Source organism: Mycobacterium sp. E787, assembly GCF_001668725.1.
Taxonomy (GTDB): domain Bacteria; phylum Actinomycetota; class Actinomycetes; order Mycobacteriales; family Mycobacteriaceae; genus Mycobacterium.
Genome location: NZ_LZKL01000108.1, coordinates 1 through 57671, shown reverse-complemented (window position 1 = coordinate 57671; position 57671 = coordinate 1). Strand labels below are relative to the sequence as shown.

General features: G+C 67.6%; 50 protein-coding genes, 1 tRNA gene and 1 pseudogene (1 of these 52 running past the window's edge). 23 read left to right on the top strand and 29 right to left on the bottom strand.

What is annotated here, in order from left to right; translation table 11 throughout:
• The 4 genes from A5705_RS21460 to A5705_RS21445 all read right to left on the bottom strand — a co-directional run.
• Positions 1–1070: the 5' portion of an ammonium transporter gene (locus A5705_RS21460; protein WP_067877009.1), read on the bottom strand. Its footprint begins 346 nt before the window's first position; only the first 1070 of its 1416 coding nucleotides appear in the window; its start codon is at positions 1068–1070; its stop codon lies off the left edge, out of view.
• Positions 1071–1225: 155 nt separating this feature from the next.
• On the bottom strand, positions 1226–1969 hold the full coding sequence (locus A5705_RS21455; RefSeq protein WP_068279911.1) for a DUF427 domain-containing protein: 744 nt from the start codon (positions 1967–1969) through the stop codon (positions 1226–1228).
• A gap of 23 nt (positions 1970–1992) precedes the next feature.
• The gene (locus tag A5705_RS21450) at positions 1993–2268 is read right to left on the bottom strand and encodes a DUF6295 family protein (protein WP_067877070.1); all 276 of its coding nucleotides are present in this window, start codon (positions 2266–2268) and stop codon (positions 1993–1995) included.
• Positions 2269–2280: 12 nt separating this feature from the next.
• The gene (locus A5705_RS21445; RefSeq protein WP_068279859.1) at positions 2281–3036 is read right to left on the bottom strand and encodes a dienelactone hydrolase family protein; all 756 of its coding nucleotides are present in this window, start codon (positions 3034–3036) and stop codon (positions 2281–2283) included.
• Between the two features lie 240 nt (positions 3037–3276).
• Here A5705_RS21445 and A5705_RS21440 point away from each other — a divergent pair, with 240 nt between their 5' ends.
• Positions 3277–3921, top strand: coding sequence for a response regulator transcription factor (locus A5705_RS21440; RefSeq protein WP_082956616.1), 645 nt, complete (start codon positions 3277–3279; stop codon positions 3919–3921).
• A gap of 12 nt (positions 3922–3933) precedes the next feature.
• On the opposite strand, the gene A5705_RS21435 is transcribed toward A5705_RS21440, so the two are convergent.
• Positions 3934–4542 (bottom strand): sigma-70 family RNA polymerase sigma factor, encoded by a 609-nt coding sequence (locus tag A5705_RS21435; protein ID WP_068279853.1) that lies wholly within the window; start codon positions 4540–4542, stop codon positions 3934–3936.
• A gap of 249 nt (positions 4543–4791) precedes the next feature.
• Here A5705_RS21435 and A5705_RS21430 point away from each other — a divergent pair, with 249 nt between their 5' ends.
• Together A5705_RS21430 and A5705_RS21425 are read left to right on the top strand one after the other, a co-directional pair.
• The gene (locus A5705_RS21430) at positions 4792–5172 is read left to right on the top strand and encodes a response regulator (protein WP_067877018.1); all 381 of its coding nucleotides are present in this window, start codon (positions 4792–4794) and stop codon (positions 5170–5172) included.
• 159 nt (positions 5173–5331) lie between these two features.
• The gene (locus A5705_RS21425; RefSeq protein ID WP_068279848.1) at positions 5332–6528 is read left to right on the top strand and encodes a S1C family serine protease; all 1197 of its coding nucleotides are present in this window, start codon (positions 5332–5334) and stop codon (positions 6526–6528) included.
• Positions 6529–6550: 22 nt separating this feature from the next.
• Here the strand turns inward: A5705_RS21425 and A5705_RS21420 are convergent, their stop codons facing one another.
• Both A5705_RS21420 and A5705_RS21415 read right to left on the bottom strand, forming a co-directional pair.
• Positions 6551–7141: a sensor histidine kinase gene (locus A5705_RS21420; protein WP_068279847.1), complete on the bottom strand. Its 591-nt coding sequence runs from the start codon at positions 7139–7141 to the stop codon at positions 6551–6553.
• Positions 7142–7199: 58 nt separating this feature from the next.
• Positions 7200–7793: a carboxymuconolactone decarboxylase family protein gene (locus tag A5705_RS21415; RefSeq protein ID WP_067877028.1), complete on the bottom strand. Its 594-nt coding sequence runs from the start codon at positions 7791–7793 to the stop codon at positions 7200–7202.
• 329 nt (positions 7794–8122) lie between these two features.
• On the opposite strand from A5705_RS21415, the gene A5705_RS21410 reads away from it, so the two are divergent.
• Both A5705_RS21410 and A5705_RS21405 read left to right on the top strand, forming a co-directional pair.
• Complete coding sequence (locus A5705_RS21410) at positions 8123–8422, top strand: PE family protein (protein WP_067877032.1); 300 nt, start codon at positions 8123–8125, stop codon at positions 8420–8422.
• A gap of 83 nt (positions 8423–8505) precedes the next feature.
• Positions 8506–9570, top strand: coding sequence for a PPE family protein (locus A5705_RS21405; protein WP_231982536.1), 1065 nt, complete (start codon positions 8506–8508; stop codon positions 9568–9570).
• A gap of 185 nt (positions 9571–9755) precedes the next feature.
• Here A5705_RS21405 and A5705_RS28250 read toward each other — a convergent pair whose 3' ends face one another.
• Positions 9756–9899, bottom strand: a complete 144-nt coding sequence (locus tag A5705_RS28250) for a hypothetical protein (RefSeq protein ID WP_197521315.1) — start codon at positions 9897–9899, stop codon at positions 9756–9758.
• A 441-nt stretch (positions 9900–10340) separates the two neighbouring features.
• On the opposite strand from A5705_RS28250, the gene A5705_RS21395 reads away from it, so the two are divergent.
• A complete protein-coding gene (locus A5705_RS21395) occupies positions 10341–11531 on the top strand; it encodes a cytochrome P450 (RefSeq protein ID WP_067877036.1) in 1191 nt (396 codons plus the stop codon).
• Between the two features lie 19 nt (positions 11532–11550).
• On the opposite strand, the gene A5705_RS21390 is transcribed toward A5705_RS21395, so the two are convergent.
• Genes A5705_RS21390 through A5705_RS21370 form a run of 5 tightly spaced genes read right to left on the bottom strand, consistent with a single transcriptional unit; the run spans position 11551 to position 16757 of the window.
• A complete protein-coding gene (locus A5705_RS21390) occupies positions 11551–12129 on the bottom strand; it encodes a hypothetical protein (RefSeq protein WP_156763182.1) in 579 nt (192 codons plus the stop codon).
• Positions 12130–12176: 47 nt separating this feature from the next.
• Positions 12177–13073 (bottom strand): hypothetical protein, encoded by an 897-nt coding sequence (locus A5705_RS21385; RefSeq protein ID WP_068279840.1) that lies wholly within the window; start codon positions 13071–13073, stop codon positions 12177–12179.
• On the bottom strand, positions 13070–14653 hold the full coding sequence (locus A5705_RS21380; protein ID WP_067877045.1) for a bifunctional 3-(3-hydroxy-phenyl)propionate/3-hydroxycinnamic acid hydroxylase: 1584 nt from the start codon (positions 14651–14653) through the stop codon (positions 13070–13072). The genes A5705_RS21385 and A5705_RS21380 overlap by 4 nt, the downstream gene beginning before the upstream one ends.
• Positions 14650–15567 carry a fumarylacetoacetate hydrolase family protein gene (locus tag A5705_RS21375; RefSeq protein WP_067877046.1) on the bottom strand — a complete coding sequence of 306 codons (918 nt, stop codon included), beginning with the start codon at positions 15565–15567 and terminating at the stop codon, positions 14650–14652. The genes A5705_RS21380 and A5705_RS21375 overlap by 4 nt, the downstream gene beginning before the upstream one ends.
• A gap of 35 nt (positions 15568–15602) precedes the next feature.
• Entirely contained in the window at positions 15603–16757 is a 1155-nt protein-coding gene (locus A5705_RS21370) for a VOC family protein (protein ID WP_067877049.1), read from the bottom strand.
• A gap of 542 nt (positions 16758–17299) precedes the next feature.
• Here A5705_RS21370 and A5705_RS21365 point away from each other — a divergent pair.
• From A5705_RS21365 to A5705_RS21355, 3 genes are all read left to right on the top strand, one after another.
• Positions 17300–17746, top strand: coding sequence for an MmpS family transport accessory protein (locus A5705_RS21365; RefSeq protein ID WP_082956611.1), 447 nt, complete (start codon positions 17300–17302; stop codon positions 17744–17746).
• A complete protein-coding gene (locus A5705_RS21360) occupies positions 17725–20679 on the top strand; it encodes an RND family transporter (RefSeq protein ID WP_068279835.1) in 2955 nt (984 codons plus the stop codon). Before A5705_RS21365 ends, A5705_RS21360 begins: the two co-directional genes overlap by 22 nt.
• Before the next feature lie 586 nt (positions 20680–21265).
• The gene (locus A5705_RS21355; protein WP_068279907.1) at positions 21266–22633 is read left to right on the top strand and encodes an NAD(P)/FAD-dependent oxidoreductase; all 1368 of its coding nucleotides are present in this window, start codon (positions 21266–21268) and stop codon (positions 22631–22633) included.
• A 50-nt stretch (positions 22634–22683) separates the two neighbouring features.
• On the opposite strand, the gene A5705_RS27475 is transcribed toward A5705_RS21355, so the two are convergent.
• A complete protein-coding gene (locus A5705_RS27475; protein WP_197521314.1) occupies positions 22684–27348 on the bottom strand; it encodes a GAF domain-containing protein in 4665 nt (1554 codons plus the stop codon).
• A gap of 254 nt (positions 27349–27602) precedes the next feature.
• Here A5705_RS27475 and A5705_RS21345 point away from each other — a divergent pair, with 254 nt between their 5' ends.
• Together A5705_RS21345 and A5705_RS21340 are read left to right on the top strand one after the other, a co-directional pair.
• Complete coding sequence (locus A5705_RS21345) at positions 27603–29147, top strand: adenylate/guanylate cyclase domain-containing protein (RefSeq protein ID WP_068279901.1); 1545 nt, start codon at positions 27603–27605, stop codon at positions 29145–29147.
• Positions 29148–29156: 9 nt separating this feature from the next.
• A complete protein-coding gene (locus A5705_RS21340; RefSeq protein ID WP_068279900.1) occupies positions 29157–30125 on the top strand; it encodes an amidohydrolase family protein in 969 nt (322 codons plus the stop codon).
• 88 nt (positions 30126–30213) lie between these two features.
• Here the strand turns inward: A5705_RS21340 and A5705_RS21335 are convergent, their stop codons facing one another.
• The gene (locus tag A5705_RS21335; RefSeq protein WP_067877058.1) at positions 30214–30444 is read right to left on the bottom strand and encodes a hypothetical protein; all 231 of its coding nucleotides are present in this window, start codon (positions 30442–30444) and stop codon (positions 30214–30216) included.
• Positions 30445–30862: 418 nt separating this feature from the next.
• Between A5705_RS21335 and A5705_RS21330 the strand changes: the two genes are divergently transcribed.
• Entirely contained in the window at positions 30863–32251 is a 1389-nt protein-coding gene (locus A5705_RS21330; RefSeq protein ID WP_068279832.1) for an NAD-dependent succinate-semialdehyde dehydrogenase, read from the top strand.
• A gap of 37 nt (positions 32252–32288) precedes the next feature.
• Positions 32289–33989, top strand: a complete 1701-nt coding sequence (locus A5705_RS21325; protein WP_068279829.1) for an alpha-keto acid decarboxylase family protein — start codon at positions 32289–32291, stop codon at positions 33987–33989.
• Between the two features lie 112 nt (positions 33990–34101).
• On the opposite strand, the gene A5705_RS21320 is transcribed toward A5705_RS21325, so the two are convergent.
• From A5705_RS21320 to A5705_RS21310, 3 genes are all read right to left on the bottom strand, one after another.
• On the bottom strand, positions 34102–34497 hold the full coding sequence (locus tag A5705_RS21320) for a type II toxin-antitoxin system VapC family toxin (protein WP_068279826.1): 396 nt from the start codon (positions 34495–34497) through the stop codon (positions 34102–34104).
• On the bottom strand, positions 34494–34763 hold the full coding sequence (locus tag A5705_RS21315; RefSeq protein ID WP_067876938.1) for a type II toxin-antitoxin system Phd/YefM family antitoxin: 270 nt from the start codon (positions 34761–34763) through the stop codon (positions 34494–34496). Before A5705_RS21315 ends, A5705_RS21320 begins: the two co-directional genes overlap by 4 nt.
• A 77-nt stretch (positions 34764–34840) precedes the next feature.
• The gene (locus tag A5705_RS21310) at positions 34841–36088 is read right to left on the bottom strand and encodes a glycosyltransferase (RefSeq protein ID WP_067876935.1); all 1248 of its coding nucleotides are present in this window, start codon (positions 36086–36088) and stop codon (positions 34841–34843) included.
• A gap of 298 nt (positions 36089–36386) precedes the next feature.
• Between A5705_RS21310 and A5705_RS21305 the strand changes: the two genes are divergently transcribed.
• Positions 36387–37115 carry a GAP family protein gene (locus A5705_RS21305; protein ID WP_068279823.1) on the top strand — a complete coding sequence of 243 codons (729 nt, stop codon included), beginning with the start codon at positions 36387–36389 and terminating at the stop codon, positions 37113–37115.
• Positions 37116–37158: 43 nt separating this feature from the next.
• Here A5705_RS21305 and A5705_RS21300 read toward each other — a convergent pair whose 3' ends face one another.
• The 6 genes from A5705_RS21300 to A5705_RS21275 form a co-directional block, all read right to left on the bottom strand.
• Positions 37159–37416 carry a hypothetical protein gene (locus A5705_RS21300; RefSeq protein ID WP_156738316.1) on the bottom strand — a complete coding sequence of 86 codons (258 nt, stop codon included), beginning with the start codon at positions 37414–37416 and terminating at the stop codon, positions 37159–37161.
• A 384-nt stretch (positions 37417–37800) separates the two neighbouring features.
• The gene (locus tag A5705_RS21295) at positions 37801–40041 is read right to left on the bottom strand and encodes an MMPL family transporter (protein ID WP_068279822.1); all 2241 of its coding nucleotides are present in this window, start codon (positions 40039–40041) and stop codon (positions 37801–37803) included.
• Positions 40038–41150 (bottom strand): type III polyketide synthase, encoded by a 1113-nt coding sequence (locus A5705_RS21290; RefSeq protein WP_068279821.1) that lies wholly within the window; start codon positions 41148–41150, stop codon positions 40038–40040. The genes A5705_RS21295 and A5705_RS21290 overlap by 4 nt, the downstream gene beginning before the upstream one ends.
• Positions 41151–41171: 21 nt before the next feature.
• Positions 41172–42941: an AMP-binding protein gene (locus tag A5705_RS21285; RefSeq protein WP_068279818.1), complete on the bottom strand. Its 1770-nt coding sequence runs from the start codon at positions 42939–42941 to the stop codon at positions 41172–41174.
• The gene (locus A5705_RS21280; protein WP_067876921.1) at positions 42938–43204 is read right to left on the bottom strand and encodes an acyl carrier protein; all 267 of its coding nucleotides are present in this window, start codon (positions 43202–43204) and stop codon (positions 42938–42940) included. Before A5705_RS21280 ends, A5705_RS21285 begins: the two co-directional genes overlap by 4 nt.
• A 197-nt stretch (positions 43205–43401) precedes the next feature.
• Entirely contained in the window at positions 43402–44070 is a 669-nt protein-coding gene (locus A5705_RS21275; protein WP_197516935.1) for a TetR/AcrR family transcriptional regulator, read from the bottom strand.
• 160 nt (positions 44071–44230) lie between these two features.
• On the opposite strand from A5705_RS21275, the gene A5705_RS21270 reads away from it, so the two are divergent.
• Positions 44231–45376: an LLM class flavin-dependent oxidoreductase gene (locus A5705_RS21270; RefSeq protein ID WP_068279815.1), complete on the top strand. Its 1146-nt coding sequence runs from the start codon at positions 44231–44233 to the stop codon at positions 45374–45376.
• Between the two features lie 268 nt (positions 45377–45644).
• Here the strand turns inward: A5705_RS21270 and A5705_RS21265 are convergent, their stop codons facing one another.
• Positions 45645–46058, bottom strand: coding sequence for a hypothetical protein (locus A5705_RS21265; RefSeq protein WP_068279811.1), 414 nt, complete (start codon positions 46056–46058; stop codon positions 45645–45647).
• 488 nt (positions 46059–46546) lie between these two features.
• Between A5705_RS21265 and A5705_RS21260 the strand changes: the two genes are divergently transcribed.
• From A5705_RS21260 to A5705_RS21250, 3 genes are all read left to right on the top strand, one after another.
• A complete protein-coding gene (locus A5705_RS21260; RefSeq protein WP_068279808.1) occupies positions 46547–47194 on the top strand; it encodes an alpha/beta fold hydrolase in 648 nt (215 codons plus the stop codon).
• Between the two features lie 34 nt (positions 47195–47228).
• The gene (locus A5705_RS28245; RefSeq protein WP_197521313.1) at positions 47229–48494 is read left to right on the top strand and encodes a YncE family protein; all 1266 of its coding nucleotides are present in this window, start codon (positions 47229–47231) and stop codon (positions 48492–48494) included.
• Positions 48495–48632: 138 nt separating this feature from the next.
• Positions 48633–49313 (top strand): cutinase family protein, encoded by a 681-nt coding sequence (locus A5705_RS21250; RefSeq protein ID WP_067876902.1) that lies wholly within the window; start codon positions 48633–48635, stop codon positions 49311–49313.
• A gap of 7 nt (positions 49314–49320) precedes the next feature.
• Here A5705_RS21250 and A5705_RS21245 read toward each other — a convergent pair whose 3' ends face one another.
• Together A5705_RS21245 and A5705_RS21240 are read right to left on the bottom strand one after the other, a co-directional pair.
• Positions 49321–50931 carry an esterase-like activity of phytase family protein gene (locus A5705_RS21245; protein ID WP_231982533.1) on the bottom strand — a complete coding sequence of 537 codons (1611 nt, stop codon included), beginning with the start codon at positions 50929–50931 and terminating at the stop codon, positions 49321–49323.
• 14 nt (positions 50932–50945) lie between these two features.
• Positions 50946–51725, bottom strand: coding sequence for a hypothetical protein (locus A5705_RS21240; RefSeq protein WP_068279801.1), 780 nt, complete (start codon positions 51723–51725; stop codon positions 50946–50948).
• Positions 51726–51928: 203 nt separating this feature from the next.
• On the opposite strand from A5705_RS21240, the gene A5705_RS21235 reads away from it, so the two are divergent.
• Positions 51929–52399: a hypothetical protein gene (locus tag A5705_RS21235; protein ID WP_156763180.1), complete on the top strand. Its 471-nt coding sequence runs from the start codon at positions 51929–51931 to the stop codon at positions 52397–52399.
• A gap of 446 nt (positions 52400–52845) precedes the next feature.
• A complete protein-coding gene (locus tag A5705_RS21230; protein ID WP_197516933.1) occupies positions 52846–53940 on the top strand; it encodes a cytochrome P450 in 1095 nt (364 codons plus the stop codon).
• Positions 53941–54013: 73 nt separating this feature from the next.
• Here A5705_RS21230 and A5705_RS21225 read toward each other — a convergent pair whose 3' ends face one another.
• Together A5705_RS21225 and A5705_RS21220 are read right to left on the bottom strand one after the other, a co-directional pair.
• Positions 54014–54826 (bottom strand): class I SAM-dependent methyltransferase, encoded by an 813-nt coding sequence (locus tag A5705_RS21225; RefSeq protein ID WP_068279796.1) that lies wholly within the window; start codon positions 54824–54826, stop codon positions 54014–54016.
• Between the two features lie 44 nt (positions 54827–54870).
• Positions 54871–54944 (bottom strand) — tRNA-Leu (locus tag A5705_RS21220).
• A gap of 357 nt (positions 54945–55301) precedes the next feature.
• On the opposite strand from A5705_RS21220, the gene A5705_RS21215 reads away from it, so the two are divergent.
• From A5705_RS21215 to A5705_RS27465, 3 genes and pseudogenes are all read left to right on the top strand, one after another.
• Complete coding sequence (locus A5705_RS21215) at positions 55302–56159, top strand: PE domain-containing protein (protein ID WP_067876887.1); 858 nt, start codon at positions 55302–55304, stop codon at positions 56157–56159.
• Positions 56160–56232: 73 nt separating this feature from the next.
• Positions 56233–57441, top strand: a complete 1209-nt coding sequence (locus tag A5705_RS21210; protein WP_068279794.1) for a PPE family protein — start codon at positions 56233–56235, stop codon at positions 57439–57441.
• 155 nt (positions 57442–57596) lie between these two features.
• A pseudogene (locus A5705_RS27465) lies at positions 57597–57671 on the top strand (WXG100 family type VII secretion target); the annotation flags it as partial.

The following is a 57671-nucleotide window of genomic DNA, read 5'->3' as shown; positions in this document are numbered from 1 at the left end:
AGCACACCGACGAGCAACCCGCCCGACAGGCCGGCCACCCCGTGGGTGTGGAACACGCCCAGGGTGTCGTCGACCTTCGCGAACAGCCTGGTCCTGCCGAGCCAGTTCCAGGACATCCAGACGATGGACGAGGCGACGACGCCGATGATCATCGCGCCGAAGCTGTTGACGAAGCCGGCCGCCGGGGTGATGGCCACCAGGCCGGTGATCATGCCGTTGACGGCACCGAGGAACGTGGGCTTACGCTGCCTGCTCGCGAAGATGTCCCACAAGACCCAGGTGAGCAGCGCGACGGCGGTCGTGAGGTTGGTGTTGAGCACCGCCAGCGATGCGTCGGCGCCGGAAAAGTATGGGTCACCGCCGTTGAACCCGTTCCAGCCCAACCACAGCACGCCGGCGCCGACCGCGGCCAGGGGAAGGTTGTTCGGCACGGCTCTGTCGCGGTCGCGCGCCAGCCTCGGACCGATGACCGCGGCGGCGACGAATCCCGTTGTGCCGGCGGCCAGGTGGATCACGTACCCACCGCTGTAATCCAGGGCACCCGCCTGGGCCCACCAGCCGCCGCCCCACAACAGGAAGGCGTTGACCGAGTAGGCGATCGTCGACCAGAGCGGGACGAAGACGAGCCACGCCTTGAAGCTCATCCGCCCGATCACGCTGCCGAGGAACAGCAGCGGCGTGATGGCGGCGAACACGAACTGGAAGTACGCCAGCGTGGTCTGCGAGAACCGGAATTTCGGCATCGTGCCGTCCAACAGCGGGATGACGGCCTGTTGCTGGTTGTTGCTGGACAGGATGGTGTGGGGGATGCCGACGGCGGCCCTCAGGATCCCGGGTCCGAGCTTGAGCGGGTCGCCGAAACCCATCTTGAAGCCCCAGAGCACCCACACGACCAGCACCAGCGAGAATCCGGTGAAGGCCATCAGCATGGTGTTGACGGCCCACTTCTTCTGCACGATGCCGCCGTACAGCACGGCGATGCCCGGGATACTCATCAGGCCGACGAGGGTCGCGGCCACCAGTTGCCACGCGTTGTCGCCGGGATTCAGCCAATCGGGATAGGGCAACATGGTTCAGACACACCCCAATTCGAACCAAAGGCTATACGTCAGCTGCGGTGCGAAGTGACGCCGTAGACGGGTGAAGCCTCGGCCCGGAATGTTTCGAGCGTGTGTGCTGCGGTTTAAATATTGATTTCGTTCGGTCCGCCGCCGGTGGCCGTCTGCTAGCTGAACTGGGTGCGCGGCCGGGGCGGGGCGACGCCGTCGACGCTGATGTCGAGCTTTTCGTTGTAGAAGGCCACCAGGCCCGCGATGGGCGCGACCGCCGGCAACGGATAGTGATAGGTCCACGCCAGGTCCGGATGCGTGATGTCGCCCGCGCGCACCGACCAGTAGCCCGACGTCACCCCCTTGTACGGGCACAGCGTCTGGGTCGTGCTGGGTTCCAGGTGCTCGAATGCGACGTCGGTCGGATCTATGTAATACCTTGTGGGCAGCCCGGTTTCGAATAACAGCACCGGCGATGTGGTGTCGGCCAACACGATTCCGTCGAGCTCGACCCGGACATGGCGGTGGGAGCGCAGGGCGTCGACCCGCGAGTACGGGTTGCGCGGGTGGCCGTAGATCGGCTCGTCCTCCTCGAACCACCGCAACGGATCCCACTCGAACCGCACGGTGCCCGCCACGGGGCTGTCGGTGCCGGCGTCGAAGACCCGCGCCGCCGAGGGGAAGGTCCGGCCGTCGCCGACCAGGGAGTGCAGCCGCGACGCACCGAACTGCACCTCCTGCGGGTGGTTCTCATCGCGGAGGAATTCCGTGCGCACATCGGCCAGCGGAACGTAATACGCCGGGTAGTAAGGCAATTCCCAAACGTAGCGGGCCGCGATGGTGTCGAAGACCAGCTGGTGTCCGAGGTAGCCGCGGACCCGGCGCGGCGCGGGCTCGACGCGTCCGCGGGCGGCGGCCATGGGCGGGTAGTCGGGTTGGGCGGTCACGCCTGGTCCTTCGACGCCAGCCCGGCCGGCGCGTTGGCGATCGCGCGGTGGATGGCGTCGGCCAGCGCAAGCGCGCTCTCCTCGGTGAGTTCCAGGGCGACCCGCGCCGACGGGCCCAGCTCGGGGTTGATCACGTCGATGTTGACCGTGTGGCCGTACGGCGCGTGCACGGGGTGGTCGACGTATACGGTCGCGCGGCTGGCGCCGAACCAGCCCGTCGCGCCCTTACCGCTGCCGTCGATCAGCGCGTGTTCGGTGAGGTAAGTGCACATGCGTTGGCACACCTAGCCTTTCAGGTGGGTCGCGAAGAAATCGTCGATGCGCCGCCAGCCGTCCACCGCCGCCTCGGGCCGATACGCCGGCCGGTCCACGGAGAAGAACGAGTGGCCCGCGCCGTCATACGAGACGAACTCGTGTGGCTTGTCGAATCTGGTCAGCTCGGCGTCCAGGGCGGCCACGGCGGGTGGCGCGGGGAACCGGTCGTCGGCCCCGAACAGCCCCAGCATCGGGCAGCTCAGTTTCGCCGCCAGATGCAGGATCGGTTGCATCGCCTTCGGCATGCCCTCGGGCAGGTCCTCCACGATGAAGGCGCCGTAGCAGTCCACCGCGGCGTCGAACGGCAGCGAGCAGGCCGCCAGGAATGCGTGCCTTCCGCCCGAGCAGTGCCCGATGACCCCGAACTTCCCGTTCGCGCCGGGCAGGGATCGCAGGTGCTCGACCGCGCCCGCGACGTCGCCGACCAGCCGCTCGTCGGGCACGCCGCCGGCGGCCCGCACGGTGGCCGCCGCGTCATCGGGCGCAGCGCCCGGGGCCTCGCGCGAATACAGGTTGGGGGCCACCGCGTGATAGCCGCTCACGGCGAGCCGCCGGACGAACTCCTTGGTTTCCCGGTCGTAGCCGGGCATGTGGTGGATCCACACGATTCCGCCGCGGGATCCCGCGGCGAGCGGCATGGCCCGGTATGCCTCGATCTCGTCGCCGCCGTGGCCGGTGATCGTGATCGTTTCTGCGCGGATGGCGTCTGGACTGGGCGCGTTCATCGCTGCTCCTTTTGCGGGCTCGCTCCGACGAAACCAACGACGAAACCAACGTAGCCCAACCGCGCCCGGACGGTCCGATCGTGCATTTCACGAGGCTGTTTGTCGCGCCGACCCGCACGGGAAAAGCTGGAAAACGGGTACCGCGCGGTGCAAGATTGTTGCTCAAAGCGGGTGAGCCGGGAGGACGAGGCGTTGACGACGGAAACAAGCTCCGCCGAGGCGGGCGCGGCTCCTGTCGCGCTGCGCGCGGTGGTGGCCGACGACGAGACCCTGTTGCGGGAGGGTTTGGCCAGCCTGCTGGACCGCTCGGGGTTCGATGTCGTCGGCCAGGTCGGCACCGCCGTCGAGTTGCTGCCGCTCGTGCGTGACACTCACCCCGACGTCGTGGTGGTGGACATCCGGATGCCGCCCACCCACACCACCGAGGGCCTCGAGGCCGCCCGGGTGATCCACGAGGAACTCCCGGACACCGGGATCCTGGTGCTGTCGGCACACGTGGACGTCGAGCACGCGATGGAACTGCTGGCCAGCGGCCGCGGCATCGGCTACCTGCTGAAGAGTCGCGTGACCGACGTCGCGGATTTCGTCGACACGTTGCAGCGCATCGCGAAGGGTGCGTCGGTGGTCGACCCGGCCGTGGTCCAGGAATTGGTGTCCGGGCGGCGGCGCGACGATCCCCTGTCGGCGTTGTCGCCGCGCGAACTCGAGGTGCTGGAGTTGATGGCCGAGGGCCGTTCCAACGCCGGCATCGCGCGGCGGCTGTGGGTGACGGAGGGCACGGTCGAAAAGCACGTCCGCAGCATCCTCACCAAGCTCGGCCTGCCGGAGACCGACGACGATCATCGCCGCGTCCGCGCCGTCATCACGTTCCTGGATTCGCGCTGACGCGGCCGGGTATCACGCTGTGCGCGCCAGATCCTCTGAGCGGTCATAGTTTTCGCCCTGGCGGTGCTGGGCCAGCAGCAGGCGTAGCCGGCGGCGTCCCCGATGGAGGCGCGACACCACCGTCCCGATCGGTGTGTCCATCACCGCGGCGATTTCCTTGCACGGCATGCCCTCGACATCCGCGTAGTACACGGTGGTGCGGAACTGCTCGGGCAGGGATCGCATGGCAGCGACGAGATCGTGGTCGCCGAAGCGTTTGAGGGCCTGATCTTCCGCCGAGGGCAGGCCCACGCCGGAGTGGGCGGCGCTCACCCGGAAGTGCAGGTCCGTGATCCCCTCCGAGAGATGCTGCGCCGGGCGCCGCTGTGTCTTGCGGCAATTGCTGATGTGGGTGTTGACCAGAATGCGGTATAGCCATGCGGAGATGTTGCTCTCCGGCCGGAAGGAGTCGAAGGCGGCGAAGGCCTTCGCCATCGTGTCCTGAACGAGATCCTCCGCGTCGGCGTGGTGGCGGGTCATCCGCATCGCCTGCCGATAAAGGTCACCGAGCAGGGGTGTGACTTGGCGTTCGAACCCGGCCGTGGGGTCCGCTTCGGCAGGCAATTCCGCTGGCAGGGTCATGATGCGCCTCTCGTGTCGCGGCGGGTACGGGGCCGGTCGGCTCCACGGCTTACGATTCCGCCCGGGCTGAGCCGCGTCTGCACCGCTGGCAACCGTCGGGGCTTCCGGTCAGCCGCACTCCGCGTTACCCGGGTAGCCGGTATGGGCGTGCTCGCGCGCCACAGCCGGAGCGCCGAATCCTTCCCGATTCGCCGTTAATTTCCTGCTAGCCTCCATGCGGTCGGATGACCACTACTCCACACTGAAGCCGTGACACTTGATGAGCGGACGCGGTGCGTCATCGTCGATGACAACCGCGACTTCCTCGATGCGGCGACCCGGTTGCTGGAGCATCAGGGGATCAACGTGGTGGCGGTGGCGACGTCCTCCGCCGAGGGGCTGCAGTGTGTCAGGCACCTGCAGCCCGACGTCACGCTCGTCGATATCGACCTGGGTGAGGAGAGCGGATTCGACCTCGTCGAAAAGCTGCACAGCAACGGGTTGGGCGCCGAGGTGCCGACCATCTTGATCTCCACCCACGCCGAAGAGGACTTCGCCGAGTTGGTCTCCGCCAGCCCGGCTTTGGCGTTCATTCCCAAGTCGGCCCTGTCCGGTGCCGCGATCCGCGACGCCCTGGGGCTGGCCGGCTAGATACCCGCTAGCGCGGTAGCCGAATGGCCGGTGGCGGTAACGACAGCCACGCCCGCAGCTGCGATCCTGGACATGAGCGGTTCCACAGCGCGCCAAGCGCGGAACCGATGTCGTTGCACCCCAAGGGCTTCGACGCATTCGAGGTGAGGAAAAGTACTCATGTCCTTTGGCGACGGCTGCTACTGCCTCATGCCGACATCCGGCCGGCACCCGTCGCACCGGGCGGTCCGGGTGTCTGCGCGCCGGAAGCGGCTGGCGCGCGGCGGGTTGTTGATCCTGCGTGGGGTGGAGGTCGCGCTGTTTGTCGCGACCATTGTCGCCGCCGTTGCGTTGCTCGCCCACCCGCTCGCGGTCGGAAGGTCGTCGCAGGACTACAGCTCCGCGATGACCTTGCCCGGGCCTTATTCTTCCGGCGCGTTCTCGGTCGAGGAGGTGGCCGCGAAGGTGTTGCCCAGCGTGGTGACGCTCGAAGTCAACGACGGCAACCGCTCTCAGCTCGGTTCCGGGGTGATCCTCACCGCCGACGGGCTGATCATGACCAACAACCACGTCCTGGCGCCGATCGGCGACGGCCGTCGGCCGCCGGCGGGCACCGCGGTGACCCTCAACGACGGCCGCACCGCGGCGTTCGACCTGATCGCCACCGACCCGAAGAGCGACATTGCGATCGGGCGGGCTCGGGACGTGTCAGGGCTCACGCCGATCTCTGTCGGCTCGTCGGCGAAGCTGCGCGTCGGTCAGCCCGTGGCGGCGGTGGGGTCTCCACTCGGGCTGCGCGGCACCGTCACCGCGGGCATCGTCAGCGCGCTGAATCGGTTGATACGTCCGGCAATTGACCCGGACCGCCCGCTGAGCGCGTATTACGCCATCCAAACCGACGCCGCCATCAATCCCGGTAATTCCGGTGGTGCGCTCGTCGACATGAACGGCGCGCTGGTCGGCATCAACGCGGCCGAGGCGGTGCTGCCCGGCGCGGAGGGCGCGGGCATCACGGCCCACGGATCGATCGGCCTCAACTATGCGATTCCCGTCGACCATGCCACCCGCATCGCCGCCGAACTGGCCGCAACCGGGCGGGCATCGCATGGCTGGCTGGGCGTACAGGCCACCGGCGACGCCGGCGTCCGCGGCGCCCGGATCACCGGAGTGGACGCCGGAAGCCCCGGTGCGGCGGCCGGATTGACGGTTGACGCGGTCGTCACCAAGGTCGATGACCAGATCATCGACAGCGGGGCCACCCTGGTGGCCGCCGTGCAATCCAGGGAACCCGGGGCTGAGGTCACGCTCGCGTTCGTGCACAGTTCGGGTCTGCCGATGACGGCGCGGGTCACCCTCGGCACCGACCAGGGTCGGTAATAGCGAGCTGCGCGCTGCCCGCTCAGGCCGGCGCACAGGGAATTTCGGCCGCGAGCGTAGTGCCCTCGCCGTGGCAGCTGGTGACATCCAACCGGCCGCCCAGTGCCTCCACCCGGTCCCTGAGCCCGATCAGCCCGGATCCTTGCGGATCGGCACCACCGATGCCGTCGTCAGATACCCACAGCCGCACCCGCGCGTCGTCGGCCTCCACGGTGATGGTGACCATTGACGGGTGTGCGTGTTTGGCGGCGTTGGTGAGCGCCTCGGCGACAACGTAATATACCGCGACCTCGACGGACTTGGGCAGTCGCCGCGCGACGTCGACGCGTAGCTCGACGGGCATGGCGAAACGGCGACTCAAGACACGCAGTGCGGGGCCGAGGCCCGCATTGGACAGCACGGCCGGATGGATGCCGCGGGAGAGCTGACGCAGTTCCTCGCTCGCCGCCGCGACTTCGTCGGCGAGCTCGGCGATCTCGAGTTGCACCAGGCCGTCGGCGGGCAGGGAGGCCTGCAGGGACTGAAGGCGCAGCCGCAAGGTCACGAGGCGCTGCTGCGCCCCGTCGTGCAGGTTGCGTTCGATGCGACGCCTGGCCTCGTCACCGGCGGTCACGAGGCGGGCTTCAACCGCTGCTACCCGCTGGCAGGTAGGCGTGCGCGCCCTCGAACGATCAGGCCGGTGCGGGTATCTCGAAGGCGTTGAGGACCGCGCACACGGTGTGGTAGATGCCGGTCAGGACGGCGGCCTCCATGACGCCTGCCGGGCCGAGCGTTGCCTCCGCCTCACGGTATAGCGCGTCGTCGAGCCGGTGCTCGACCGACAGTGCGCGGGCGACACGGTGGGCGACGGCCTCGTCCTTGGTCAGATCTTCCGGAAGTCCGCCGTCGGCCAGTGTGCGCACCGCCTTATCGGGGAGCCCGGCCTGCAAGGCGACCGCGCAATGCGCGTACAGCTCATAGGGTGCCCGCCACACCGCGCCGACCGACAGGATGATGACCTCCCTGCAGCGCTTGCTCAGCGAGGTGTTCGTCTGCTCCGTGACCGCCAACTCGAGGAACGCGGACGAGATGGCCGGGGTCAGCAGGGCCGGGTTGAACGGACCGATCAGCCGGCCCGTATCGGTGCCCGCCCGGAACTTCGCGGACTCCGCCCATGGCACCGCCACTTTCGTCAGCCAGTCGAAGACCTCCCGCTGGCCCGGATCGAGCGCCGCGCGCTCGTACAGCCGAAGACGCCCGCCCAGGCCGCCGTCATCAATCGACATGATTCCTCCCAACGCCCGTAACGGACTGTTGCCCCTCAGCATGACGCGAGGTGCCGCTGATGTCGTTACCGGCAACCGGAATCGCGATACCCGGCCCGCAGGAAGGTATGCGAGCTGAACCACTCGGCGCCGCAGCGGAGCTCGCGGGGATCGACTGCTCGCCAAGTCAAAGTGATTGCAGCTAGCCAGAAGTCAAAGGGGGCGCTAGCGCCGACGACATCTCGCCCGGCCTCGGCAATGCTACGTGTGGGGCTCGGCTGCCGGGTTCGGTTACGCACTGATGCGTCGGCCGACGGGGCAGCGTCACCAATCGGCACCGGGAGAAGCAAATGTCGTTCGTCACCACACGACCCGAAGCGCTGACGGATGCCGCAGGACAGCTGGCGGCAATCGGGTCGGCGATGACCGCTTCGAATTCGGCTGTGGCGGAGCCCACCACGGGAATCGTTCCGGCCGCCGCCGACGAAGTGTCGGCACTGACCGCGGCAGCGTTCACCGCGCACGGCGCGATGTACCAGGAGGTCGGTGCGCAGGCCGCCGCCATGCATCAACTGTTCGTGGCCACCTTGCATGCCTCCGCCGGTTCTTATGCGGCAACCGAGGCCGCCAACGCGGCCGGCGCCCACTGAAAGCCGCTCGGAAAATGGACTTCGGAGCGCTCCCACCGGAAATCAACAGCGGCAGGATGTATTCCGGCCCTGGCCCAGGGTCGATGTTGGCCGCCGCGACCGCTTGGGAAAAGCTGGCCGCGGACCTGTACTCGGCGGCCTCCTCGTACGCCGCGGTGGTGTCCGGACTGACCTCCGACGGCTGGCAGGGTCCGGCATCGGCCTCGATGGCCGCCGCCGCCGCGACGTACGTGACGTGGCTGAGCACGGCCGCATCGCAGGCGGAGCAATCGGCCAACCAGGCTCACGCCGCCGCGGCGGCGTTCGAGGCGGCGTTCGCTGCCGTGGTCCCACCGCCGCTCATCGCGGCCAACCGCGCGCAGTTGGCGACGCTGGTTGCGACCAACTTTCTGGGCGCCAACAGCGCGGCCATCATGGCGACGGAGGCCGAGTATGCCGAGATGTGGGCTCAGGACGCCGCAGCCATGTACGCATATGCCGGGTCGTCGGCCGCCGCGGCGACGCTCACGCCGTTCACCGCGCCGCAACAGAACACCAACCCGGCCGGTGTGGGCACGCAAAGCGCCGCGGCCACCAATTCCACCGGAAGCTTGACGCTGCCGTCGATCGACACGATCGTCCAGCTGATCGCCGACGACATCAACAATGCGCTCTCGCCGGATCACATCAACTCCGGCATCAGCGCGTTCGCGACGATCCCTTCGATCATCTTGTCGGCGGCCTCCTTGGCTTCCAGTTCCGGCACGAGCGCCGCCGACTCAACGGTGGCGGCATTGACCGACGTGAGCGCCGGGCTGGGCAGGGTGGCGAGCACCCTCGGATCGGTGGGCTCCGCGTTCGGCCCCGCCGAGCTGGCCGGCTCGGTGTCCGCCGGGATGGGTCGGGCGGCCGGCCTCGGTGCGCTCTCCGTGCCGCAGAGTTGGGGCACACTTACGTCCACGGCTTCCGGTTCGCCGAAAGCGTTGCCGGTCAACCTCGTCAGCGAAACCGACCTCGGGGATATGGCCCCGCCGGTCAGCCTGGCGGGCGCCCCGGCGACCTTGGCGGCAGGGGGCGCCGCCCGGGGCAGGTCGATGGCGGCCGACGGCACGACCCTGCGGTCGTTGATGCGGCCCAGCATGCTTCCGCGTCAGAGGTACATCGGATAGCGCGACAGCAGGTCCGCGCCAAACGGCTCAGACCGGCTCGGGCCCAGGCTATTTCGGTGATTCCACGCCGCTAGCGGTGCCCATGGATGAGGCCGTCACACGTGCGGGCGCCTGGGCAACGCCGACGGCGTAGGCGGAGTTGTACCGGCGGATGAAGCGGGCCACGAGCGGGCTGGGCGCGCCGGTCATCGCCGCGGCACTCCCTTGTGCCGCTCGACGACAGTGCGACTGTCATGCAGGGCCCACGCAAGGGTGATCAACAGCAGCAGCGCCAGCAGTACGGTCAACATCGGCGAATACCTGCCCTTCTCGGTCGTTTCCGTCCACACCGGCCGCTGCGTCCGAAGAGACTGTCCCACAAACGCTTTGGCCGCCATTTCGGCGGGTTGCCGGGCGAAGGTCCAACCTGGCCGCCCCGGCAGTTGCCACTTCAGCATCGCCCGCGACGGCCGACATGTCGTCCCTGCTGGCCGCCGCAGTCGCCCCCGGGTAGCTGTACATCACCACGTCCGGACCCCGGCGCAATCGCCGGCAATCCGCGGGAACAGCTCGAGCCAAGCGGTTGACTGACGATATGCTCGTATGTGACGATATCGTCACTAATCAGAAAGGACGCTGGTGGGCGGCATGACGAACCTGGCCTCCTCGACCGTGTGCTGTTGCACCGCCCGCGGTCGGTGGCCGCGCGACCTGCCGCCGGCCCGCCTCGACGCGCCGGCCCCCTCACGCGGACCGCACGCACGCGGCGGGCGTGCCACGAGGGCCACGTGATGCGGAGGGTCCCGCAAGACGTCGCGGTCTACCGGGCGAACCTGTACACGCGGACCGCGGTGCTCGACCCGTACCCGCACTACGGCCGGCTGCGCCGGCTCGGATCGGTGGTTTGGCTGCGCCGGCACGGCGCCTACGCGCTGCCCCGCTACGCCGAGTGCAAGGCCGCGCTGCGGGATGACGCGACGTTCATCTCGGGCAACGGCGTGGCGCTCAATCCGATCAGCAATCGGTTGTCGCGAGGCACCACGCTCAACAGCGACGGCGCGGAGCACGACAGACGGCGCAAACTGGTTGCGCACCGGCTACTTCCGCGCGCGTTGCGCGACCTCGCCGGCACAATCGATGATCAGGCGGCCGCCATCGTCGACACCGCTCTCGGCCGCCGGACGGTGGACGCGGTCGCGGACCTCGCGTCCGCATTGCCGCTGGCCGTGGTGCCCGATCTGGTCGGTTGGCCCCGCGACGAACGGGGGCCACTGATCGACTGGGGCGGCGCCACATTCGACATGCTCGGCCCGCTCAATCGGCAAGCCGTCATGTCCTTCCCGCGCAGCCTGCAGATGTTGCGATTCGCTCGCCGCGTCGTCCGCAGCCGCACCGTCCTCGAGGGCAGCATCGTCGACGAGCTGCTCGCCTCGGTCGACGCGGGAACCGTGAGCCGCGAGCAGTGCACGGCGCTGATGATCGACTACATCGCGCCTTCGCTCGACACCACCATCAGCGCCATCTCAAACGCGGTGTACCTCTTCGCCAGTCACCCCGAGCAGTGGCAACTCCTCAGGGACAACCCTGGGCTGATTCCCAACGCGGTCAACGAGATCGTGCGTTACGAATCGCCGCTGCGCGCCTTTGCCCGGCTGGTCCGGCGCGACACCGAGATCGCCGGTGTGCTCATTCCGGCGGGATCGCGCGTCCTCGTCATGTACGCCTCGGCCAACCGCGACGAACGCGAGTGGAAGGACCCGGACACCTTCGACATTCGCCGCGATGCCGGGCGACACCTCGGCTTCGGCAACGGCGCACACGCGTGTGCCGGCCAAGCGCTGGCCCGCCTGGAGACGGCCGCCATGCTGCGTGCGTTGATCGACCGCGTCCAGCGCATCCACGTCACTGGCCGACCCACCTGGGCCCTCAACAACATCATCCGCCGGCACCAATCGCTTCCGGTCACTCTGGAGGCGGCGTGACGGGTTGCGGCACCCGGAGTCAATTCAGCGGAAACTGCTGCGCCGTGATGGAATCGCGCAGCGCCCGCCGATAGCGTGACAGCACCGGCACGTACAAACCCAGTTCCTTGCGCGCAGCCTGGACGACGTCCCGTCGGTTGATCTTGATGTTCTCGTACGCCTTCAAGGCCTCGCGTTGATCCTCGGGCATGTTGTCCAACCACATGTCGAGCCGGCCCGTCAGTCCCTCGTCAGCCTCGATCTGCCTCACCCACTCGCCCAACTGAACCGACTGCTGGTAGGCGTATGCGATCGCAAGGTCGGCGGTCTTGTAGTTGCCGGTCAGCGCGAGCTCGCTGATCACCCTGTCGATCGCTTCGGCTTTCTCGGCCAACACCTCTCGGCGCGCTTCGGGCGGGAGCGCCTTGAGGATCTCCAGGTCCCGGCCGATCCGTAGAGCCTCGGCGTACAGCGTTTTCATCTCCTCGTAGTGGAAGCGCTTGTGCTGAGACCTCCGGTCCAGTGAACCCGTGCCGAACGCGATGATGCCCGCCAGGACGACGAACGCGCCGCCCAACAGCGTGCCCTGCCCCGGAGTGACGTTGTGCCACAGGTCCACCCAGGCGCTCATCTTTACCACCTCCGACACACGACACCGCTACCGGTTCAGAGGTCGGCGATCGCCAGGCCCGTGAGGCCGAAACCCAGGTGCACGAGTTCCTTGTCGACGCCGCTGTCGAGATTGATGTACCGGATGCTGCCCCCGAGATCACCGACGTAGAACTCCGAGTCGGACAGGGCCGCAACACCGATCGCCTCGTGGTACCCGCGCGAAAGGATTTCGGGCGCACCGATCGTCGGCTGCACCGCCGCGCGATTGAGGGTGTTGCCGCCTGGTTCGGCGCCGCGGTCGGTCCACACCAGCGTGGCAGCGCCGAACAGGTGCAGGTCGATCGGCTCGGGCAGATCCTTCCACAGCAGCTCGACGTCGTCGCGGTGCCGAGGGTCGGCGCTGGCGGGCAGGTCGAGGCCGGCACGAAAGATCCTGCCCTCACCCGCCTTTGGCGCACCCTTTTGCGTCCAGTACAGCAGGCGCCGGTCGAGGTCGACGGCGATGCCGACGCAGTGGTTGGCGATCGTTTGCGCGTCCTCGTCGCCTACCCCGGTCACCACCAGCGGCCGCAGGCCGCTCCCGTCGAGGTTGCAGGTCAGGACCTGCATGCCCTCACGGTCGCACCAATACAGCATGCCCGCTTGCCAATCGGCGGCGAGCTGCTTGCCCGTGGTGAAGGCGCCGCGCGGCACGATCGTGACGCGGTTGGTGCCGTCGAGATCCGCGCGCTCCAGCGATCCGTTGCGGGCGTAGGCAACCTCCGAACGTGGGTCGCCCCCCGGATCGGGGGCGCCCATGTTCGTCCAGTAGATGTGACCGCGGGCCCGATCGACGACGATTCCGTCGGGCCTCTCGTCGAGTCCGGTGATCAGGGTCCGAACCCGGGTGCCGTCCAGCGACACCGCCTGCATCTCCTGCTTGCCATCGTTGAGCACCACCAGCTCGGTCATCGGCGCTCGCTTTCGGCTTCCGCGGCAGCGCCAACGGAGAACGACGGCACAGCGTCGCACAGCGCCCGAATGTCCTTGCCGGCCTGCATGACCGCGCCGTCGGGCCGCACGATGGCGGCCGACGCCCGGCCTGCCCGCAGCCAGCGGCCGAGTTGGCTCTCACGCGAGACGGGGACCACGACGGCCCCTCGTACGTCGAGCTCCTTCAGTTGCGCGGGGCTCAACCACGCCGACGTGACGAGCGCGAAGCGGTTGCCGACGATCTGGTCGAGGCGCTGGCCGTCGCGCAGCACCGGGTTGGGGCACAGCGTTCCGGCCAATCCCCCGGGCACGCGGGACTTGACGACCATCTCCGACCGGTGCAGGCCGGGCGCGACGCCGTCGGCGGCGCTGGTGCGGGTGCCCGGCAGGCGCAGGTTCTGCAGTCGCGGGAACACCACCTTGCGGACGAGGTCGCCGAGCGTGCCGCCGCCCGTCATCGCCGCGCCGACCGACACGGCCATCATGATCATGGCGGCCGCGTGGGCCTTGCGCTCCTGCTCGTAGGTGTCCAGCACGCTTTCGGGCAGCGAATTGCTCAGCACCCCAGCCACTTTCCAGGTCAGGTTCAGCGCGTCGCGCAGACCGGCCGCCATGCCCTGGCCGACGAACGGCGGCGTGAGGTGGGCGGCGTCGCCGAGCACGAACACGTTGCGGTCGCGCCAGCTGCTGGCGACCTGTGCGCGGAAGGTGTAGGCGGTGACGCGGACGAGGCGCAACTGCTCCGCGGGCGTGTCGCCCAGCCACGGCTTGATCAACGGCTCGATCTGCTCGATGGTTTGGTAGTCCGCCGCGCTCTCCCCGTCGAGAAGCCGGAACTCCCAGCGGTACCGGGTTTCGCCGACCCGCATGTAGGTGCCGGCCCGCTCCAGGCTGCACAGCTGGTGGCAGCCCTCCCACTGGTCGAGATCGGCATCGGTGTCGACGTCGATCACGATCCACTCCTGCTGGAACGGCAGCCCGTACATGTGCGAGCCGATCGACGCCCGGACGATGCTGTTGGCGCCGTCGCAGCCCAGCACGTAGCTGGCGTCGACGGAGTGCTGGCCGCCACGCACCCGGTCCAGGAAGCTGACCCGCACCTTGCCGTGCTTGTTCTGGGTGACGCTGGTGACCTCGACGTCACCGTGCAGCATGACGTGCGGGTAGCGCTTGAGGTTGGTGCGCATCATCGCTTCCAGCTCCGGCTGGTCGAACATGTTCATCTGCGGGTAGCCGTTGGCGCTGGGCTCGGTGCTGCGCTTGAGCTCCGCCAGCACCCCAAACTCCTTGTCCAGCAGGCGAAGACCGTGTGCGGGCCGACGGTGGGCGGCGAACTCGTCGCCCACGCCGAGGCGCGCCAGGATCCGGTAGATCTCGTCGTCGGCGTGCACCGCCCGCGGCAGCGGGTAGACGGTTTCGTGCCGGTCGAGCACGAGAGTCGGGATGCCGTACTGACCCAGCAGCGTGGCCGCGGTGATGCCGGTCGGGCCGGCGCCGACGATGATCACCGGCACGAAGTCCGGCAGGGACGCCGCAGCGCCGTTCGAGTGTGCGTTCATGCGTAAACCACCTTGTTGCGTTGCGTGCCGAGGTCGAGGGCGCCGTCGTCGGTGGCCACCGTGGCCTCCACGACGTCCCCGTGGTGCAGGTAGTTGGGGTTCTTCGCCTGGTCGGCGAGGAACGTCATCAGATCCATCTGGTGCGGGTTCTCGACGCCCCGCGCGGTGAGCGCGGTGCCGACCGGGGTGCCGGTGAGGATCAGGTCGCCGGCTTCCACCTTCTGGAACCTGGCCAGCGTCTGCAGCGCCTGGACGGGCGAGTAGAGCATGTCGCCCTCCACCACCATGTTCTGGCGCAGCTCACCGTTGACCCGCAACTGCAGCCGCAGGTCGCCGAAGCGCTTGAGCTCGTCGGCGTCGACCAGCACCAGCGCCGGCCCGACCGGGGTGAACGTCGGGTACGACTTCGACTCGAAGAACTGCTGTTTGGTCAGCTGCACGTCGCGCGCCGACACGTCGTTGGTCACGACCAGCCCGTGGACGAACTCGGCCAGGTTGGCCTCGGTCACCTCGGTGCCCACCGGGATCTCGCGGCCGATCAGCAGACCGATCTCCAGCTCGTAGTCGAGCAGCTTCACGTGGGCGGGCTTGACGATGTCGCCGAACGGCCCTGTGACCGAACCGGAGGCCTTGCGGAAGAAGGTCAGCGGCGTCTTGGCCGGGTCGCGACCGACGTCGCGGACGTGCGAGGCGTAGTTGGTGGCCTGGGCCACCAGCCGGCAGGGCGTGGTGACCGGCGAGACCAGCGCGAGGTTGGCCACCGGCACGGTGTCGGTGGAACCGGCGGCCTCGTCGATGGCGCGGCGGTCGCCCAGCAGCTGGGCCGTGGTTGCCGCGTCGGTGCGGATGCGCGCCGCGCCGTTGGGGGTCTGCACCCACCACGCGTCGGCGGTGCGCAGGATCGAGACGGTCATTTGAGGATCCTCACTTTTCGATTGGGTGGTGGGTTTCAGGAATTGGCGACGTTGAACAGGCCGCGCAGCGCGGACAGGTCGAACTCGTTGTCGTGGCGCAGCGCGTCGAGCATCAGAGCGACCTCGCGTGCGGTTTCGCCCGCGCTGCCGACGCCCAGGAAGTCCTTGCTCGGCGGCGGCCCCCACTGGTACAGGCCCGAGGCCGTCAACGGCGCCCAGCCCGGCTCCAGGGTGTTGTCGAACATGTCGCCGTCGGCGTAATGCTCGACCAGGAAACCACCCTCCGGGTCGCGCCAGTAGTCGAAGAGCTGGCTGCCCTGGATGTGGCGGCCGATGCCCCAGGAGCGGAAATACCCTTGCTCCCGCAGGTATTCGCCGCCGGCGGCCAGCGCGTCGAGGTCGGCGACCTGGTACGCCGAGTGCACGTAGCGCCGGGTCGGGCCCAGCGCCATCGCCAGCGTGTGGTGGTCGGCCGGCACGGAGCCGCGGTCGCAGCGGATGAAGCTCATGACCGGTCCGCGCTCGCGCTGGCCGGGGTAGTAGCAGAAGTCGCTGACGATCAGCCCGAGGTGGTCCAGGTACCAGTTCAGCGCCTCGATGTACTTCGGCGTCTGCAGCACGATGTGCCCGAGCCGCTGCACACGGGCGGGTACCCGCGGCGGGCGCTGCGTCACGTTCGCCCGCACGGTCTGGTGGCTGGGACCGAAGTTGAACACGTGCGGTCTCTGCGACGGCAGCTCGGGTAGCTCGTGCACGCCCGACACCACCCGCAGCGGGATCCCGCTGGGGTCGACCAGGTCGACGGTCACCCCGCCCAGGTTCTCCGGAAGCGCGCGCACCGTGGTGCCGGTGGCATCGGCCAACCGCAGCAAATCGGAGTGGTCGGCGGCGACGAAGGCCGGGCCGATGAACCGCGAACGCGAACCTTGGCGGATCAACACGCACGGCGCGCCCGCGTCGCTGCCCCGCAGGTGCAGCTCGTCCTCGGTGCGCAGCACGACGCTGTACCCGAATGCCAGCGCGAACGCCTCGGCCGTCTTCAGGTCCGGCTTCTCGAATTCCAGCCAGATGACGTCGTGGACCTTGATCACCGGGTTGGCCGAGCGGCCCGAGTGCTCACCCGGCAGGGCGCCCTGCTCGCTGTGCAGGCCACTATGAGCGTTGTGCGAGCCGATCAGTTGGTCAGTCATTGGTCACTCCTAGAACAAACTCGATGGACACCCGTGATGCTCCTTCCCTGAAAGGGTTTGACGACAAGGCTTTTGGCAGCGCACGCTCGGGCGCACCGCATTCGCCACCAAGCATGCCGCCGGCGCGAGAGCCTGTCGTTGCCGCTGACGGCAATCGCTATACCCTGCTAGCAGGTATCCGGGACGCGGCTGAGGAATCGTCAGTCTGGGTTGCCCGACAGTCAGTTTCGTCGCTTGCGGAGCCGTTCGCGTTGACGATTCGTCGCCATCGGGTGGTGGTTGCAGCACGGCAGATCGCTACGCCACCCACAAGGGCCTGACGCAGGCGCCGGCGCCCATCATTGCCGGATGAGGCCGCGTGGCCCCGGATTCGCGATGACTCGGCGTCTCGCCTAAACACATCCGGTCAACGGCGTGAAATTCAGCCACCAATCTCTATGGCGTTCACTGCTTTTTAGCGGTTTACTTATGCACACAATTTCACATTCGCTTGCCTCGATTACTGCGCCGATCGTCCGGAGGGTATCGACGTGAACGCGAGAATGAAGACACGTGGTGCCGGAAGCATCCTCGACAAGCTCTGGCGGCCCACCGTGATTGGTGTCGTGCTCTTGGTCGTCGCGTATGGCGTCCATTCCATTCGGGGCAACAACGAGAACATCAGCCATCCGCCCGCCACCAGCGCGATCCCGGCCACGGTCGTGCAGATCAACCCCAAAAACGTCACCTACGAGGCGTTCGGCACGCTCGGTGAGGGTGGCAAGGTGGTCTACGCGAACCTCGACAGCCAGCCGGTCGAGGTCAGGCTCGCCGCACTGCCCTGGTCGGTTTCCGAGACGACGATGTCGCCCTCGGCGACGCTGAGCCTCGTCATGCAGGTGGACGGGGACTCGGCCGGATGCCGCATCCTCGTCGACGGCAAGGTCCGTGACGAGCACGTGGTGTCCCACCAAAACGCCGCCGTCGCATGCACGGTGACCGCGGCATGAACGACGAGGCACCCACCGGGCCCATCGAGACCGAAGAACCGGTCCCGGCCGACAAACCGGTCAAGCGACCCCTCCTCGCCAGACTGTGCCGGCAGTTCGCGGTGCCGATCGTGGTGTTCTGGGTGCTGCTGGGCGTCGTGGTGAACGTGTTCGTGCCCTCCATCGAGGAGAACACCAAGGCCAACGCCAAGGCTCTGGTCCCCCGCGATTCGCCGTCGTCGCAGGCCGCGCTCGTGCAGGGCAGCGCGTTCAAGGAATCCGACTACACCAGCGCGGTCGTCATTCTTTTCGAGACCCAGGGCCGCAAGCTCGGCGACCAGGACCGCCAGTTCTATGACGAGGTGGTGCGCCGCCTGCGCAACGACAAACAGCACGTGCAGTCACTGCTGGACCTCTGGGGCAAGCCGGTCACGAAGTCGGGACAGCAGAGCGCCGACGCCGAGGCCGCCACCCTCACGGTCCGCCCGACGGGTGACACCGGTGACGCCACCTCGAGCCGGTCGATCGACGCCATCCGGGACATCGTGGCCAAGGTTCCGAAACCGCAGGGCCTCAACACCTATGTGACGGGACCGGCCGCGCTCAACACCGACACGCTCGACGCCGCCGACGCCAGCATGTTCACGCTCACGATCGTGTCGGTGATCGTCATCATCATCATGCTGCTGCTCGCCTACCGCTCGGTGGCACGAGCCCTCATACCGCTGGTGGGTGTGCTCCTGATCCTGGCGACGGCCCGGGGCGTCGTCTCGTTCCTCGTCGGGCTGCACGTCCTGGGGATCTCGTCGTTCGCGATGAACATGCTCGTCGCCTTGGTTTTGGGCGTGGCCACCGACTACGGCATCTTTTTCATCGGCCGCTACAACGAGGCGCGCCGGGCGGGCCACGACAAGGAGTCCGCCTACTACGAATCGGTCGCCAACACCTCGCACGTCATCCTCGGATCGGGCATGGCGATCTCCGGATCGACTCTGTGCCTCAGCCTGACGAAACTCAACTATTTCCGCACCCTTGGGCCGCCCTGCTTCGTGGGGATGGTCGTGGCGGTCGTCGCCGCACTCACCCTGGGTCCCGCGATGCTCGCGCTGGGGGGCCGCATCAAGTGGTTGCAGCGGATCAGCTCGACGAGCCCGATGTGGCGCCGGCTCGGGACCGCGATCACCCGGTGGCCGGCCGCGTTCATCTTCGTCGCCCTGCTCGTCGTTCCGCTGTGCCTCATGAATCTGGCCACGTACAAGGTCAGCTACAACGACCGGGACTTCGCGCCCGACACGGTCGAGTCGGTCCGGGGGTACGCGGCCTCTGACCGGCATTTCCCGCCGAGCCAGCTGTCCGTCGACACCCTCTACGTGCACTCGGACCACGACATGCGCAACACGACCGACCTGATCTCCCTGGACCGGATCGCCAAGACCATCCTGCGGGTTCCCGGCATCTCCATGGTGCAGGGCATCACCCGGCCGAACGGCCGGCCCCTGGAACACGCTTCACTTCCCTACTCCATGGGGTCGGTGGGAACGAAGATCGGCGAGAACCTCGCCTTCTTCAAGGATCGGGTCGCCGACATCGACACGACGGCAGACCACATGGGCAAGCTCATCGAGGAAACGAACACTCTGGAGCAGCTCACCCGCAGGCTGGCGGACCTCACCGAGCAGTTGACCGCCGGCACCCACATGTCGCGCGAGGCCACCGAGCGAATGCGCGCCATTACCGACGAGGTGCGCGACAACCTCGCCAACGTCGACGACTTCTTCCGTCCCATGCGCAGCTACCTCTATTGGGAGAGGCACTGCTATGACATTCCGATCTGTTGGACCCTTCGGTCGCTCAGCGAAACGGTTGACAACGTCGACCAGGTGAGCGAACAGCTCGGCGATTTGGTGAAGGGGCTCGCCATCATCGACTCGGTCACTCCGCAGATGGTGCCCGAGATGCAGGCCATGGCCGAACACATGGGAACGATGGTCAAGGAAATGCGGGCGATGCAGTCGCTGACGCTGAGCACGCAAAGCACGCTGCACGCGATGATCCCGCAGATGGAAGTCATGATTCATCCGATGATCGACATGGCACAGGCATTCGACAACGCCAAGAACGACGACTTTTTCTTCCTGCCGCCCGAGTCGCTTCAGACGGAGAACTTCAAGGTCGGTCTCGATTTCTTCATGACGCCGGACGGCAAGGGCGCCCGCTTCCTGGTTTTCCATGAGGGCGAGGCAATGAGCCCGGCCGGAATCCAGCAGTCGAGGAACGCATCAGCCGCCGCCCATGAAGCCATCAAGCAGACGGCGCTCTCGAATGCGAAGTTGGACATGGCGGGCGCCTCGCCGACCTACCGCGACGTGGAGGACTTCTCGCACAACGACCTCATCCTCATGATGCTGGCGACCTTCGGGCTGGTGTTCGTCATCGTCTTGGTCATCACCCGGGCACTCGTCGGCTCCATCCTGGTCCTGGTCGTCGTCGTGCTTTCCTTCGCCGGGTCATTGGGATTGGCGTCGCTGATCTGGGAGACGCTGCTCGGCACACAGCTGCATTGGCTGAACGTCCCCATCGCGTTCATCGTGCTGGTGGGGGTGGGTTGCGACTACAACCTGCTGCTGCTCTCGCGGTATCGGGAAGAGCTGGACGCCGGCATTCAGACGGGCATGATCCGCGCGATAGCGGGCTCGCTGAGTGTGGCGGTCACTGCGGCCCTGGTCCTCGCCGGGACGATGCTGGCGCTGCTTTCCAGCGACGTGAAGAACATCGGGCAGGCGGGGTCGACGATCGCGATCGGACTGGTTTTCGACATGTTCGTCATGCGGCTGTGCCTGGTGATGCCGCTCGCCCGGCTGCTGGGCCCGTGGTTCTGGTGGCCGCAGCGGGTGCTCAGCCGGCCCCGCAGGGCCGCGGCCGGCGTTCGGCCGGCGGCCGTGCCGCCGCTGTGAGTCAGCCGCCGGATCAACGGCTCACAGGGGCCGGAAACGCATGCACTGTTTGACGGTCTTGAAATTCTGCCCGCAATAGATGCACCGCATTCGGCCCGAGCGGGCGATCCTGAGCAGAGAAGCCCGCACCCACTTGCGGTAGTGGACGGTGCACACCGGCTGATGACCACCGCAGGGCCGGTGCCGCAACGCTAGCCAGCTCGCCGGCCGCTCACACCCGTACGCGCTTGCACAACGCAGCGGCTCGTCCCACACGGATACCACGGCGTCGAAGGACTCGGCGGTCTCGGGCCGGATGGCATCCGGTGTCTCCGGACGCGGGGTCATGCAGGTGCCTATACCCAGCGGCGCTCACGTCAACCGCCACGGCAGGATCCATTCGCGCGGCGGATACCCGCGTCAGCCGCACACCGATGGGTTCGCGCCAGCCGTAGTCCCCGCTGGGGGTTTTCCGGAAGCGGGTATGGGTGCCAGCGGCGATGCGTCTTTTACCAGGAGTCTCGATTATTGACACACGCACGAACCCCGTCCGAGCGACCGGCTTGTTGCGTGGCGCGCAAGCCGTGCCGAGCGAGTGCAACGCGAGATGGCGACCGAAGAAAGTAGCGAAGGAAGTGATGTGGCGGTGGAACGACGGCATCGCGTTGTCGTGATCGGCTCCGGGTTCGGCGGGCTCACCGCCGTCAAGGCGCTCAAGCGCGCTGCCGTCGACGTCACGATGATCGCCCGCACCCAGCACCACCTGTTCCAGCCACTGCTGTACCAAGTGGCGACCGGCATCATCTCGGAGGGCGAAATCGCCCCCGCCACCCGGGTGATCCTGCGCAGGCAGAAGAACGCCAAGGTGTTGCTGGGCGACGTGGTGCACATCGATCTCGAAGGCCGCCAAGTCATTTCCGAGGTCCTCGGCCGTCGCTACACGTGCGACTACGACACATTGATCGTCGCGGCGGGGGCGGGCCAATCCTATTTCGGCAACGACCATTTCGCCGAGTTCGCGCCCGGCATGAAGACCATCGACGACGCGCTGGAGTTGCGCGGCCGCATCCTCGGGGCGTTCGAGCAGGCGGAGCTCTCCAGCGATCCGGCGCACCGGCAGAAGCTGTTGACCTTCACCGTCGTGGGTGGCGGTCCGACGGGTGTGGAGATGGCGGGCCAGATCGCCGAACTGGCCCGCGAGACGCTGAAAGGCTCCTTCCGCAACATCGACTCCGCCACGGCGCGGGTGATCCTGCTGGACGCCGGGGATGCGGTGCTCCGACCGATGGGACCCAAACTCGGCAGGAAGGCACAGGACCGGCTGCAGAAAATGGGCGTCGACATTCAGCTGGGCACGGTCGTCGTCGACGTCGATCGCGATGGCTTGACGGTGAAGGATGCTGACGGGACCGTCCGGCGCATCGAATCGCAATGCAAGGTGTGGTCGGCGGGCGTATCGGCCAGCCCGTTGGGCCAAGACATCGCCGACCAGTCCGCGGCTGAGATCGACCGTGCCGGCCGCGTCAAGGTGCTGCCGGATTTGTCGATTCCGGGCCATTCGAACGTGTTCGTGATCGGCGATATGGCCTGCGTGGAAGGCGTGCCCGGCATGGCCCAGGGCGCGATCCAGGGCGCCAGGTACGTGGCGAGAGTGATCAAGACGGAACTCAAGGACGCCGACAGTGCCGAACGGAAGCCGTTCACCTACTTCGACAAAGGATCGATGGCCACGGTGTCGCGGTGCTCAGCGGTGGCCAAGGTCGGCCCGATCGAGTTCGGCGGGTTCGTCGCCTGGTTGGCCTGGCTGTTCCTGCACTTGGTGTACCTGGTGGACTTCAAAAGCAGGACCACGACACTGGTCTCGTGGATCCTGACGTTCTTGAGCACGCGTCGCGGCCAACTGACGATCACGGAACGGCAGGCCACCGCCAGCGTCACGCCTCAACAGCTGGAGGACATGGCTGCGGCGACTTGAGACGAACAGGTTTCCGCCCGGCCCGTTCAGAAGCCTTGCCTCACAGCGCTTTACACTGCTCGGTTGGTGCGGTGCGGGATGGTGATGTCGAGGGCGGTGCCCCCGCCCAGGGGGCTGGCCACACGCATCCAGCCGCCGAGCACCTCGATGCGGTCCTTGAGGCCGATCAGCCCGGAGCCCTTACCCGAGTCCGCCCCGCCGACGCCGTCGTCCGAGATGAGCAGGGTGAGGTTCATGTCGTCGGCGTGCGCACGCACCCTCACCTCGGACGCCTGAGCGTGCTTGGCCGCGTTGGTCAAAGCCTCCGCGACCACGTAGTACGCGGCGACCTCGACGGACTCCGGCAACCGGTGGTGGATCGCGACATCGAGGTCGACGGGCACCGACGAGCGACGGGCCAGCGTCTTGAGCGCCGCGGGCAGGCCACCGGTCGACAGCACCGCCGGATGGATGCCCCGGGAAATCTCCTGCAGCTCGGTGAATACGTCGGTCAAACCCGAAACCGCCTCGGAAAGCTCGTGTTTCAGGGCCTCGGACTCGGGTGGCACCGACTCCTGCGCGAGACGGAGTTTCAGGCCCAGGGAGACGATCCGTTGCTGGGCTCCGTCGTGGATGTCTCGTTCCAGGCGGCGACGGGCGTCGTCGGCGGCCGCCACGATCCGGGCCCGCGACGCGAACAGCTCCTCGCGGGTGGTCGCGGCCGCGATCGCCGTCGCCACCAGTTCGGCGAATTCGACGATGCGAGCTTCGGTGTCAGGCGGCAAGGGATCGTGTTCGGTGGTGGCCACCACGGCCAACCCCCACAGCCGCTCGTCCACCACGATTGGCGCCCCGATCCGCGACCTGACACCCAACTCCCGAACGCGCTCGGCGATGGGGCCGTCAGTGCCCTCCCAGCTGTCCATCCGCGCCGCGCGCCGCGTACGCAACACCCTCGCGGCGACGTTGTCGCCCTCGGTGCCCAGGCGCTCCCCCACCTCCAAATGCGCCACTCCGGGCGCCGCGTGGGAGGCCACGACGACGATCGCCGCGCCGTCGTCCTCGAAACGGAGCACCTCGGCGCTCCCCACGTCCAGGCAGTCGGCCATCTCCTCGGCCACCGCCGAGAACACCTCCGCCTGACTGACCCCCTGCGCGACCAGCGTCGCCACCCGCCGCAGCGCCGTCTGCTGCCTGGCCAGCACGCTCAGGTTGTCGGCGAGCTCGCGCAGGCTGTCGCGGCTGGCCTGCAACGCAGACCTGGTGGCGGCGTTGGCAATCGAGGTGCCCACCAGATCCGCGAAATCCGCCATGCGCGACTCGGTGTCGGGCGGCAAGGGTCCCGTGCGCGACGCCACGCCGACCGCACCCCAGACATGGCCACCGACGACGACGGGGACCGCGACCATGGATTGGATGCCGAGCTCGCGGATGTAGGCGGCCGTCGAGCCGTCCGCACCGTCGTGGGTGTCCATGCGGGCAGGCCTCCCGGTGCGCAGCACCATCGGCGCGACGTGGTCACCGCCCAGCGAGAAACGCTGGCCGGCCGTCGGCGCGCTGGCGTCCAACTCCTCCACGCGCCCGACTGCCTCCACGACGACGTCGTCACCGTCGAAACAAATGACCGTCGTGTTGTAGACGTCCAGGCATTCCCCCAGCTGCTCGGCGACCGCATTGAAGACCTCGGCGGGCGCCGCCTCGCGGGCAACGAGTTCGGCCACCAGGCGCAGCGCCGTCTGCTGGCGGGCGAGGTCGCGCAGGCTGTCACGGCTGGCTTGAAGTTCAACCCTGGTGGCGGCGTTCGCGATGGACGTGGCCACCAGATCCGCGAAATCGGCCATGCGCTCCTCGGTGTCGGGCGGCAATGGCTCGTTGCGCGACGCCGCGGCAAGCACGCCCCACACGTGTGCCCCGACGGTGATGGGCACGCCGACCATGCACCCCACCCCGGCATCGCGAATGCGTGCGGCCGTCGCGCCCGCCGCATGGTCGTGGCTGTCCATTCGGGCGGGGCGACCGGTGCGCCGGATGATCGGCCCGATGTGGTCGCCGGTCAGGGGGAACCGCTCGCCGATCGCCGGCGGTTTCGGCAGTTCCGGCTCGGCGCGGCCAAGGGCCTCGATGACGATGGCATCGTCATCGAACCGGCCGACGGTTGTGTTGTAGACGTCCAGACAGCCGGCGGTTTCCTCGGCCACCGCCCGAAAAACCTGGCCGGGCTCCGCCTCGCGCGCCACCAGTTCGGCCACCCGCCGCAGCGCCGTCTGGTGTCGTGCGAGGTCGCGCAAACTGTCGCGGCTCGCCCGAAGCTGGTCCCTGGTGGCCGCGTTGGCGATCGCGGTGGCGACGAGGTCGGCGAAATCGGCTATCCGGGCTTCGGTCTCAGGAGGCAGCCTCGTCCGCGCCGCGACCGCAAGCACTCCCCACAAATCTGAGCCGACGACGATGGGGACACCAACGACCGATTGAAGCCCACCCTCACGGATGCGTGCGGCCCATGCGCCCGAAGCGTTCTCGTAGTCATCGATTCGCGCCGGCCGACCGTCTCGCCGAACCATTAGGGCGATGTTGTCCCCCTCCATCACGAACCGTTCCCCCACCACCGGAAGGTTCGGCATCTCGGAATCGGCGCGCGCGACGGCCTCCACGATCGTCGCGTCGCCTTCGTACCGGACCACCGTCGCATTGTGGACGTCGAGGATGCCGGCAATTTCCTCCGCTACCGCGTGGAACACCGCCGCCGGCTGCGCCTCACGCGCGACCAGTTCCGCCACCCGGCGCAACGCCGATTGGCGCCGAGCGAGCTCGCGCAAGCTGCTGCGGCTGGAATCCAGCTGTTCGCGCGCCGCCGCATTGACGATCGCGGTCGCGACCAGATCGGCGAAGTCGGCGATGCCCACCTCGGTGTCGGCCGGCAGCGGATCGTCCCGTGAGCCCACGGCGGCCACGCCCCACAGTTGGTCACCGACCATGATCGGGACGCCGACCATCGATTGGATGCCCATCTCCCGCAGGCGTGCCGCCGAAGCGCCGACCACGTGCTCGTGGCTGTCCACCCGGGCGGGCCGTCCCGTGCGCCGCACGATCGCGGCGACGTCGTCGCCGTCGAGGGGAAACCGCTCGCCCACCGCCGGCGGATTGGGCAGGTCGATCTCCGGACGCCCAAGCGCCGCAACGACGATGTCATCGCCTTCGTAGCGACCGACCGTCGCGTTGTAGACGTCCAGAATGTTGGCCATCTCCTCGGCCACCGCGTTGAACACCTCGGCGGGCTCCGCATCGGAGGCGACGAGTTCGGCCACGCGCCGCAACGCCGTCTGATGGCGGGCCAGCTGACGCAGGCGATCGCGGCTGGCACGCAGGCGTTCCTGGCTGGCATCCAGTTGCTCGCGCGTCGCGTGGTTGGCGATGGCGGTGGCCACCAGATCCGCGAAGTCCGCGATGCGCGCCTCCGAATCGAACGACAGGGGCTCCCGCTCCGCGGACGTGGCCGAAAGCATTCCCCAGACCCGGCCATCGACGATGACCGGAACGCCGAACGCGGTACGGACGGCGCCCCCTTGGCTCGTCGGCTCTCCCGTGCTCAACACCTTCGACAGGAGTTCGTCGTCCGCCACCGCCAGGCGGGCACCGTCCGAGACCTTCTGTGTCCCCGCCTCGTGCCGGTCGACGAGGATCGTGGCCGTCTGGTCGTCGTCGTAGCGGGACAGCCGCGCGTCCGCCACGTGCATGCACTGCACCATTTCGCGGTAGGCGGCGTCGAAAACCTCCACCGGATTCGCCCCCCGCGCAATGAGGGTGGCCACCCGCCGCAACGCCGCCTGGTGCTCGGCAAGCTCACGCAGGGTGTCGCGGCTGGCTTCGAGCATGATTCGGGTTTCGCGGAGCTGCTCTTCTTCTTCGCGTTGCGCGGTGACATCCCGGCCGACGGCGTAAAACAATCCCCGATGTGGCGTGACGCTCCATTCGATCCATCGGACGGAACCGTCGCGGGTGGTGGCCCGATTCTCGAAACGAACCGGTCCAAGGCCATTGGAGAGGTCTTTTATCTGGTCGCTCAATCGATCCATGTCTTCCGGCGGCACCAATTCGAACGGCGCTGGCGCCAACTCGTCCACGGTGTAACCCAGGGCCTGTTCGAAGGCCGGATTGACGTCGAGGAGTTTGCCCCGGTCGGAAATGACCATCAGGTCGGAGGTCAATTCGAAGAACTGTTCCAGGCTGTGACGGCCCCCGACAGCACTGTCGTTGGCCCGGTCGCCGGCGGCGGTGAGTAAGGCCTCCAGGGTGGGGAGCACCCGGAGCAGGCGCCTGCGCGTCGCGCGGGGCAGATCATGCGGCACCTCGAATGCGCCGAACGGCACGCCGTCCAGGTGCAAGGTGATCGTCCCCGGGCGGTCGTCGCCGACCGCCTCCGCCGAACTCACGGACCTGAACCGCAAGCCGAAGGTGGCTGCAAGGTGCCGGCCCGCTTCCCGGGCGGCGGACGATAGATCGCCTGCGCGGGAGACGATGTGAGCCAACTGGGACAACAATTCGGCCTCGCGGCGGCGATTCGCGCCCGCCGAAACAGCGGCCGCCGCGGCGGCCCCGAAGTTGCCGATCACAATTACGCCCAACAGAACCGCGTAGACCACGCCGATCGGGTCCTCCGGTCCCACTTGACTGAGGAGAACGACCAGCGCGATTTCGATGATCAAGAATCCAGCCGCGGCGGTGACCACAATCCCGGGCACCGAAAGTGCCCGCGGCCAAACCGACGGGTTGGCGCGCGCAGCCATTGACGTGCGGACAAGGCGCCGACGGCCGGGCGACATCTTTTCAGTATGTATCGTTCCGACGTTCGGCAAAGCCCCCGTCGCGGCTTTTGGAATTCCTCGCCGCCCCGCCCGGTATTGCGTGGCGGCCGAGCAGATCAGCCCTCGGCAAAGATTTTCCGGTAATGGAATTGGCGGTGACGGCTACGGCACGGCCGCAGTACGCTCATCCGGTGGCGGATACGTCATACGCATCCTGCGGCGATTTGAGCCTTGCGTATCAAGTGTTCGGCGACGGGCCGATCGAGCTGGTTCTCATCCCGCCGTACGTCAGCCACGTCGAGCTGTTCTGGACGCTGCCCGAATACAAGGCGTTCTTCGAGCGTCTCGGCACCTTCTGTCGCGTCGTGGTGTTCGACAAGGCCGGGGTCGGGTTGTCGGACCCGGTCCCGAAGGTCCGATCGGTGGACGATCGAGCCGCCGAAATCGAGGCCGTCATGGACACGGTTGGCTTCGAGAAGGCCGTCCTCCTCGCGTTGAGCGAGGGTGGCCCGGCGGCCATTGTCTGGGCGGCACGCCGACCGGAGCGAACGCGGGCGTTGATCCTGCACGGCACGTACGCCACCTTGGGCGGCCTCGAGTGGGACGACCTGGATCGCAGCCCGGAGGAGGTGCGGGCGCGTATCGTTCGCGAACTCGGTGACGAATACACCCCGACGATTCAGCAGCTCGAACGCTGGCAGGACTTCGGCGACGCCGTCCGCTCGGATTGGGGCGACGGTCGGGCGGTCAAGTGTCTGGTGCCGTCGGTTCGGTCGATCCGCCAGCTCGGAATGATGGAGCGGATGTGCGCGAGCCCCGGAATGGCACGGGCGACCGTCGAGGCGTCGTTCGGCATCGACGTGCGACCGATCCTGCCGACCCTCAACGTCCCAACGCTCATCGTCCACGCCCGAGGGGACCTCGGGGTGCCGGTGCAGTACGGGCGATACCTCGCCGACCACATCTCGGGGGCACAATTGCTCGAGGTCGAGGGCGTGGACCATGCGCCCTGGTTCACCGAGCCCGAAAGGACCACAACGGCGATCGAGGAGTTCCTCACGGGCACCCATGCAGCGCCGCCGCGGTCACGTCGTGCCCTGCGCGCCGTGCTGTTCACCGATATCGTCGCCTCGACGCAGCACGCGGCGGCGGCGGGCGACGACCAGTGGCGTGCGGTCCTGCAGCGCTTCGACGAAGTGATGCGCGAACTCACCCAAGGGTTCGAAGGCACGGTGGTCAAGAGCACCGGCGACGGCCACCTCGCCACCTTCGACGGCCCGACGCAGGCGATCCGGTGCGCCGAGGCGTTGCGCGCCGAGGCCGAGGCACTCGGCATAAGAATCCGTTCCGGCATCCATACGGGCGAGTGCGAACTGCTCGACGGGGACATAGCCGGGATTGCGGTGCATGTCGCCGCGCGGATCCTGGGGCAGGCCGGCGCCGGCGAAATCCTCGTCTCCCGCACCGTCCGTGACCTTGTCATCGGCTCGGGCATAGGCTTCGACGACCGCGGCAGCGTCGAGTTGCGAGGAGTGCCCGGCACCTGGCAACTGCTGGCGGTCGATCCGCGCGGTGCCAGGGCGGGAACGGTTGAGGCCGCGCTGGCGTCAATGCCTACCCCCGGCCCACGCACCGCGATGCGCCCGTCGGACCGCGCCGTCGAGGTCGTGGCCAGGCGGGCACCGTGGCTCCTGCGCGGCATGGCAGTCCTGACCAAGAGCACCGACCGCAAATGAGCACAGATGATGAGTGATTCCCGCCGTCCCGGTTTCGTTGACGTCCACGCTCATTTCGTCACGAACTGGTACGCCGACCTGGCCAGCGCCGCCGGACATCGACTGCCCGACGGCATGCCGACCTGGCCCAGCTGGTCGGTGGAAACGCACCTGGAACTGATGGACCGTTCCGGCATTGACACCGCGGTGCTGTCCGTCTCTTCTCCAGGTGTTCACTTCGGTGACGACGCCGCCGCGCGGGTGTTGGCGCGCCGGCTCAACGAGTTCGCCGCTGACATTGTGCGCGAACATCCGCGGCGCTTCGGTTTGTTCGCCACCCTTCCGTTGCCCGACGTCGACGGCGCGCTGGCCGAAATCGAATATGCTCTGGGTTCTTTGGGCGCAGACGGGGTCATTGTCGAGAGCAACTTCGACGGCACCTACCTCGGTGACGCACGACTGGAGCCGGTCTTCGTCGAACTCGACCGTCGCGCCGCGGTTGTCCTGATCCATCCCACTTCGCCGGTGTGCTGGCAACAGAGCGCCCTCGGCCGTCCGCGCCCAATGATCGAGTTCATCTTCGACACCGCGCGAACCGTCACCGACCTGCTCTTTGCCGGTACCTTCGAGCGCCACAACCGCATTCAGGTCATCGTCCCGCACTGCGGCGGCGCTCTACCGGTGATCGCCGACCGGGTCAACGGGTTCATGAAGCTGGCCGGACACGTCGACGACGGCTCGACCGACGCGATCGCGATCCTGCGCCGCCTGCACTACGACACCGCCGGCACTGCGTTCCCCCGCCAGATCCCCGCGCTGCTGAGCCTGGTCGACAGCGACCGCCTCCTGTACGGCAGCGATTACCCGTGGACACCGGCGCCGGTCGCGGAGCTCCACACCGCCGTCTTCACGAACACGCCCGGACCCACCGGCACAGCCGGCTGGCGGGCGGTGACGACCGAGAACGCGCACCGGCTAATGCCGCGGCTGGCCCGATGACGCGAGCGTAGCGAGTCCGGATCGCACCGCAGCGATGCCATGAAAGTCGCAAGCCCGCAGGAACACCGCCCAGAGTGCCGTCGAAGGATCAGTTGACACAGATGGTGCCGTTGAAATGCGTGCCGTCGCCGGTCAGGCATCCGTTCGGCGGATCCTTGGGCAAGCCCGGCGGCAGGCAGTTCTGCCGGTAGTTGTCCCAGTACCAACCCTGGGGACAGTCGGCCGAATTCTCCGAGGCGTCCGTTGCCAACAGCGGCGCCAGGCCCAGCCCCACCATGGCGACCCAGGCCGCCGCCAAAGCGATTTTGAAGTTCCTCATCACGCTGATCTCCCTTGTGCTCGAATTGCGATTCCCAGCCAGAGGCGTTACCGGGCGCGAACCGCCCCTCCCGAGTGTCGCCGCCGGCGCCGGTTGAGAGCTTCCTGCCAGCCCCAGACCAGCCCACCGGCCAGCACCAAATTCGGCGCCGTCAGGTTCGCTGCGCGAATCTCGTTGGCACGCATCACGATCCTGACGAATCGTCAGAATTCAAACCACCGGCCGAAATACCTGCTGGCAGGTATGCCCGTTTGGCGGTGGCCGTAACGACACGCTCCTGCGCGGTCAGCATGCTGATTACAGCACCGCGCAGGCAAGGAGCTGCGCGGAAGCGCTTGCCTCAAGCGAGGTTTCAGAGCTAGGCGACTACGTCCACAGCGCCGGCCATCAGCCGGCGCCTGAAAATGGAGGAACAACCATGGCATACCGGACCGTCAACCCGTACAACAACGAGGTTGTCGCCACCTTCGACGAGCTCACCGACGCGGAGGCGATGAACCTGCTCGCCCAGGCGCAGAAGACATTTGAGTCCTGGAGCCAGACGTCCTACACCGAGCGCGCCGCGTTGTGCCGGCGCGCCGCCGCCGTCCTCACCGAGCGGCCCGACGAGTTCGCCCGCCTGCTGACGCTGGAGATGGGCAAGCTGTACAAGGAGGCGCTGGGCGAGGTGGCGCTGAGCGCGCACATCTTCGCCTACTACGCCGACAACGCCGAGAAGTTCCTGGCGCCGGAGCGCATCGACACGATCAGCGTCAACGACAACGCGATGCTCGTCAGCCAACCGCTCGGGGTGATCCTGGGCGTGCAGCCGTGGAACTTCCCCTTCTACCAGCTGGCGCGCGTGGCGGCCCCGAACCTGATGGCCGGCAACGTCGTCATGGTCAAGCACGCCTCCAACGTCCCCCAGGCCGCGGCGGCCTTCGAGCGGTTGCTGCTGGAGGCGGGTTTCCCTGAGGGCGCCTACACCAACCTGTTCGCGACCAAGGAACAGATCAACATGCTGATCGACGACCCGCGGGTGCGCGGAGTGTCGCTGACCGGCAGCGAGGGCGCCGGCAGCGTCGTCGCGGCCCGGGCCGGCAAGAACCTGAAGAAGTCGACCATGGAGCTGGGCGGCTCGGACGCGCTGATCGTGCTGGACGACGCCGACCTGGACAAGACCGTCCCGTGGGCGGTGTGGGGCCGGATGAACAACGGCGGGCAGTGCTGCGTGGCCTCCAAGCGGATCATCGTCGCCGAGGAGATCGCCGACGAGTTTTTGGAGCGGTTCTCCGCCGCACTCGCCGAGCTCAAGGCCGGCGACCCGTTCGACGAGGCGACGACCCTGCCGCCGATGTCGAGCCAGGGTGCGGCCGACGAGCTGAACGACAAGATCAAGGCCGCGGTCGAGGCCGGCGCGACGGCCATCCCGCTCGGCGAGCCGGTGCCCACCACGGGTGCGTTCGTGCAGCCGACGATCCTGACCGACCTGACCCCGGACAACCCCGCGTACTACCAGGAGTTCTTCGGGCCGGTGGCGCTGTTCTTCCGCGCTACGAGCGAGGACGACGCCGTACGGCTGGCCAACGACTCGCACTTCGGGCTCGGCGGTTCGGTGTTCACCCAGGACCCGCAGCGTGGCGTCGAGGTGGCCAAGCGCATCGAGACCGGCATGGTGTTCGTCAACCACCCCACCTGGACCAAGCCGGACCTGCCGTTCGGCGGCGTCAAGCTGTCGGGCTACGGGCACGAACTCTCCGGCATCGGCATTGCAGAGTTCGTCAACAAGAAGCTTATCAACGTCGTGCCGATCGACGCGCCCGAGTAACCAATCCCCGAGTGGCTCAACGCAAAGGAAGGCAATCATGGCTGACTTCACCGTGGGGAAGTACCTCGCGAAACGGTTCGAGCAGATCGGGCTGAAGCACTACTTCATGGTCCCCGGGGACTACAACCTCGTCCTGCTCGACGAGCTGCTGGAAAACGAGAACGTCGAGCAGATCGGCTGCTGCAACGAGCTCAACGCCGCCTATGCGGCCGAGGGCTACGCCCGGGTGAACGGCGTCGGTGCGGTGCTCACCACGTTCAACGTCGGGGCGTACTCGGCGCTGAACGGGGTGGCCGGCGCCCACGCCGAACGCCTGCCGGTGATCATGGTGTCCTCGAGCCCCAACACCAACGACGCGGGTGAGAACCACATCCTGCACCACACGGTCGGCACGCACGACTTCACCGCGCAATACGAGGTGTTCCGCCAGGTGACCTGCGCGGCGGTGCGCATCCAGCACCCGGACAACGCACCGGCGATGATCGACGAGGCGATCAGCGCGGCGCTGCGCGAACGGAAGCCCGCCTACATCGAGATCCCGTGCAACCTGTCGGCCGCGCCCTGTGCGGCGCCGGCGCCGTTCTCGGAACTGCCGGCGTGGCAGCCGAGCAACGCTCGGATGCTGGCCGACGCCGTCGCCCGCGCGACCGACCTCATCGGCCGGGCGAAAAAGCCAATCCTGTTGGCGGGCGTGCACCTTCGCGCCTACGGTGCGATCGACGCCTTCCGTGAGCTCGCCGAGGCGCTGGGGTGCGCGGTGGCGGTGATGCCGAACGCCAAGGGGTTCTTCCCGGAAGACCACCCGCAATATGCCGGGATCTACTGGGGCGAGGTGAGCACCCCGCAGTGCCAGGCCATCGTCGACTGGGCCGACCTGATCGTGGCCGCCGGTCCGGTGTTCAACGACTACACCACGGTCGGATACAGCGCCATGCCGCCGCGCAAGCGGATGATCAACGCCGAGCCCCGGGTGGTGCGCTTCCCCGACGCCGAGTTCACCGGCGTGGCGCTGGCGGACTTCCTGTCCGACCTCGCCAAGAAGGTGCCGGCCAACGACGCGACCCTGACTCAGTACAAGCGCCTGCGGGGGACGGCATCGGAGGCGCCGCGGCCGGCGGCCGACGACCCGTCGGCGCCGCTGAGCCGGGTCGAGATGTGGCGCCAGATCGAGGAAGAACTGGACTCCGACACCACCCTGCTGGTGGAGACCGGCGACTCCTGGCTCAACGGCATGTACACGCGGCTGCCCGGTGGCGCCCGGTTCGAGATCGAGATGCAGTGGGGCTCGATCGGCTGGTCGGTACCCGCCAGCTTCGGCTACGCGATGGGCCTCGAGGACGACCGCCGGCTGGTCTCGGTGATCGGTGACGGGTCGTTTCAGCTGACGGCCCAGGAGGTTTCGAACATGATCCGCCACCGCCAGGAGATCCTCATCTTCCTGGTCAACAACCGCGGGTACGTGATCGAGTCGGCGATCCACGATGGTCCCTACAACTACTACAAGAACTGGGACTACGCCGGGCTGGTCGACGCCTTCAACGCCGAGGACGGTGGCGGGCTGGGGCTGAAGGCAAGTACTGCAGCGGAATTGGCCGAGGCGATCGAGAAGGCCCGCGCCCACACGGGCGGCCCGGTCCTGATCGAGTGCGAGATACCGAATGACGACGCCAGCCCCGAGTTGATCTCCTGGGGGTCGAAGGTGGCCCGCGTCAATTCCCGCCCGGACCCGCGGTTCTGAGGGTCCCCCGATAGAGCCGGCCGGTCGTGCGAGTTGCTGAGGCGCACGACCGGCCGGCTCTCCATTGCCCTCGGCTCGGCGCTCGAACCATTTTGCGCCAGAGCTGATTCCCTCAGCCGCCCGGCGAGACGGTCGGCAACCCTTGCGATTCTGCCGCATCGAGAAGCCGGCGATCGTAGGCGCAGAACGCTGTCAGGCCGCGTCGGTGGGCGTGCGCGGTGGCCAGGTGTATCGCATCGAGAGTGTGCAGCTCGGCGGGCGGGATGGTGGCCGCGGCGGCCGCGATCGCGTCGGTCAACACGAGGGTGTCAATCGAGGCGGCGACATTTCGCGCCCCGGCCATCGCGTCGGGCCCGATCCGCCCGACCGCGCGAATCAGTTCGATGTGACCGATAGCGCTCGTGGCCAGGTCATCTTCCAAACGGGAGTTGAGCCATTCGACCAGTGCTGCCGACTCCTCCTCGGCGGCAATAACCTTCACGATGGCCGACGTATCCAGGTAGATCATCGGTCGGCGCGCTGCTCCTCCAGTATCGAACTGAGCGAACGACCTTCGACGAGGTCGGCCATCCTGAGTGGAACGCGTGGCGCGGTCGCGGGGATCAACTGTCCTTCGGCGATCAGCTTGTCGCGCACTTGCTCGGCGGGAGTGAGCGGCACCAAGCGGGCCACTGGCCGGCCGCGTTCGGTGATTTGGATGATTACGCCAGCCTTCGCCTTCGCCACCCACACGCTGGCATTCTGGCGTAGTTCACGAATCCCGATTACCTCCATCGAGATAGTGTAGCACTTAATGTGCTACATATCCCCGGGCGATGCCCAGGCCGACGTCGGCGCGATGTTCGCGTTGGTCAGGAGTTGACGCTCAGCGCACCGCTGAGCACGCGCTGCTCGATCAGGTCGGCACCGCGGGCCACGCCGCCGGTTGCCCGGAAACCGCCCGCCACCAGGCGGGCGCCGGCCGACATGGTCATCGCCTGCTGCACCTTGGCCGAAAGCCGTTTCGCAGTAAGCTTTTTCGCCGGCAGGCGGGTACCGCACCGCGCCACCTCGACCCGGCGTGCGACCTCGAACTGGTCGCGCCCGAACGGCACCACACACACCGGGACGCCGCGAGCAAGGGCCTTCTGGGTGCCTCCCATGCCGCCGTGCGTGATCGCACACACCGCGCGGTCCAGCACCGGCCCGTGCGGCACGAACTGAACCACCGTCGCGTTGCGGGTCGGGGGGATGTCGCCGGGCAGGCCCGCGGGCAGCGTCGCCACCACGTGCACCGGCAAGTCGGCCAGGGCGGTGATCGCGGTCCTGACAAGTCTCTCGTCTGCCTGTTGTTGCGACGAGGTCGTCACCAGGACGATCGGCCGGTCGATCGCCTCGAGCCACTCGGGCACCTCGTGCATGGCCGGTTCGAACATGCACGGGCCGATCATCTGCACGGCGTCGCCCCACTCGGTCTGCGGGTACTCGAACGGCTTGCCGCTGGCCACCAGCATCAGCGGTGCCCGCCGGAAGAACCCGTCCGCCGACGTGACCGGCGGTGCGCCGGCGCTCGCGCGAATCTTGTTGCCCGCCGGCAGAACAGCCCGCTCCATCATGCCCATCACGATCGGCCGCAGTGCGGCGTCGCGGGCCCGGCCCAGCGGACCGGCCAACGGAGCCAGACCCAACCCGAAGGGCGGGACCCCGCGCGACTGCAGCGGCGGCGTGTACGGCGAGAAGCATGCCCACGGGGTGTCGCCCGCGTCGGCGACCGATAGGGCGCCCCAGCAGTTGACGTCGACGATGAGGGCGTCGGGACGGGTGCGAGCCACCGCGTCAGCGAAGTCGGCGACTTCGTAAGCGGCGCGGCGGCAGAACACGTCGACGGCCCTCTTGAGGGCACCTCGCGGGCTGGACGCCTTCCAGTCGTCGTTGACCGTCGCCTCGATTCGGGGGTCGATGATGTCGGTGATGAAACCCAGCTCCCGCGCCATCTCCACTCCCGTGGACAGGGTGCGCAGGTGCACCTCGTGGCCGCGGGCCGAAAGTTCGAGCAGCAGCGCGCTGAACGGGAACAGATGGCCGAGCGCCGGCGACGTGTAGGCCAAGATTCTTGCCATTTGTGTTTTCCCATCTTCTGGGCGCGTGATGAGCATCGGGTGTCTCACATTGTTTCCGACCAAACGTCGCGTGTCAGTAGGGCAGGCCACCATATGCACTGGGTGCCAACAACTATTCGCTGATGCGGCCTCCGGCTCTGCTGAATGGTGCTGACAGGGATCGCAAATGGCGGCCAGCTGTACCGACGGCGATCGCTTCGTCAGCGACACTGTAGCCATGTGGGCAGCAATCCTACTGATGCTTCGCTACGGTGTGTTCCCGTTTCGCACGGCTCGTTTCGACCTGGCGTAGGCGCCGATGTGTAGCGCGGTCATTCTCTTGTCGCTGGTCGCGGCTATCGACCCGGTGCGGATCGGCATCACGGCGCTGTTGATCTCCCGACCGAAGCCCATGCTGAATCTGTTCGTCTTCTGGCTCGGAGGCATGGTGATGGGCATCGGGGCGGCGCTCGCCGTGGTGCTCTTCCTGCGCGGCGTCACGGTCTCCGCCATGCAAACGGTGATTTCGACCACGAATTCCCCGACAGCGGCCTACGTCCAGGTCGGAATCGGCTTGCTCGCAGTATCTTTCGCCGCCCTGCGCCTGGCGCGTTCGGGAGCACAACAGCGCCCACCCGTGCCGGCGACCGCCGGCGAGTCCTCGGTGCTGCTGTTGGCACCGGACGCACCTCCGCCCGCCCCTCGGCTGTCGATCCGGGGCCGGCTGGAATCCGGATCGTCGTTGGTGGCGTTCGTCGCGGGGGTTGCCCTGGCAACCCCGCCGGTTGAGTACATGGCGGCGATCCTGGCCATCGTCGCGTCAGAGCCCGCGGCGGCTCAGCAGCTGGGCGCGGCGGTCTTCTTCACCGTGGTGGCGTTTGCGGTCGTCGAGGTTCCGCTCGTCACCTATCTCACCGCGCCGACGCAGACGCTTGCCGTCGTGCAGCGGCTGAACGGCTGGATGAGCGCGCGTCGTCCCGCCATCCCCGCCGTGGTCGTCGCCGTCCTGGGTCTCTCACTGTTGGCTTCCGGCATGGGCCGGCTCTAGCGGACTCGCTGCGCCCCGGCGAACCGATCGGGAAGCAGCGCGGTCAGATTCGCGACCAGCGCAGCACCGAGACAGCAAGTTTGCAGCGCTCGCACTTCCCGATGACGTCGCGATGCTTGCGGCACGAGAGCATGACCGCGCCGCAGCAGTCGTTCCGGGTCGCCCAGCGGGCGGGTCTCTTGCAGCGCCAGAGCATGATCGGCCGGGCCAGCTTCAGCGCGACGAACAGGTCGCACGGAAGGTCGAACCTCAACTGGTCGAGAATCGCTGCCTCGGGCCCATTTTGGCGGCCGGTTCTCATCGCGCCACCTCGGGCCGGGCCGCGGTCGCATGGTGGGCGGCGCTCCGGTCAAAACCCGTCGTCGAATGCCCTGGCGCATGCGAATGACGGTCACAACGGATCTCGGCCGGCGTGCTTTGCCGGTCGAATTTCCCCGTCAGGTCGGGCATTTCGCACCGCTTCGCCTTACGCGCTTCACTACCCACACCCTCAAGGGTGGATGTCACTCCCCGGTAAGTCATCGGCGCTGGCGCCTATCCATGACTGTCGGACAACCCCAGTGCCGCATACTCGCCAGCTGCAATCGTTTCGTGCGTCGAGCCTGAACACAGCGCGTGTGTTCGCGCCGACAGGCAGATCTGCGCTCAGGCTGGATGCCGCTTCAGGCGCGACGTGAACAGCCCCTTACTGGGCTTCCAATGCGTACGCCGGTTGACCGCCCACCGCTGGACGCTCGGGATGCGGGACGGCAACGCGGGTCTCGTGCCGATGGCGCAACCGCGTAACCCATTGTGGCGCCCACCAGTTCAGCTGCCCCATCACGCGCATGAACGCCGGGACGAGCAGCATGCGGACCAGGGTCGCGTCGGACAGCACCGCCATCGTCAGCCCGACACCGAACATCCGCATGAACGACACCTGCGCTGCGATCAACGCGGCGAACGAGATGGACATGATCAACGCGGCGGCGGTGATCACACGCCCGGTTTTTGCCAGGCCGAGCGCCACGCTGTGGTCGTTGCCGGCGGCAGTCCGGTCCGATGCCAGCCAGTACTCGTAGATCCTCGACACCAGGAAGACCTCGTAGTCCATCGACAGGCCGAAAGCGATGCAGAACAACACGACCGGCATGGTGAGCACGAGCGTGCCGGTGGCGGTGGTGCCCAGCCCGCCGAGGTGGCCGTCCTGGAAGATCCAGACGAGCGCGCCGAAGGAGGCGGTCAACGACAGGCCGCTGAGCAGCAACGTCTTCAGGGGCAACACCACACTGCCGGTGAGCCGGAACATCACCACAAACGTGATCAGCGCGATGGCCGCCAGGACGAGCGAGAGCCGCGAGGTGATCGCGTTGGCGGTGTCGCGGTTGACTTGGGCGGTCCCGGTGATCAGCACCTGCGCGCCGCCGGGACCCGCGACCGCGTGCAGCCGGTCCAGCTGCGTGTTGGATCCATCCGAGAAAAGCGGGGCGCTGCTGGCCACGGTGAGGAACGCGCTGCCGTCGGCGACCCCCGCGTCGGCGACGGGCGGTCCGACGCGGGCCCCGGCGACGAACGTCCCACCCGGTGCCGACACCGACGGCACGTCGGGCACCATCGACAGCTGAGAGGCGTAGGCTTCCAACGCATTCGGAGTCAGGCCGCGGGCATCGGGAACCACCACCGTCAGGCTCGACGCCACATCGGCGCTGAACTGCGTGCGCAGCTGGTCGCCAACCTGCCGCGCGGTGCTAGAGGTCGGCAGCACACGATCGTCCGGAATGCCAACCTTCATCCCCAACAACGGCATCCCCACCGCGACCAGCACGACGGTGAGGCCAAGCCCGATCGGAACCGCCCGGCGCATCACGAAGTGGGCCAGCCGGTAGAAGAACGTCTGCTCGACGGGGCGGGCGGCGACCGCGCGCGAATCCACCCGCTGTCCCAGCACCACAATGGCGGCGGGTGTCACGATGATCGCCGCGCCGACCGCCAGAGCCACCACCGCGATCGCGGCGTAGGCGAACGACTTCAGGAACGGCATCGGGAAGAACATCAGGGCCGACATGGACAACGACACGGTCATCGCGGAGAAGAGCACGCTGCGGCCGGCGCTGGTCATCGTGCGAACGATTGCCGCGTTCCGCTCGGTGCCGCTGGCGATCTCGTCCCGGAATCGGCTCAGGAGCAGCAATGTGTAGTCGATCGCCAACGCCAGGCCCATCGCGAGCAGCAGGTTGAGCGCGAAGATCGAGACATCGGTGACGCAAGTGAGCGCGCGCAGCACGGCCATCGACCCGAAGATGGCAATACCGCCGACGGCCAGGGGGATCGCTGCCGCCAGGAATCCGCCGAACACCCACACCAGCACCAGGAAGCTCACCGGAACCGCGATGGTCTCCATCACTTTCAGGTCGTCCCGGGTCTGGCTGGTGATCTGCGCATCGACCATGGCCTGCCCGCCGGCGCGCACCGTCACGCCGTCGCGGCTGCGCACGACCTGGTCGCTGAGCGCCTCGGCGTGCTGTCCGGCCGCATTGGTCCCGCCGGTGATGCTGGCGACGATCAGACCGACGTTGCCGTCTTTGCTGACCAATCCGGTCGACGCCGCCGGCGGCGCAGTCCAGGGCGAGGCCACCCGCGCCACGTACGGCGAATCGTGCAGCTGGCGCACGATGTCGGTGCCGACCCGCCGGGCGGCGCCGCTCTGGATACCGTCGTCCGAGGCGACGGTGATCAACAGCTGGGTGTCACCCTGGTGGAATCGGGTCGCCAACATGTCCGTCGCCCGGGATGATTCCGCGCTCGGATCCCGAAAGCCGCCGGCGGACAGGCTGTGAATCACCGGGAGGCCGACCACCGCCGTCGCCACCATGGCGAACAGCGACAGCGCAATGATCCGCCGTGGCGCGCGGATTGCCAGTCGGGCGAGCCGCTCCAAGGCGTTCAAAACCGAAGCACCGCCCCTTCAATGGTCAGGCCGGGGCCGAACGTCAGGAGCACACCGTGCTCACCGCGGCGCGGCTTGTCGACTCGCAGGATGTTCTCCAGCACGAGCAGCACCGTGGCCGAGGCACAGTTGCCGGCGTTGGCCAGGACATCCCAGCTCGCGCGCAGCTGCTCCGGCTGCAGGCCGAGTTGCTTACCCAGCTTGCGGACGATCTTCGGGCCACCCGGGTGAATACCCCAATGGGTGATGTCGTCTTTTGAAAGACCGAGCGGCGTCAGGAGTTTGGCGAGGAAGCCCTCGATGTTCTCCTCGAGGACCGCGGGCACGCCGGCGGCCAGCGTCATCCAGAACGACCGGTTGCCGATGTTCAGGCTCATCATGGTGTGCTGGTCGTACAACTGCTCGGTGTGGGTGCGCAGGAACTGCACCCCGGCGCCGTCGGGCGCCGAGCCCATCAGCATCGACACGCTGGCGTCGCCGAACAGCGCCTGCGTGATGAGCGCTTCCACCGGGTCCTCCCCGGGCATCAGGCTCTCCCGGATGTGGGCGGAGCTCAGTTCGGTGTTGTTGCAGATGACCAGCTCGCCGGGTCGGGCCGCGAGGCTGTCCATTGCGACCTTGATGACGTTGAGGGCCGCGTAGCAGCCCATGTGTCCGATGAAGGTGCGACGCAGATCCGAGCGCAGCCCAAGCCCTTTGGCGAGCATGACGTCCGGACCGGGGTTGACGTAGCCGGTCGAGCAGGCCATCACGAAACTGCCGATTCGCTGCGTGTCGAAGTCGCCGATGGCTTGCTTGAGGGAACGGCCGGCGACATCGATGACGGCCTCGCTGTGGGCCGCCATCCGGTCGCCCGTGAGCAGGCCGGCGGCCTCGACGAGGTTGTCGGGGTGCCACATGATGTGGCGTTTCTGGACCTTGGTCGATTCGACGATTCGCTTCACGAAACGCACCGACGACACCCGCTCGAAGAACTGTGTGGTCTCTTCCCGGGTCACCTCGAACGGCGGGTGGGCCGATGCGATGCCCAGCAGGGTAGGACGTTGGCGCACGGCGCCTTTCGTCACATGCGACGGCGCCAGCACGTCGAAGGGATCTGCAAGATACATTGGCTGAATTCCTTACTCGCTCTACCCGACGAATCGGTTCTTCTTGCGTCGTGCCAGCGCTGCACGAGCGTGGAGGACTTCCCCGTTGGCCGCCTGCACCAACAACCGTGCCGCGGTGACCTTTTTGGGTGCGGACAACCGACCCGTCTGCCATTCCGTGAGCGCCTCGCGGCGGCGAAGCTTGCCACTGCTGGTTCGCGGCAACGTGCCGGGTGCCAGTAGCTCGACGTGCGCCGGCCGGATACCGGTGTGCTGCTGAACCCGCAGCGCGACGTCGTGCGCCAGGCCGGCCGTGGCGTCGGCGGTCGTTTCCACCAGCATCGCCAACGCCTCGTCTTCCTCACCCGGCGGCACGAATCCCACCGCGACCGCGCATCCGGTGCGGACGCCGGGCAAGCCGTCCAGCGCCGCCTCGAACTCCTCGGGGGCGTGGTTGGCGCCGCGCACGATGACGATGTCCTTCTGGCGTCCGCACACATAGAGCTCGCCGTCGTGGATGAACCCGCGGTCACCAGTGTGCAGCCAACCGTCGTGCAGCGCTTGGTCGGTGAGGTCGGGGCGGCCGAAGTAGCCGTGCATGATGCTGGGCCCCGAGACGAAGATGTGGCCAACTTGATCGTCCGGCAGCACAAGTCCGCGGTCATCCCGGATCTCCACCGCCATGCCGGCCAGCGGCCGGCCGACGCTGACGATTTCCTTGGCGCCCGGTTCGACGATGCCGTCCGACGCCAATTTGTCTCCGTCCACACCCAGCGCATTGAAGGACGTGTCCGCCGCTTTGAAAGTCACCGCCAACGACGCCTCCGCCATGCCGTAGCACGGCGTGAATGCCGAGGAACGAAAACCCCAGCGCCCGAACCGCTCGGCGAACCGCCGCTGCGCTTCGGCGCTGACCGCCTCCGCGCCGTTGAGGCAGATATTCCACGACGAGAGGTCCACACCGTCGAGCTCATCGTCGCCAATGCGTTTGAGGCACAGGCCGAAAGCGAAGCTCGGCGCCGCCGTGATTGTCCCGCGGTGCCGGGAGATGGCGCGCAGCCAGGCGCCCGGAACCGCGACGAACAGCTCGGGCGGAAGCAGGACGAGCCGTCCCGGAACGTTGAAGGCGCTGAGCAGGTTTCCGATCAATCCCATGTCGTGATAGAGCGGCAGCCACGTGACCCCGACGGGGTAGGGGGCCCCGTCCATGGTGATGTACTGCTCGAGGCTGGCGAGATTTGAGAGCAAGTTCGCGTGGGTGAGAGCCACCGGTTTGGGATCGTTCGTGGTCCCCGAAGAGAATTGAATGACAGCCACGTCGTCGGCGCCGACGTCGGCCGCGTCGGCACTCGGGCCGCCCAAACTCGACGCCGTCACGCAGCCCAGGGCGGGCGCGGAGTCAGCGACTGCGACTCCCAGAAAACGCCGAATGCGCTCGTCGGTCACCACCATGACGGCCTGCACCGCCCTCAGCATGGCGGTGGTCCTGCGGTGAAACTCGTCGAGCTTCCCCAACCGCAGCGGCGGATACAGCGGGACGGGGATCGCGCCGGCGCACAACACGCCGAAGAAGCATTCGACGAACTCCGGGCAGGTGGGCAGCACCAGGGCGACGCGGTCACCCTTGCGCACCCCGCGGCGCGCCAGGTCGGCCGCGACGGACAGCGCCTGCTCACGGATGCGGGTGAACGTGACCGCCAGGTCTCGTTCCTTCCGGTCGACGAAAATCAGCCCGAGTTCGGACTGCGCTGCGGCGTCGAGCATCTCGACCAGCGTGGCGTGCTTCGGCGTGATCGCCGCCGACCCCTTCACGACTGCTCCTGGATGCGGTCGACCACGAGGGCGGCCAGGTCGCCGACGGTTTGGAGGTCCTCGGCGTCCTCCTCCTGCAGCTCCACGTCGTAGCGCGCCTCGATTTTGAAGACGACCGACATGAACCTGAGCGAATCGAGACCCGCGTCCTGCAGGACCGAGTCCGCCGTGAGGTCGGCGTCGACGACCTCGGTGCGGAGGAGGTCGATGATTTCCTGGGTGACGGTCGCAAGCATTGCGGACTCTTGTGTGGGGAATTGCATGCCCTGAAGTCTTGTGTGCCGGGCCCGCAGAATCGCCCCTGCCAACGCGACTCGTGCATTCTGGCTAGCCGCAACTTTTCACCCCTCGTACCCCCGGGGGTGAAAATCCTTGACGCAGCATGGGAGCGTCATCGGCCGTAGCGGCCCAGCAGGGCGTCCTCAACCACGTAGCCACGCGGGCGTTGCAACCGTCACGCCTACTGACCGCGGCCGCTGCCGAGCAGCCTCCGAACCGATGCCGCGGTGTCGAGGCTGGGATCGAGCGTCGCGGCCGAGCGCAGGCCGGCGGCCATCAGTTCGACCATGTACCCGACCATCGCCTCCACCGAGAATTCCCGCTCGTTGTGCAGCCAATAGATGGTGGCTTCGTCAATCGCCGCGACCGCCGCGCGCCCGGTCATGCGCAGGGCGTGGTTCTCCGGATCGAGTCCCAGCATCGACCAGGTGGCGCCGAGGGCACGCCAGCGACCCGATTCGAACACCTCCCAGGCTTCGGGATCGGCGCCGCGGCCGCCGAGCACCAGGCGAAGAGCGAGTCCGCGCCGACTGCTCAAATAGCGCAGATTCGAGGCCAACGCACGCCGAAGTTGTTGCGCCGGAGGCAGCTCCGGCTCGAAGGAGAAAGCTGCGTCCAACTGGTCGACCGCTTCGCGGATGGCTTGCAGGTAGATGCCGCGCTTGCTCCCGAAGTAGTGAAACAGCAGACCGTGCGCGACGCCCGCTGCTTTGGCGATGTCGGCCGCGGCGACCTGCTCGTAGCTGCGGGCGGAAAAGAGATCGACCGCAGCGGCGACCAGGCGTTGGCGGGTCTCGGCTGCCTTCGCCGCCCGGGAGGTGGCGGCGTGCGTCACGGTCTTGTCGGGCATCGGCATCCTCCCAGCGACGGTCCTGCGGCATCACACTACCGCGTTGATTATAAGTCATTGACTTTTAGTCAACGACTGGATAGTCTTTTCGCAAGGTGGCGGCCGCCCCATGCGACGGTGCCCCTGATTCAGCGATGCAATACGACGAAGGTCCAGGGAAATGTCCAGAATGCGTGTCGGAGTGATGGATACCGCCCTCGTGGCGCGGCCGGCTGTGGATTCGCTCACCCGTGCCAACTACCTGGCAGCGGTCGCCAATCGGGTCGACTCGTTTTGGGTGCCGGACCATCTCAATGCGTTGTTCCCCCGGTCTATCTGGGCGCCGAAGTATTCCGCTGCGTCGCGACTGATCCCACGGGCCGATGCCTCCCTGGAGCCGTGGACCCTCCTCGGCCACTTGGCGGCGCGAAACCGCCTGGGCCGTCTGCGCCTTGGCGTGAGCGTCACCGACACCGGGCGCCGTAACCCTGCCGTCACCGCGCAGGCCGCCGCGACGCTGCACCTGCTCACCCGCGGACGCGCGATTCTGGGCATCGGCACCGGCGAGCGAGAGGGCAACGAGCCCTACGGGGTGGATTGGTCGAAGCCGGTCGCGCGGTTCGAGGAGGCGCTGGCCACCATCCGGGCGTTGTGGAACTCGAACGGCGAACTGGTCAAGCGGGATTCGCCCTTCTTTCCGTTGCGCGACGCGGTCTTCGACCTTCCGCCCTATCGGGGCAAGTGGCCGGAGATCTGGATCGCCGCTCACGGTCCGCGGATGCTGCGGGCCACCGGGCGCTACGGCGATGCGTGGTTTCCCGCGTTCCCCCACCGGCCGGAAGACTACGGACAGCGCCTGGAGGTCGTCAGGGGCGCGGCCTCGGACGCCGGACGCGACCCGATGGCTGTCCTTCCCGCCGTGGAGTTTCTGGTGGTCACGGGCCCCAGCGCCGGGGCGGTCGACGACGCGCTGGATTCACCGGTGTTGAAGGCGTTGTCTCTGACGGCCTCCGATGACGTGTACGCCCGCCACGGTGCCTGCCATCCACTCGGACAAGGCTTTTCGGGTTCGCAGGATCTCGTGCCGCATGCTTTCGATGAGCAGACGGCGCTGTCGTACGCGGCCGCGGTGCCGCGGCCCGTCATGCGTGAAGTGTTCTTGAGTGGGACCCCCGACGACGTGATCGATCAGGCCGCGCAGTGGCGCGATCGTGGGGCGCGCCATATCGTCGTGGCCGACGTGAGCGCGTTGCAGCGCAGCCTGCTCGGGGGGCTTTCCGCGATGCGGTCATTTGGCAAGGTCTTGCGCGGCCTCAGGAAGCTGTAGGCCGGCGGGCGCCGGGCAATCGGCCGGCGATCAGTCGCGGTCGATCCGGTCGGCCTCGGCCGTGCCGGGATGGGACACCATCACGTATCCGGCGTAACCCCACATCATCGGTATCGCGGCCAGTACGCCATAGAACACTGCCATGACGTCACCTCCCTGAACTACAAGGGTCTCAACATGTCGTTGATCTCATCAGCCTCGCGCCCCGGCAGGCCGCTGTCGCCGCCGCTGGCACCCATCAGGGGTGCCCACCAGTCGGGATCTTCGCCTACCGGCTAGCAGGCATGGCCGGCGGCGCGGCTAGAAGTTGAGCGCTGTCGGCGCTGCCTTCGGCATCGGGGGGCCGCGCAGCGTCCCCCGGCTCGGAGGCGCCGACGGGGGCAATCGAACCACCGAGCTCGCGATCCGCTCGTCGGATCGCGTCGGCGGCGACAGCAGCGGCCGCGCTGCAGACGAGCCCCAGGTTTGCGAGCAGCGCGACGCTCAGCAGGATGGCCAGCGGCGCGGCGGCCGGGCTGCGGGGATCCAGCTCACCGAGCAGAAGGACCCACAGGGTCTCGGCGGCCAGCAGTATCTCGACGACGATGAAAACCGCTGCCGGCAGGACCGCGCGCTTGACGGTGCGGGCCGGCTCGCCGGCTTTGAGGGCCCTGGGCCTCGAGCCACGGATCGACACGTCCATCTTGCGAGTCTGAGCCGGCGTCGATCGATCGGCATTGGCGCCAGCGGGCGATCACGATTCCAGCTGGCCGGACGCCGGTCGCCGGACACCCGTGTCAATGCCGGCCAAGCGCGTTGCCCGACAACGCAATCGGTGGCGCATTCCCGCTGTCCGGTAAGGCGCCTCCCCTGTGGGCCCGCATCCCGGACTGCGGCTGGCATCGAAGACTCGGCCGACGCCGACAGCAATTGTCAACGTGATACGCGACACGAAGAAGGTGCGACATGTTGCAAGCGCAATCGACAACGAGCCAACCGGCACGCGCCAACGGTCCGCGGGGGCGGACGTCCACGGCGGCGCGGCGGCGCCGGATTGGAGGAGCCCGCAATACATTTCGGAGCGCGGCACGTGCCGCCCTGGTGCAGGCACACGAGGCGGCACTCCTGCTGTCCGTGCCCGTCGCTGCGCCCGCGCGCGTTATCCGCGGTGAACAGTGCTCCCTTGACGGTGTGTCACCGCGGGCGGATTCATTCGCCGCGGGCACGACCCCGGTGCTGCTCGTCCACGGGTTCGGCGGCGCAAAGTCAAGTTGGTCGTCGGTTGCGCGCGCCCTCGCGGCCCAGGGACTGACCGTCGACGCGATGAGCTACGCGCCTGTCGGCAACACCGTGGAGCAGCTCGCCGACAAGCTGGTCGGCCACGTGCAGCGGATGTTGTCCCGAACCGGCGCGGACAGGGTGCACCTCGTCGGGCACAGCCTGGGCGGAGTCGTTATCGCGCAGGCCATTTCCGACCCGAGGTTGAGCGGACGCGTCGACACGGTGATCACGCTCGGCTCCCCGTTCGGCGGGTCGCCATGGGCCGGCATGCTGCCGGTTGTCGACATGGTCCGTGCCCTCCGGGCGGGGTCACCGCTGTTGACCCGCCTTGCCTCCATTCCTGTGCCGGACGGCGTGCGCTGGCTGTCGATCACGGCCGCCCTCGACATCGTCGTACCCGGCCTGCGCTCGCTGCCGCCCCACCCACAAGCCGACCATGTCACGGTCAGCGGCGTCGGCCATCTCGGGATGCTCGTGAGCCGGCGCGTCATCGGACACATCACGGCCGCGCTGTGCGCGGAAGAGCGGGCCAGGCCCGTCTTGCAGAACGCCTCCTGAAGTCGCCTATCCGTCAATCCAGTTGGGAGGAACGATGAATCAGCCAGGTATTGACCCCAACGCAGACCCGAGCCGGCGGGCATGGTTGGCGTGCCCGAACTGCGACCACGGCGCCGGCTGCGCCGAATGCCAAAGCAGGCGCAACTGCGGCACGCACTGGCAATACCTGCTCAAGAACACGGCGTCACGGGTGTTCCTGCAATGCCCAACCTGCTTTTGCACGTGGACGGTCGACACGGCGGAGCGTGACCGGCAGGACCCCGCGCAGCCCCGATTCGACGGTGTCGTGGCCGCCGAAATATCGCTCGGGGACTGCCCCCGGGACATCGTCACGAGCCCGAGCGGCGAGTTCGTCTATGTGCTGACCGCCGACTCGGTGCAGGCCGTCGACCACCTACACCACGTCGTCGCCACGATCCCGATCGGCGCGGAACCCAGGCAAATGCTGATGAGTCCGGACGGCAGCCGCATCTATGTCGTCGCCTACGACGGCGCGCTGTCGATCATCGATCCCGTCAGCATGACGTCGGAAACCTTCGCCAAGCCGCGCTGTACCGCGGCGGTCGTCAGCCCGGACGGCGATCACATCTACCTGGCCCATGACGATGCGTTCGCTGACGGCGCCAGCGCATGGGTCTCGGCCATCCGCGCTGACGGCGCCGCCGTGGCCTTCGCGGCGATCGACGGGTTCGTCACCGGGATGGCCCTGAGCCCCGACGGCCGTCTGTTGTATGTCGCGTCCGGTGCGACCGACGAGGCCCGAGGCGGCACCATCACGGTCATCGACACCGTCAGCTACAAAGCCGTCGACTTCATCGCGGTTGACGAGGGCCCGGAGTCCATCACGGTGGACGCCGAAGGTCTCCTGTACGTCACCCACTTCCACATCAACTCCGTCTCGGTGGTCGACCCCGGCACGCATTGCGCCATCTCGGTCGGCCTCGACGACGCCCCCATGGAGGTCGTGGCCCGACCGGGGACCGAGTTCGTCTATTCCGCCAACACACACTCGGTCACGGTGATCGATACGACCACCGCGGCCACCACCCGCGTCATGGCCGGTGAGCTGCCGCGGCGGCTCAGCATCAGCCCCGACGGCCGACGGGTGTACGCGGCTGATTTCGGAACCGGGACCGTGTGGGCTCTCGACACCTCGGACAACACCGTTGTGGCGACGGCCGCGGTCTGTGCCCACCCGGCGGCGGTAACGCTCAGCCCCGACGGGCGGCTGCTGTACGTGACGGACTCCCGCAGGGGGACACTCATCGTGATCTCGACGGCCCTGCTCGACCGCAAGTAGCAGGCCGGCCTGAACGTCGTTCTCAGCGCCGGGAATTCCCGCCTGCACCCAGTGCGTTTAGGGGCTAGCGGTGACGACATTCGGCCACGGGTGGCCGAGGCTTGGGCACAGCTGACCACCAAACCGGGAAGGCGAGTTATGAGACTGAGTGCAGCCAAGGTCTCCCTTGGCGTGGCCGCGGTGTTGTTCTCCACGATGCTGACCGCGCCCGCGGTATCGACCGCCGACCCGGGCACCGCGCATACCGGTCGGGCAGGGTCCTGCCCCGACATCCAGGTGGTGTTCGCCCGCGGCACGAACGAGCCGCCGGGCCCGGGGCGGGTGGGCCAGGCGTTCGTCGACTCGTTGCGCCCGCTCGTCAACGGCAAGTCCGTCGCGCTTTACGCCGTTGACTATCCCGCCTCCTACGATTTCTTGCGCGCGGTCGACGGCGCAAACGACGCCAGGCAGTTCGTGCAGGGCACGGTCGCATCGTGCCCCCAGGCCAAAGTGGTGCTCGGCGGCTTCTCACAGGGCGCGGCCGTCGTCGACCTGATCACCGTGCCCGGCCAAGCCACGTTCGGGTACGGCGACCCCCTGCCTGCCGACGTCGCGGATCATGTCGCCGCCGTCGCCGTGTTCGGCAACCCGTCCAACCGCGCCGGGGGTCCGCTCACCGCGCTGAGTCCGCTGTTCGGCGCCAAGGCGATCGACCTGTGCAACGGCGCGGACCCGGTGTGTTCGCCCGGCAATGACGTCGCGGCCCACCGCGTCTACGTGGAGTCCGGGATGGCCACGCAGGCGGCACAATTCGTCGCCGCCCGGCTGGCGGCCGGATAGCCGGTCCTCAGCCGACCTTGATCGGCACCGTCACCGATTCGGTCGTGGCGGGGAGTCGGGTGGTATCGACCACCAGGATCTCGCCACTGTCCTGGGTGCCGTTGGGCAACATCTTGGGCGTGAGCTGAAATGGCGGGGTGGCGGCCGGCCCGCCGGCCAGGCCGGCCAAGCCGAAATCGCTGTCGTTGGCGATGATCAACGTGTTGCCGCCGTCGCGGCTGATGAGTCCTTCGATATGGTCGTGTCCGAAGAAGTCACCGTTCGGGGACAGCGAGCGCACCAGATCCCCGAGATCGAGCTTGAGCGATTTGGTGGCGAGGGTGATCCCGGCGGCCCGGAGCTTGGCGGCGGCCGCCGCGTCGGTGCTGACGCCGACGAAGGTTTCGATCGGAACGCCGTCGACCAGCAGGCCGCCGGCACCGGCCTGATAGGCGGCCCCCGGGACCGTCGAGTGGGGTCCGACATCGGTGGCTCCGGAGACGTCGGCCGCGTAGATCTTCTTGTTGCCGTTGGGCTGCGGCTCGTCGTCGCGCTCGTCGATCAGGAACGTGGTGGCGCTCAGCGCGGTGATCTCCGACACCGCGACCTTCGTCTGCTGTGGGTTGGCCAGTGGATACAGGTATTCGTGCACGTCGCCGCGATGGGCGAGGTTGATGGTCACGATGCGGGTCACGGGAACGGATCGGGACGAGCCGGACAGGCCCAGTGTGTTGAGGGCCGATTGCATGATGCCCACCAGCGTGCCGCCGTCCGGGGTGATGGTGAGCCCCTCCATCCCCTGATTCGGGCTGCGCAGCGCGAGCTCGCCGGGCAGGCTGCCATCGAACGGCGAAAGACGTTCCAGCTCTTTGCCGTTGGCGTCGAAGTGGACGACGAATGGGCCGTACTCGTCGGAAACCCAGAACGTGCCGTCGGGCATGGCGACCAGGCCCTCGGTGTCCAGGCCGTGGTCGGACTGTGGCAGGCGGTTGCCGTTGAGGTCCACCAGCGACTCGCCGGTGCCGGCCTGCGAGTCGATGAGCCCGACCAGCGGTGCGCCGTCCTTCCCGGTCAGTGTGATGATCTGCTCCAGCGATGCGACGCCGCGGTCGAGTTTGAGTTTGGCGATCTGCGGATGGTAATTCGGCACCGGAAGCACCTTCTCGCCCGGGCGACGGCCATCGACGTTGGGGCCGCGATCGGACAGGCCGTAGATCTCGTCGGTACTGCCGGGCACCGCGGCGATCGCGGAGCCGTGCGCGTTGGCCTGCACGGGGACCTCGCCGACGATCAACAACGGCGCCTCGTTTTCGGCGTAGAGCCTGACCGCGTGGCTGACGGTGACCGGCAACTGATCGGTGCCGGTGAAGCCGGCGTCCGGCGCGTAGGTCATCGCCCCGTACGCGCCGTACGCGATTGTGCCGTGCGCGGGCTTGCCGAAGGCCACCGGCGTGACGCCGCCGGTGGCGGCCAGCAGTTGCTCGGGCGAGATCGTCAGAACCTTGCCAGCGCCGGTGCTCAATTCCGAGAGCGGCGGCGAGGGCATCGGCGGGGGATCCGACGAGCACGCCGCCACGGTGATCAACGCCGTTCCCGCCGCCAGCCACACGGGCAGTGCTGTCGAGCGGGTCGATGCCATGAAGCCGAGTGCTTCTAACGCCGCTTATCGCGCACTTTGTAGGTGGAGGGCCAGGACTTTCGGGACTCGTCGCCCGTCAGCGGAGTCCCCATCCCCCCGACCTTGACGTCGTACGCCTCCTTGCCGGGGCCGACCTCGCGATTGGCGTGTTCCTGGGCCAGGTAGTACAGCTCGTCGATGGTCGCCTCGTCGTAGGCGACGAATGAGGTCTCGCGGGCGACGTCCTCGATGCCGACCAGCATCCGGTCGGTCAGCACCCGCGACGCCAGCGCCGCCAGGCCCCACAGCGAGAACGGAATGATCCAGTAGCAGACGTAGGAGAGCGGCGTCGCGTCGACAATGGCCGCGTTGCGATCCACGATCGGCGGGATCGCCGACGACGCGGTCATACCGGCGAACGCGACGATCCAGGTCCAGGTCAACACCCCGACCATCCGGGCGAACGGCTCCGTCTTGACGACGTCGTCGGGCTGTTCGGCGGCGGCAAAGCGGCGCGCGAACGGCTTGCCGATCAGCGCGCCGAGCAGAGCAACCGCGAAGATCCCGGCGTTGCCCAGCGGCAATATCCACCGCTGAGTGAACGAGTCACCGAGCGCGTAGGTCAGGATCGCCAACACCGAAAGCACCGCGGCGGAACCCATTTCGAACGGCTCCCACCGATTGCCAGCCGTGGCGCCCACGACGATCACCGCGACGGCGATCGCCAGCGCGATGAGCGCGGCGGCGGCAAACGGGACGTTGCCGACCAGCACCCAATAGACGATCCACGGCGCAAAGCTCAACAGCATGCCCACGAGGGGTCAGTTTATGAGTCGCCGTTCGCGGCGCCGTCGGCGGCAAGTCCAACCAGCCGCGTCGGCGCTGAGCGCGCGCCAGGAAGTCGTCAAATCCGCCGCCCGGCAGCAGCACAGTTCGCCAGATCGCGCCGGACCCCGACATGTGATAGACCATCAGCAATGCGCGACGCATTTGCTAGCTGCGTGGAAGGAACAGGATGATGGCCATCGCACGGCGCTTCGCCGCAACCGCTGTGTGCGCCGGTCTCGCCGTGGGCGCGGCCGGTACAGCGTGGGCTGACACACCGACCATGGACGGCAGTTACACCGAGACCGCGACAACGCCCGCCGGCGCGACCTTCACCACCAGCTGGACGGTCAATTCCTGCGGCGACGGCTGCGTCTACGTAAAAGCCGGGGCGGGCGGTAGCCAAGCGCGGTTGGTCGATGGCCAATGGGTGCTCGACACATTCAACAACGTAAATTGCGCGGACGGAAGCTACATTCAGTACGCGACCAGCACCCACACCACGTGGGATCCGGACACTCTCAAGGGGACCGCTCAGCACACCTATATCGTGCCGGCCTGCGGCCATCCGCCCGGATACACGCAAACGGACCAGATCGAGATCAAGCAGACGCCGTCGTCGACATCACCGTCGCCGTCGCCGTCCGCGTCGCCGTCATCCTGACGCCGGCTGGACGAGGGTCCCGGCCCGGGCGCCCAGCCCCGGGTACCAATCGGGGCGGGAACCACGCCCACGTGGCCGCCGATATCGGGTGTGGCGGCCGGTTACCCGGCCGAGTCAGCAAAGGCATGTGGTGACGCACGCCGCACTACCGCCCATCGATGAGATATCCCAGCAACCAGGCGGTAGGTTAGAGCAGCAATGAGACAGATCGATGTCTCCGGCGTGACTGGCGGGCCGGGGGCAAGAACGACCGCCGCGGGACGTCGCCCACGCACTACGCGTCTGCGCACGGTATGCCGCCGGTGCACGGACGATCGCTATTGGCTCAGATCGGCTCCGTCCGGGGGTGCCGTGTGACTTCACCTCCGTTGCACCACAAGGAGAGCCCCGCCTTCGCGGCAGACCGCGGCGCCTTCTGGCGCCAGCTACGCGAGCTGGGCCCGGTCGTGAAGATCACGGTCGGCAATCCAATGCTGCGCGGTTACTACCTCACGCGGTGGGACGACGTTCGCGCCGCTTTGCTAGACCCGGATACGTTTGCATCCCCACCGAAGACCTTCAAACTGAACTTGTTCGGCACGCCGCTTCCTCAGGTACCGCTGTCGTGCGGGACGCGATCCGAACACGCGCGTTTCGCCCGCGTCTTGCATCCACTATTCAGCCCCAAAGGGCTGGCGCCCTTCGAACCGGACTTGCGCGCGCGCGCTGAGACACTGGTCAACGCGGTGGCCGACAAAGGTCAATGTGCCGCAATCAAACTCGCCGACACCTACGCCTGCCAAGCGCTGCTCACGGTGTGCGGGCTGCCGGCAGACGATGCCAAGGCGGAGCGACTGACCCGTGCAGCGGTAATCGGCGACTCCAACGGAGCAGCCGAACTCAAACTCATCACCTGGCTGAGATCCGGGCTGAACGCCGCGATGAAAGATCCTGTGCGGCCACCCGGCATTCTGTGGCCGCTGCTGGAGGGACTCGAAAGCGACGAAGACTTTCCGCTGACAGGCCTCGAAGTGGTCGCGGTGATCCTTTTGCTGTTTTCTGTCGCGGGAATCGAGATGGTATCGGCGGCAATCTGTTTCGCCCTCTTACATCTTGCACGAGATCCGCAGCTACAGACCCGGCTGAGAGAGGACCCCGCGCAGATTCCGGCGTTCGCCGAGGAGATATTCCGGCTGGAGGCGCCAGGGCCGGCCATTCCCCGCTTCACCACGCGGGAAGTCAAGGTTGGCGGCGTCACGATCCCGGCGCAGAGTTCGGTGTGGCTGGCCTTGGAAGCCGCGGGCAGACAGTACGGCGGCGATGAGATATCGACGGCCGGCAACGGGGAGATTCGACGGCAGCGCCACTGGGCGTTCGGCGGCGGCATGCACAGATGCCTGGGCATGCACCTGGCCCGCCTTGAAATGGCCGCGTTTGTGACCCAGTGGTTGAGAGCCATCCCGCGGTTCGAACTAGAACCGGGCTCGGCGCCGGCCATCGTGCACAAGCCGACGGGCGTGACCCATCTGGACAGCCTGGTGCTGCGCTGGCAAGCCGGTTGAGCACACCACTGTCAGCGCGCGTTAACTGGAATTGGTGCGCGACAACCACTCCCGAATCCTAGAAGTCAGATGCCTACGCCCGGCAGAGGATTTCGCCATGGGGAATCGACAACCACCCGTCCGGTGCCACGGCCCACGCTCGCCATGCCGCAGAAATCTCCTCAAGCTCACCGGTCGTGGCGAGACCCAAAGCGAGAAGCTCCCGGGCCACGCCCGAGTGCAGGATCCGGTCGGCCCACATCCCGCCCCACCACGCGCGGGTCGCCGGCGTGGCGTAGCACCATACGCTGCCCGTCGGCGTGACGTCGTCGAAACCGGCCGCGAGGGCCCACGACAGCAGCCGGCGTCCGGCGTCCGGCTCACCCCGGTTGGCGCGGGCCGCCTTGCTGTAAAGCTCGCGCCACAAGTCGAGCGCCGGCAGCCGCGGAAACCAGATGAATCCCGCGTAGTCGACGTCGCGCGCTGCGACGATTCCGCCCGGCCGGCACACCCGCCGCATCTCCCGCAGCGCCCGCACCGGATCGGCCACGTGCTGCAGCACCTGGTGCGCGTGGACCACATCGAACGAGTCGTCGGGAAACTCGAGCCGGTGCACGTCGGCGGCGGCGAAAGTGACGTTGCCCAGATTGCGGCGCACGACCTCGGCGCGGGCCACCTCGAGGACGCCGGGGAACAGGTCGATCGCCAGCACCGTGCCGGGCGCCACCCGCTCGGCGAGGTCGGCGGTGATCGTGCCGGGCCCGCAGCCGATGTCAAGCACCGACAGCCCCGGCGCCAGGTGCGGAAGCAGATAGGCCGCCGAGTCGTCCGCGGTACGGCGCTGGTGGCCGCGCAGCAACGACTCGTGATGCCCATGCGGGTAGCCGGCCGGACGTTCGTCGGTCATCGTGGGTCCCTCGATCGGCGCGTCGTGCGCACACCCGTACGCGGTGCCCCCAGTCGGACTCGAACCGACACTGGGCGGATTTTAAGTCCGCTGCCTCTGCCAATTGGGCTATGGGGGCCCGGCGGCGAATCTAGCGCGCGGAGCCGCGCGAGGGGGCGTCGCGTCCCACCAAAATCGGCGAAAATCCGAAGATGCGGCCTGGTCTCGTTTGGCCTAGAATGCGCGCTCCGCGCCCCTTGTGCCGCTTTGCCAGGGCATCTCAGATGACATCGCTATGTCCCGTGGCAGGACCTTGTTAAAACTGCCCGCATCGTCGTTAAGAAGCCGTAAACGCCCGTCACCCTAGCCTTTTCCGTCGGGAATGTGGAGTCGTGACTCGTTAACCTTACGCCGACGCACAGGAGCCATTGCGCGAACACACAGCGCCGATCCACCGCAAGGGGGGTCGGTACGTTCCCGACACTAGGAGCAGTAGATGTCATTTCTGACAACAATTCCTGAAGAGTTGCTAGCTGCGGCGGCGCAGCTGGAAGGGATCGGAAGTTCGTTGACTGCGCAGAACGCGGGAGCCGCGGCGCCGACGACAGCCATCGCTCCGGCGGCCGCCGACCCGGTATCGACCCTGCAAGCGGCGATCTTTGGCACGTACGGCACCCTGTATCAGCAGTACGCCGCCGAAGCCCAGGCTATTCAGCAGCAATTTACGAGCACCCTGGGGTTGAGCTCCGGCACCTACACCGCAACGGAGGCGGCCAACACCGCCGCGAACGGGCCGGTCAGCGGCTTCGACAACTTCCTCAACAACCTGAGCACCTTCCTTGGTGGTCCCACCTACAGCGTGGGCGGCAACCCGTTCAGCCCGTCCGGTAACAGTGCCAACTTCCTCAGCTTCGAGACCGGCAACTGGGCCTCGGCCATGTCCGACTGCCTCGGCATGGCCGGTGGCGGTTTGCTACCGGCCGCCGCATCCGACACCGGCGACGCCGCGGCCGCCGCAGGCGCCGCCGATGCGGTGAACGTGACGGCTCCGGCCGGCTCCGGGCTGGGCGGTGTCGGGGCCATGGGCGCCATGCCGGTCGCGAACGTGGGCCAGGCGACCATGGTCGGCAAGTTGTCGGTGCCGCCGAGTTGGGCCGGGTCGTTCACCCCGGGGGTCAGCCCGGTCTCCGCGGTTCAGACCGTGGGTTGGACTGGCGCCGCCCCCCAGGCGGGCCCCGGGACCATCATTCCCGGCATGCCCGGCATGGGCGGTGCCGCCCGCAGCAGCGCCGGCTTCGGTGCGCCGCGCTATGGCGTCAAGCCCATCGTCATGCCGAAGCCGGCGGCCGTATAGGCAGCGGGCACTTGCGGCTCAGACGCACTGTCACACAAGCGGAATTCGGAAACAGAAGAAACGGATACACAAAATGACTTTCGATTTTGCGGCTCTACCTCCTGAGGTCAACTCCGCGCTCATGTACACCGGTGCCGGCTCGGGACCGCTGATGGCGGCCGCTTCGGCCTGGAGCAACCTGGCCGCCGAGTTGAGCACCACGGCGACCTCGTGGGACTCGATCATCGCGAACCTGACGACGGAGCAGTGGACCGGCGCTGGCTCGGCCGCGGCGGCAGCCGCGGCGCAGCCCTATGTGGGCTGGCTCAGCACCAGCGCGGCGGCCGCCGCTCAGGCGGCCGCCCAGGCATCGGCGTCGGCCGCCGCCTACGAGGCGGCGTTCGCCGCGACGGTGCCGCCGCCGGCGATCGCCGCCAACCGGGCCCAGCTCGCGGCGCTGGTGGCGACGAACTTCCTGGGCATCAACACGCCGGCGATCATGGCCACCGAAGCTCTTTACGCGGAGATGTGGGTCCAGGACGCCATCACGATGTACACCTACCAGGCTGCGGCGACGGCCGCCAGTGTCCTTCAGCCGCTGACGCCGGCGACCCCAACGACGAACCCGGCTGCAGCAGGACTCCAAGCCGCCGCGGTTCCCGCGGCCAGCTCCAACAGCGCCGCCGGCGTCGCGGCACAAGGCTTGGGCGGGATCATCTCCAACTTGCAGGCGCTCCTGGGCGGCGGCACCGTCCAGACGTTCGGTACCGAACTCTTCGCCTCGTTGCCTCAGCCCGTGCAAGATCTCCTGACCACTTTGGACGGCTTCGGCGGCACCCTGTTCAACTTCAACGCCGTTCAGCAGGTTGGTGTTACGGCCGCATGGTGGGTCGGCAACACTATCCCGACCGCGGTGTCGCTGGGGCACACCCTTGCCGCCGCCGCGCCTGCGGCGACGTCGAGCGACGTTGTGCCTCTGGCCGGCGGTGCGACCATTGGGGAAGGGTCCTTGGTGAACAGCGTGGGGGGTGCTGGGATGTCGGCGGGCATGGCCGAAGCCTCCACGGTCGGCGGTCTGTCAGTCCCGGCCAGCTGGTCTTCGGCCGCCCCGGCGACTTTGGCCTCGTCGACCGCTCCGCTCGAGGGCTCCGGCTGGACCGCCGCCACCGACGCCGCCGAGCCCGTCGCGGCGATGCCCGGCATGCCCGGAATGGCGGGGGCCGCCAAGGGCGCCGCCGCCTACGGCGCCGGCCCGCGGTACGGCGTCAAGCCCATCGTCATGCCCAAGCAAGTTGTCGTCTGATTCGCGAATAAGCCGCAAATAGGAAAGGGGGCAGTGTTACCGATCGAGGCGATCGATTCGCCTTGATCCCACCGGGATGCGGTTAGGACCGCATCCAGCATGAACCGACAAGACTTCGACAAGCTGAACGCTTGCAAGGCAAGGAGAAAGAAGACATGGCAACACGTTTTATGACCGACCCGCACGAGATGCGGGCGATGGCGGGCCGTTTCGAGGTCCACGCGCAGACC

Excerpts from the sequence above, each read along its gene's own strand:
- A5705_RS21455 (WP_068279911.1), bottom strand. The coding sequence starts at position 1,969 with ATGGCCGCCGCCCGCGGACGCGTCGAGCCCGCGCCGCGCCGGGTCCGC.
- A5705_RS21450 (WP_067877070.1), bottom strand. The coding sequence starts at position 2,268 with ATGTGCACTTACCTCACCGAACACGCGCTGATCGACGGCAGCGGTAAG.
- A5705_RS21445 (WP_068279859.1), bottom strand. The coding sequence starts at position 3,036 with ATGAACGCGCCCAGTCCAGACGCCATCCGCGCAGAAACGATCACGATC.
- A5705_RS21435 (WP_068279853.1), bottom strand. The coding sequence starts at position 4,542 with ATGACCCTGCCAGCGGAATTGCCTGCCGAAGCGGACCCCACGGCCGGG.
- A5705_RS21425 (WP_068279848.1), top strand. The coding sequence starts at position 5,332 with ATGTCCTTTGGCGACGGCTGCTACTGCCTCATGCCGACATCCGGCCGG.
- A5705_RS21415 (WP_067877028.1), bottom strand. The coding sequence starts at position 7,793 with ATGTCGATTGATGACGGCGGCCTGGGCGGGCGTCTTCGGCTGTACGAG.
- A5705_RS21410 (WP_067877032.1), top strand. The coding sequence starts at position 8,123 with ATGTCGTTCGTCACCACACGACCCGAAGCGCTGACGGATGCCGCAGGA.
- A5705_RS21405 (WP_231982536.1), top strand. The coding sequence starts at position 8,506 with ATGTTGGCCGCCGCGACCGCTTGGGAAAAGCTGGCCGCGGACCTGTAC.
- A5705_RS21395 (WP_067877036.1), top strand. The coding sequence starts at position 10,341 with ATGCGGAGGGTCCCGCAAGACGTCGCGGTCTACCGGGCGAACCTGTAC.
- A5705_RS21385 (WP_068279840.1), bottom strand. The coding sequence starts at position 13,073 with ATGACCGAGCTGGTGGTGCTCAACGATGGCAAGCAGGAGATGCAGGCG.
- A5705_RS21380 (WP_067877045.1), bottom strand. The coding sequence starts at position 14,653 with ATGAACGCACACTCGAACGGCGCTGCGGCGTCCCTGCCGGACTTCGTG.
- A5705_RS21375 (WP_067877046.1), bottom strand. The coding sequence starts at position 15,567 with ATGACCGTCTCGATCCTGCGCACCGCCGACGCGTGGTGGGTGCAGACC.
- A5705_RS21370 (WP_067877049.1), bottom strand. The coding sequence starts at position 16,757 with ATGACTGACCAACTGATCGGCTCGCACAACGCTCATAGTGGCCTGCAC.
- A5705_RS21365 (WP_082956611.1), top strand. The coding sequence starts at position 17,300 with ATGAAGACACGTGGTGCCGGAAGCATCCTCGACAAGCTCTGGCGGCCC.
- A5705_RS21360 (WP_068279835.1), top strand. The coding sequence starts at position 17,725 with ATGCACGGTGACCGCGGCATGAACGACGAGGCACCCACCGGGCCCATC.
- A5705_RS21355 (WP_068279907.1), top strand. The coding sequence starts at position 21,266 with ATGGCGACCGAAGAAAGTAGCGAAGGAAGTGATGTGGCGGTGGAACGA.
- A5705_RS21340 (WP_068279900.1), top strand. The coding sequence starts at position 29,157 with ATGAGTGATTCCCGCCGTCCCGGTTTCGTTGACGTCCACGCTCATTTC.
- A5705_RS21335 (WP_067877058.1), bottom strand. The coding sequence starts at position 30,444 with ATGAGGAACTTCAAAATCGCTTTGGCGGCGGCCTGGGTCGCCATGGTG.
- A5705_RS21330 (WP_068279832.1), top strand. The coding sequence starts at position 30,863 with ATGGCATACCGGACCGTCAACCCGTACAACAACGAGGTTGTCGCCACC.
- A5705_RS21325 (WP_068279829.1), top strand. The coding sequence starts at position 32,289 with ATGGCTGACTTCACCGTGGGGAAGTACCTCGCGAAACGGTTCGAGCAG.
- A5705_RS21320 (WP_068279826.1), bottom strand. The coding sequence starts at position 34,497 with ATGATCTACCTGGATACGTCGGCCATCGTGAAGGTTATTGCCGCCGAG.
- A5705_RS21315 (WP_067876938.1), bottom strand. The coding sequence starts at position 34,763 with ATGGAGGTAATCGGGATTCGTGAACTACGCCAGAATGCCAGCGTGTGG.
- A5705_RS21310 (WP_067876935.1), bottom strand. The coding sequence starts at position 36,088 with ATGGCAAGAATCTTGGCCTACACGTCGCCGGCGCTCGGCCATCTGTTC.
- A5705_RS21305 (WP_068279823.1), top strand. The coding sequence starts at position 36,387 with ATGTGTAGCGCGGTCATTCTCTTGTCGCTGGTCGCGGCTATCGACCCG.
- A5705_RS21300 (WP_156738316.1), bottom strand. The coding sequence starts at position 37,416 with ATGAGAACCGGCCGCCAAAATGGGCCCGAGGCAGCGATTCTCGACCAG.
- A5705_RS21290 (WP_068279821.1), bottom strand. The coding sequence starts at position 41,150 with ATGTATCTTGCAGATCCCTTCGACGTGCTGGCGCCGTCGCATGTGACG.
- A5705_RS21280 (WP_067876921.1), bottom strand. The coding sequence starts at position 43,204 with ATGCAATTCCCCACACAAGAGTCCGCAATGCTTGCGACCGTCACCCAG.
- A5705_RS21275 (WP_197516935.1), bottom strand. The coding sequence starts at position 44,070 with ATGCCCGACAAGACCGTGACGCACGCCGCCACCTCCCGGGCGGCGAAG.
- A5705_RS21270 (WP_068279815.1), top strand. The coding sequence starts at position 44,231 with ATGTCCAGAATGCGTGTCGGAGTGATGGATACCGCCCTCGTGGCGCGG.
- A5705_RS21265 (WP_068279811.1), bottom strand. The coding sequence starts at position 46,058 with ATGGACGTGTCGATCCGTGGCTCGAGGCCCAGGGCCCTCAAAGCCGGC.
- A5705_RS28245 (WP_197521313.1), top strand. The coding sequence starts at position 47,229 with ATGAATCAGCCAGGTATTGACCCCAACGCAGACCCGAGCCGGCGGGCA.
- A5705_RS21250 (WP_067876902.1), top strand. The coding sequence starts at position 48,633 with ATGAGACTGAGTGCAGCCAAGGTCTCCCTTGGCGTGGCCGCGGTGTTG.
- A5705_RS21245 (WP_231982533.1), bottom strand. The coding sequence starts at position 50,931 with ATGGCATCGACCCGCTCGACAGCACTGCCCGTGTGGCTGGCGGCGGGA.
- A5705_RS21235 (WP_156763180.1), top strand. The coding sequence starts at position 51,929 with ATGGCCATCGCACGGCGCTTCGCCGCAACCGCTGTGTGCGCCGGTCTC.
- A5705_RS21225 (WP_068279796.1), bottom strand. The coding sequence starts at position 54,826 with ATGACCGACGAACGTCCGGCCGGCTACCCGCATGGGCATCACGAGTCG.
- A5705_RS21215 (WP_067876887.1), top strand. The coding sequence starts at position 55,302 with ATGTCATTTCTGACAACAATTCCTGAAGAGTTGCTAGCTGCGGCGGCG.
- A5705_RS21210 (WP_068279794.1), top strand. The coding sequence starts at position 56,233 with ATGACTTTCGATTTTGCGGCTCTACCTCCTGAGGTCAACTCCGCGCTC.